Origin of the sequence: Rhizobium sp. Root1212, from assembly GCF_001424985.1 — a bacterium.
GTDB lineage: Bacteria > Pseudomonadota > Alphaproteobacteria > Rhizobiales > Rhizobiaceae > Pararhizobium.
Map to the genome: position 1 here is coordinate 57,672 of NZ_LMDA01000003.1, position 52,877 is coordinate 110,548.

Below are 52,877 nucleotides of genomic sequence, written 5' to 3' on the forward strand. Positions count from 1 at the left end.
CTGGGTGAGATGATGCCGGCGCAGCTCAAGGAAACCACCATGGACCCGTCGAAGCGCACCCTGCTGAAGGTCGCGATCGACGAGGTGGATTTCGAAGGCACCCGCGATGCGGTCGACAGCCTGATGGGCACCAAGGCCGAGGCACGCTTCCGCTTCATTCAGGAGCGTGCGGCTTTTGCGGAGAACCTCGATATTTGAGTGTTTTCCGCGACCGCTCGCATTTTTCTCAATCGCGACAGCTGCTTAGCCAAAGCGCCTCAAATTCTGATTCACGCCGTTCATAAAGTGATTCACGTTTCGGGAAATGTGGTGAAACAATTTCCCGTTCGTCTGCAACAAAGCTGCCTTACTTTCGCAGGAAGCCATTCCTAAAAGTGCTTCCAGCGAAACGATTCCCTGAAGGTGCGCCATGAAGACCGCCCTGATCATCATGACAATTCTCGGCTGCGATGACAGCGTCAGCCAGTGCCACTATATCTCCACCGTTCCGGGAACCTGGGAGACCGTTGCCGTCTGCGATGCGGAATCGCAGAAGCAGTTGCCGAACTTCAGCAACGCCAATTATCCGGTCGTCGTCGCCATGTGCGAAAATTCGGATGAACAACTCGCCGATACGCCCAAGGCGCTCGAACAGGCTCCGCCGGCCAACACCGACACAGCCATTCCCGCCGCCCCAGCAACGAGCATCGAGCCGACCCCGGCTCAGCAGGCGGAGCAGAAGCCGACCATGCCGAAACGGGCACTCGCCTTCCTCTCCGGCGCCCTGCCCGACACCACGAAGCTGCGCGATGTGGTGACGGCGCCGGTGCATTCGATCCAGAACGGTTACTCCTGGGTCGCCCGACGCTTCGACTGAGACCGATCGATATTCAGCCCATACCGGCCTGCAAATGTCGCTTTCCTGCGCTTCCGGTGCTCATGTACAGAAGTGCGCTGCGCTCCGGGTCGCAGAAAATCACCATTTTCGGCTCGGTCTGAACTGAATCTCAATCGGTCTCCAAGTTCACACCATCCCGGCGGCCAGCAGGCTTTCCGCCGTCGCCCGAACCGCCTCTTCCGCCGACCGCGGCCGCCATCCGAGAACGCGCTGCGCCTTTTCGCTCGACACGCGCTGATCGCGTCCAAGTTCCTTCACGATCAGTTTGAGACCGGGATCGAACGGCGCAGCGAGCCGTGAAAGCCATGTCGGCAGCGGAAGGCGCGGCACGTGCCTTGCCTCTACCGGGAAGGATTGTCGCAATACCTTTGCAATGTCGCGCATGGAGAGCATGTCGGCAGCGGCGATGAAACGCTGGCCCCTCGCTTCCGGCACCGTCATTGCCAGCACATGCGCTTCCGCCGCATCGCGTGCATCGACGATGGAAACGCGGAAATCCGGCAGAGCGGGATACTTGCCCTTGAGCAGGTTTCGGATCATGCCGGTCGAAGTCCCGACCCGGCGCCCGAGGATCGGGCCGAAGACCATGCCGGGATTGATGACGGCGATCTCCAGCCCCTGTTTTCGCGCAAAATCCCAAGCCGCCTTTTCCGCAAGCGTCTTGGATTTGTGATACGGAACCGTCAGCGGCCCGTCGATATCCGTCCAGTCTTCTTCGGTGAAAGGCGGCGTGCCGCGCCCGTAATTGATCGCGGCGACGGAGGAAGTCACGACGACGCGGCTGACGCCCGCCTGGTGTGCCGCCTGCAGCACCTGCAAGGTGCCCTCGCGCGCCGGCACGATCAGATCGTCCTCGTGCTTCGGCAAGGATGACGGAAACGGCGATGCGGCATGGATGACGTATTGCGCGCCGGCCATGGCTTCACGCCAGCCGGTATCGGACAGGAGATCGGCCTCGACGAAGGAAAGCCGGCCGGTTGCACTCGCAAATTTTCGGATGTCCGCCTCAACGGCGCCTGCCCGTTTCACGGAGCGGAGCGTGCCGCGCACATCATAGCCGCCCAAAAGCAGGCGCGCGGCGATATGGCCGCCAAGAAAGCCGCCGATGCCGGTCACGACAACCAAGGACTTGTTCGTCATGATCCACTCCATCGAGGGCTCTATCAGGCGGCCTCGCGCGCCGCCAGAAGCGCATATTCGCGCGCCGACTGCCGCTGCTCGGCGATCGACAGCTTTTCGACCATCTCGGCCAGGCCGCCCACCGGACCTTCCGACGATACCCGGCGACGCAGGCGTGACAACAGGGTGGCGGACATGGAGGCTATGGAAGAACCGCTCTGATGATTGTCCTTGCGCCAGAGGAACAGCGCATCGGCGAATGCTTGGCTGACATCGCGGCCAAGACCGGCTTGCTCGAACAGGGCGCGGACGGCGTGAACGCGGCCGTTCGACAGCACTGAGCGCACCCTCTTTTCCGAAACGCCGGAAAGATCGCAGATCGCGGCGGCGAAGAAATCGATGCGACCGGAGCACAGGGCATGCATCAGGAAGGCCGGCGTCAGGCGGCCGCAAACCCGGAGATGTTCGACAAGTGCCGAAACTTCGCTCGCATCGGCGCTGCCGGCCATGCCCACGGCGACGGTGTCGCAGGCCTCGCGGGTGATGCGCTCGACCCGGCGCTCGCCGATCGCCATCTGGACGAGGGAAAAGCCGGAAAGGGCCGCACTGACCTTTTCCACCAGCGTATGCCGGGCATCGACCGGAAGGTCCGGCCGGTCGAGAAGGTAGTTGCGCACCGAGGGCAAATGGCCGAGCCGGTCGCTCAGCCGCTTCAAGGCACGGCTGGAGAATTCGGCTGCAGGATTTTCGAGCAGGATCAGCACTTCCTCCTCGCCGCCGATTTCGGCAATCGCCGCAGCCACCGGCCGCGACAGGTGCGGCCGGGCCGCGATGACGGCGCGGGTTTCATGGGTGCCGCGCGCAGCGAGATCGACGAGATCCATATCGGTCAGCACCGGCGAACGGGAGATGACTGCGAAAGCTGCCTCCGGCTGGTCTTCGGCAAGCGAGAGAACGATGGCGCGGGGAATGGCGGCACAATCGGCAACCGCTCCGGCAAGCGCGATGCGGACTTTTGGCGAGGGATCGTCGAGCAGGAAGGTCATCGCCATTTCGGCCGCATGACGGTCGAGCGTGTTCATTTCCGAGGCCGCGTAAGCACGGCCCAGCGCGCTTGCCGCGCGCGCCCTGTCGCTCGCCTTGGCCGTTTCGACCCAGCGAAGAAATGCTTGAATGATCACGGACGCCCCACTACACCGACTGTCACTTCATGGATCGAAGAGTAGCGGGCAAAAGTTTAAGATTGGTTCACCATGTCCGTTAACGCCCCGAACATTTTTCTGGTGCCGCTCGCGCCGCTTGCCGCGCCGCTGCCGGCCGGCGGCCTGCTCGTCATCGATGCGGGAATTGATTGGCCAAGAGCTTTGGCCTCGCCGGACCTGAAGGCGTTGTGCGAGCACTGCCCGTCTCCCCTCTATCTTCGCATCGAGGGGCTGCCAGACACCGCGGCTGACCATCTGGCAGGGCTGCTTGGAATGGGAATAGACGGCATCGTGCTGGGCGCTTGTGCGGGAACCGCCCATCTCCAGCATCTGGAAACCGTGCTGCGCGTTGCTGAAGCACAAGCCGGCCGGACAGATGGCGCGACGCCGGTCATGGTGGAGCTTGGCGGCGCACCGGAAGCCTTCCTGCCACCACGCCCCCTCGCCTCGGCGCGACTGTCCGCCGTCATTTTCAATGAGGACGCAAGCTTTGCAGGCGGCATGCGCGCCTTGGCCCAGTTAATGGCGGCTCAGGCAGGCAAACCCTTCTACGTGCTTTCAGCGGGCGACAGGATCGCCCGGCTGGCGAGCGATCCCTGATCCGTTTTCAGCGCCTCGGCCGGAACATCTCGAAGACGTCGCCGGCATCGCAATAGTCCATATAGCCCATGCGGCCGATCGGTCGCACTTTCGCCATATCGAAGCGACCGTCGCGGATCGCCTCCTCGCGGATATGGATGCCGACCACCTGACCGATGACCATGTAGTTTTCCGAAAGATCGCCCGTCAGCGTCTTCGGCTGGAACATTTCCGTGACCTTGCATTCCAGCGCCGCATAGGCCTCGGCAACGAAGGGTGCCACGACAAGCGTTCCGACCGCCGGCGTCAGGCCGGCGATCTCGAATTCGCTTTCGCCGCGCGGCGCGTTGAGCGAGGTCATGTTCATCTTCTCGGCCAAATCGCGGCTGACGAAATTGGCCGTGAACTCGCCGGTTTCCTCAATATTGGCGACCGAATCCTTGTGGCCGGAGGAGGAGAACATCACCAGCTTCGGGGTATCGCTGATCGCGTTGAAGAAGGAATACGGCGCCAGATTATAACTGCCGTCCTTCGCCCGCGAGCCGATCCAGCCGATCGGCCGCGGCGAGACGATCGCCTTGAACGGATCGTGGGAAAGCCCGTGACGGTTGGCCGATGTCTCGTAGAACATCAGGCCTCCTCGCCGGCCCAGGTGACGATCTCGGCAAGCTCTGGACGCGGGCGCTCGGTCGGCGGCACCTGCGGCGAGCCGATATGGATGAAACCGGCGATTTTCTCACCCGGCTTCACGCCGAGCAGCGGATAGGCCTTTTCATCGAAGGCGAACCATTCGGTAAGCCAGTTCGAGGAATAGCCGAGCGCGTTTGCGGCCATCAGCAGGTTGAGGCAAACGGCACCCGCCGACATGATCTGCTCCCATTCCGGAATCTTGAAATGCGGAGCGGCGGTGCTGACGACGGCGATCACCACCGGCGCGCGGGTGAGCCGGGCGTTTTCCACTGCGATCATTTCGGCCGAAAGATCGGGTTTGGCGGCGAGCGCCATCTTGGCAAGCTCGGCGCTGATGCGAGCGCGCTCGTCGCCGCGAAAGACGATGAAGCGCCAGGGAGCGAGCTTGCCGTGATCGGGAACGCGCGAGGCGAGTTTCAGCATTTCCTCGATTTCGGATTTGCCGGGACCGGGCTCCATCATCTGGAAGGCAGGGATCGAGCGCCGGGTGGAGAGATAATCACGCAAGCTGATTTCGGTTTTCATCGCGGTCCATTTCCACTAGTTTGCCGTGGCATGTCGCGGCTTGGGCCACGAAATTGCCATACCGGCGTCTCAAGTGGAGCCACCCAGTCAGGAAGTCAACCACCGTCATGCGCATCATCTCCGGTCCGGTCAGCACGATCCTTTCAACCCTTACCCTCGTCACTTTCCTGATGCCGTCCGCCTTCGCGCAGGAGAAGGACGATCCGTTCCGCAGCTTCCCCTCGATTTCCACGCCACAGAAGATGCCGAAGCTCAACAGCTTCAATCCGGTCCTGCCGGGAGAAGCGACGCAGGGCACGCCGTTGAAGGATATCCGGCTGGAAGCGCTGCTCAAAGAAAAGGGCGAACCGGTGGAGCAAGGCCTGACCTGGCGCGTCTTCAGCCCCATTCCCGGCTCCGACGGAAAATTGCCGCTGGTCGCCACTTCGGAAGGCGGTGCGGCGGCGTTCCAACTGGTTCCCGGCGAATATTTCGTCAATGTCGCGTTCGGTCGCGCCGGCGCTACCCGCAAAATCCGCGTACCGGAAAACGGGCCCGCCGATACGCAGGTTCTGGTGCTCGATGCCGGCGGCATCATGCTGAATGCCGTCTCCGGCAGCGATGTGCGCATTCCGCCGAACGAGCTTAGCTTCTCGATCTTCTCCTCCGACGCGAAGGAAGATGGCGAGCGTGCGCTTGTCATGGCCGATGTGAAGCCGGATACGGTCGTGCGGCTGAACACCGGCACCTATCACGTCGTTTCCAACTACGGCTCCGTCAATGCCGTGATTCGCGCCGATATCCAGGTGGAAGCCGGCAAGCTCACGGAAGCGACGATCCAGCATCGCGCGGCGAAGCTGACGCTGAAACTCGTTTCCGAGCCCGGCGGCGAAGCCATTGCCGACACGGCCTGGTCGATCCTGACCTCTTCGGGCGACGTGGTGAGCGAAAGCGTCGGCGCCTTCCCGACCCTCGTGCTGGCCGAAGGCGGCTATACCGCAATCGCCCGCAACGACGAGAAAATCTACCAGCGCGATTTCACCGTGAAGGCCGGCGTGAACACCGACGTCGAAGTGCTCTTGAACGACAAGGGCGCGCAGGCCGCTGCCCCCAATATCGACGCGCAGGACTGACCTACGCTTCGTCGTGACTGAGGATATTGACCAGCGTGCCGAAGGGATCGCGGACATAGAAGCGGCGCACGCCCCATGGTTCCGAAGCCGGGCCATATTCGATGGCAATGCCGGCCGCGATCATGCGCGATAGAACCTCATCGAGGTTGTCGACTTCGATCGAGAGTGCCGGTACCGGCGCCCCTGAGCCGCCTTCGCTGGCGACGCTCACCTGCACCAAAGCCTGACTTTCCGAAACGAAGGTCATGATCCAGCCATGGTCCATGCCGATCTCCATGCCGAGGATATCGCCATAGAACCCCTTCGCCAGCGCGGGATCGGGTGTCTCGATATTTGCGACAATCCGCTTGACCGCCATGGCTTCAGCTCGCCTTTTGCAGGCCACCGATGCGGCGCGGTGCCATGGAGAAGACAGCGTCATAGATGCGGGTCAGCAGGTCCTTACGATCTGCATAGGTTTTCAGCTCATCCCAAGGGATGGCTGGCCCGACCCGCGAACAGATCGTCGTGCCGGAAAGCCGGCGGAATTCGCGGATCAACAGCGAGATGCGCAGGGTCATCGAAACCTTGCTCGCCAGATGGAAGAGCATGCCATTCTGCCCCTCGAAATAGATCGGGATGACGCTCGCCTTGGCGGCCTGGATGAGCTTTGCCCGGAAAATCTTCCACGGCAGGTCTTCCGCTTTGCCAAAACCCTTCTTCGCCGTCGCCACCCCGCCGGCCGGGAAGACGACGATGGTCACTCCCTCTTTCAAAAGCCGTACCGCCTCATGGCGGGTCTGCATGTTGAGCGCCAGCGCTTCCTTGGTTTCCTCGAAGGATACCGGCAGCGAATAAGGCGCCATTTCCGGCACCTTCAGAAGCTCGTTGTTGATGAGAACGCGGAAGGGACGGCCGAGCTGTTCGGCCAGTGACAGCACGGCAATGCCGTCGCCGATGCCGAAGGGATGATTGGCGACGATGACGAGCGGCGTTTCCGGCAGATGGCGCGGCGGCCATTCGCCCTGAACCTGCATCCTCAAATCAATCAGTTCGAGCATCGGCCCGAAGATGCGCTCGTTCTTGCCGACCACCTCGTGACGCCAGTGATGATAGAGGCGGGCGTAACGATTGCGCCCGCTGAGACCTTCGATGATGCGGATGAACCAGCGTTTCAGACGACGGTCGTTCTCATTGGCGTAGGACAGCTCTCTGAACTGCACGTTTTTCCCCGTTCCAGAAATGTCGGCGGACGCTTTCGCTTCGCCGACGGATAGACTGCTGGTGTAACACTTTTCTGACAGGGATGGTGCTCGGGGATTAACCCCGAGCTTTCCTGGCCTCAGCCTTGCGCTTCAGGTCCGGCGGCGTCGCCTCGTCGACGAGGGTTGCGATCGCATCGGTCAGCGACATCGGTGTCTGGGCCTGCGATCCGAGACGGCGGATATTGACCGAACGCTCCTCGGCCTCGCGCATGCCGCAGACGACGATGACCGGAACCTTGGTCACCGAATGCTCGCGGACCTTGTAGTTGATCTTCTCGTTGCGGAAATCGGTCTCGACCGTGAGGCCCGCATCGCGCAGAAGCTCGGCAACCTCGCGGCCGTAGTCGTCGGCCTCGGAAGTGATGGTGGCGACCACGACCTGCAGCGGCGAAATCCACAGCGGCATATGGCCGGCGAAGTTCTCGATGAGGATGCCGAGGAAGCGCTCCATCGAGCCGCAGATGGCACGGTGGATCATGACCGGCTGGGTCTTTTCCGAATTGCTGTCGATGTAGAAGGCGCCAAAACGTTCCGGCAGGTTGAAGTCCACCTGCGTCGTGCCGCACTGCCATTCGCGGCCGATGGCGTCCTTCAGCGTGTATTCGAACTTCGGACCGTAGAAAGCGCCCTCGCCCGGCAGGATGCCGGTCTTGATCTTGCCTTCCGCCTGGGTCTCGATGGTCTTCAGCACGTCCATCATCACGCTTTCGGCGCGATCCCACAGCGCGTCGGAACCCACGCGCTTTTCCGGGCGGGTGGAAAGCTTCACCACGATGTCCTTGAAGCCGAAGTCTTCATAGACCGACAGGATCAGGTCGTTGATGCGCAAGCATTCGGCCGCCATCTGCTCGTCGGTGCAGAAGACGTGGGCGTCGTCCTGCGTGAAGCCGCGCACGCGCATCAGGCCATGCAGCGCACCAGAGGGCTCATAGCGATGAACGTTGCCGAATTCCGCAAGGCGGATCGGCAGTTCGCGGTAAGACTTCAGGCCATGCTTGAAGATCTGGATGTGGCCGGGGCAGTTCATCGGCTTCAGTGCGAAGACGCGATTATCCGCTTCCTTGTCTTCCGGGTGCGTCAGGGCATGGGCGGATTTTACCGCGAACATGTTTTCCTGATACCAGCCCCAGTGACCGGAGGTTTCCCAGAGAGCCGTATCCAGCACCTGCGGTGCGTTGACTTCCTGATAGGTGCCGGAAAGACGGCGGCGCATGTACGACACCAGCGTCTGGAAGATGCGCCAGCCCTTGCCATGCCAGAACACCACTCCCGGACCTTCTTCTTGGAAATGGAACAGGTCCATCTCGCGGCCGAGGCGGCGATGGTCGCGCTTTTCGGCTTCGGCGAGGATGTTCAGATAGGTGTCCAGCTCTTCCTGGGTGTGCCAGGCCGTGCCGTAGATGCGGGTCAGCATCGGGTTGTTGCTATCGCCGCGCCAATAGGCGCCGGCCACCTTCATCAGCTTGAAGGCCGTGCCGATCTGGCCGGTGGAGGCCATGTGCGGGCCGCGGCAGAGATCGAACCAGTCGCCCTGATAATAGATCTTCAGGTCCTGGCCTTCCGGGATCGCATCGACCAGCTCGACCTTGTACTTCTCGCCCTTGGCGGCAAAAACTTCCTTAGCCTTTTCGCGGCTCCAGATTTCCTTGGTGAACGGCTTGTTGCGCTGGATGATCTCCTTCATGCGCTTTTCGATCTTCGGCAGATCGTCGGGCGTGAAAGGTTCATCCTTGGCGAAGTCGTAATAGAAGCCGTTCTCGATGACCGGGCCGATGGTGACCTGCGTACCGGGCCACAGTTCCTGCACGGCCTCGGCCATGACGTGGGCGGCATCGTGACGGATCAGTTCGAGCGAACGGGCATCTTCGCGGGTGACGATTTCGAGACGACCGGTTTCGACCGGGTCGGACAGATCGCGCACGGCACCGTCCAGCGCGATGGCGACGGCCTTCTTGGCGAGCGACTTGGAGATCGATTCGGCGACCTCGCGACCGGTTACGCCTTGGGCGTATTCGCGAACGGAGCCATCGGGAAATGTAAGGGAAACAGCGTCAGACATATGTTTTTCCTTGTCCAGTCCCGCCAACGAATGCGGGTGGTTTTAGCGGCCGGAACGCTTGATATTCCGGCGAATTGACGCGCGGGTGATAGATCGTTTTTGTGGCGGAGTAAAGGACGGCCTCAGCCGGCGTCGAGCATGGCAGCGAGGTTGCGTACCGTGTTCCAGTTGCGCAGCGTGCCGACGCCCATGCGCTTCGTCGTCAGCACCGGCAGCAGTTTCGAGGTGCTCGGCTTTGCCGCGAAATCCATCCAGAGGTCGCCATTGACGACGGCAACCTTTTCGCCCGCCGTGCAATAGCGCTTAAGCTTTTCGACAACGCCGGGGTCGAGCGGCTGGCGCATGACGCGGATGCCGACATTCTGGCCATTCACTTCGCTGGCCTCGGGAAAGGGATTTCCAGCGGTAAGCGCGCGCCAGCCTTCCGCCGTTCGCGCAACGATATCCACCGCCTTGCCGAAATCGCGCTCGAAGCCTGTTTCGAAGCGGTTTTCGATGTCGCGGATATCGGCATCGTCAGCCTCGAACACCAGATTACCGGTCGAAACCAGCGTTCGCACCGAGCGGTAGCCTATGCTTTCGGCGGTGGCTCGCAGCTTCTCCATCACGACCCGTTGTCCAGGAGACAGCACGATGCTGTGCAGCAGGGCAACGTAATGCGTCATCGGGCATCCTTCAGATGCCAGAGCCGCCACGGCGCCCACCAGCGTTTTGCCGCATCCAGCTTTTCCGGCACCGGGTCGAAACCATGGGTGCCACCGGGGCCGCAGCGCATCACCCGGAACAACGCCATCCAGCCGCCACGCCAGAAACCGTGGCGAGCGATGGCCTCGTAGCCGTATTCCGAGCAGGTCGGCAGGTGCCGGCAGGAATTGCCGATAAAACAGGAAAGCGTTAATTGGTAGAAGCGGATGAAGCCCATGCCGAACAGGCGGCCGGGGGTTTTGCGGAAAGGGCCGGCATAGTTGCGGCTTTTGGGTCCCTCCGTCCGGTCAACGTGCGAGAGTGACGGCGTTTCCGCCGCCTCTTCCTTTACGGATCTTTCGTAGCAATACATGCACATGCTTAGACGGCCGCCACCCGCTTGGTCTCGACCTGCCCAATGGCATCGACCACCGCGTCAAATGTCAGCATCGTCGAGGCATGCCGCGCCTTGTAATCCTTCACCGGCTTCAGAAACCGCATCTCCTCGAAGCGGCCGGAAGGCCCTTCGCCGTCCGCCTTCAGCATGGCGAGCATATCCTCGCGTGCCTGGCGGATTTCCGACACCGTTGCACCGACCACATGGCGCGCCATGACAGACGAAGACGCCTGCCCCAGAGCGCAGGCCTTCAGCTCGTGGGAGAAGTCGCTCACCACGTCGCCGTCCATCTTGATATAGACGCGCACCTTCGAGCCGCAGAGCTTGGAATGGGCCTGCGCCTCGGCATCCGCATCCAGCAAAGCGCCGATGCGCGGGATATTGCCGGCGAATTCGAGAATCCGGCTGTTGTAGATGTCATCCATCATTCGGCGCTATCCGGTCCATTTTTTACGCATTCGAGTAATCCGCGGATGATTTTCTACCGTATACGGGAAAAAAACACAGCGTCTCCAAACACGCCTCTTTCACATCGTAGCTCGCATATTATATGCTATGTCGTGTGGGGGCGACAGCTTGGCAAGGCCAAACCGTCGCCTGTTGTTTGGGAAACCGTGCCGGATGATCCAGAGCCCTTAACCTCTGTCAATCTGAAAGCCCCGGAGCCCGCCAACGGAAACCAATGCCTGAAAGCGTCAGGTGAATGGCCAGTGGCGAGTTGTCCGAAAAGATAAACGTCGCGTAACCCGCGTTAAGCAAGGGGCCATTTATGGACGCCATCGTCAAGAATTTTCCGGCACCGGCAGGTGCCGACAATCGCCCGACCCAGAAGGAAGCCGAAGAGGCCGTGCGCGTGCTGTTGCGCTGGGCCGGCGACGATCCGGCGCGCGAGGGCCTGCTCGATACTCCTGCCCGCGTTGCGAAAGCCTATAAGGAACTCTTCTCCGGCTACGAACAGGCTGCCGAAGACGTTCTCGGCCGCACTTTCGATGAAGTGGGCGGCTATGACGATATCGTCCTCGTTAAGGATATCCCGTTCTTCTCGCATTGCGAACACCACATGGTGCCGATCATTGGCAAGGCGCATGTCGCCTATCTGCCGAACGGCCGCGTTCTCGGCCTCTCGAAGATCGCCCGGGTCGTCGAAATCTACGGCCGCCGCCTGCAGACGCAGGAAACCATGACGGCCCAGATCGCCAAAGCGATCGACGACACGCTGCAGCCGCGCGGTGTCGCGGTCATGATCGAAGCCGAGCATATGTGCATGGCCATGCGCGGTGTCCAGAAGCAGGGCTCGACAACCCTGACGACGACCTTTACCGGTGCGTTCAAGAGCGAGCCTGCCGAGCAGGCACGCTTCATGACCATGCTTCGGGGCTTCAAGTAAGCTCCGGTTTTCGGAGCTTACGATGACCATCACCTTCGATGCCCCTTCCAGCGACAAGGCAGAGCTTGAAACCGGCCCTGCCTTCACCCCGCGATTCGATGCCAACGGGCTGATCACCGCCGTCGTCACCGATGCCGGCGACGGTGAATTGCTGATGGTCGCACATATGAACGAAGAGGCGCTGGCGCTTACCATCGAAACCGGTATCGCCCACTACTACAGCCGTTCGCGCAAAAAGCTCTGGAAGAAGGGGGAGACCTCGGGAAACCTGCAGAGCGTGATCGAGATGCGAACGGATTGCGACCAGGATGCCGTCTGGCTGAAGGTCAAGGTCGCCGGCCATGACGCAACCTGCCACACCGGCCGCCGCTCCTGCTTCTATCGGACGATCGGGCGGGATGGAGATACTGCGAAAGTATCCATCACCGATACGGAAGTTCACTTTCATCCCGACGAGATCTACGGCAAAAATTAAGCATCTGCCGCTTTTTGGAACGGTTTTGACGAAGATTCACGAATTCGCAACTTGGTGAGCGCGTAATCTGAGGCAATGCGGGGCGGTTCCCCCGGTTACAGCGGAAAAACCGGTAACCACGCAGATTTGCCTGACCGATGTCGTCCCCGCGACCGAAACGGGGTGCACACTATCGGACGTCGCAATCGAATCTGCGGCATGGAGGTGCCGGATGTTGAACTGGTCATTTAATCGCAACACCCTGACGGCCGACGCCTCGGCCCCCAGCGGCCCGTCCCTCAACCAGCCCCTTGAACCTCCGCAGGAGATGAAACCTGCGAAATCGCGTATCGCGCTTGCCCTTGGCGGCGGCGCTGCCCGCGGCTGGGCACATATCGGTGTGCTACGCGCACTGGACGAGGAAGGCATCGAGGTCGGCATGATCGCCGGCACCTCGATCGGCGCTCTCGTTGGCGGCTGTTATCTCGCCGGCAAGCTCGACGAACTCGAAACCTTCGCCCGGTCGCTGACCATGCGCCGCATTGCCGGCCTTCTCGATTTCGCCATCGGCGGCGGCGGGCTGCTCGGCGGTCTCCGGCTCACCAAGCGCATGCAGGAACACCTGCAGGAAACCACCATCGAAAGCCTCGACCGCACCTTCGTCGCCGTCGCGACCGAGGTCAATTCCGGCCACGAGGTCTGGATCGGCGAGGGTTCGCTGATCACGGCCATCCGCGCCTCCTACGCCCTGCCCGGCATCTTCGAGCCGGTCAAGTGCAACAACCGCACGCTGGTCGATGGCGCCCTCGTCAATCCCGTTCCGGTTTCGGTCTGCCGCGCCCATGAGGAACAGTTGGTCGTCGCCGTGAACCTGCACTACGACCTTTATGGCCGTTCGGCCGTCATCAAGCATCGCGCCACCAACGAGGTTGCCGATCCGCAACCACGGACCAAGCCCGATGCCGCCGCCAAGCTCGGCATGACCGCCGTCATGGTGCAGGCCTTCAACATCATTCAGGACCGTATTTCCCGCGCCCGGCTCGCCGGCGATCCGCCGGACCTCCAGCTTCACCCGAAGCTTTCCGATATCGGCCTGTCCGAGTTCCACCGCGCCGGCGAGGCCATCGACCGCGGCTATCACGAAACCAAGGCAAAGCTTGGCGAACTGAAGCGACTGCAGGACGTCATGATCCGCTGAGGGTGGGTCGAACGAAACCCTCCTCGGTCATGGTCGGGCTTGACCCGACCACCCATAAGGCTCTCCATTCACGATAGGCCGGAAGATCCTCCGCTCACGCCCGAGGATGAAGTGTGCAGCTTGCTTTATCAACAAGCATAGGGCGCGCCCGACGAGGACGCGCCCTTTTCTCGTTCACCTACCCGAACTCAGCTGGCGATATAAGCCTTGATCTGCTCGGCCTCCTGCTCGATGGCCGTGATATGGCGGCGCACCGCGTCGCCGATCGAGACGATGCCGACCAGTTGGCCGTTGCGCTCCACAGGCAGATGACGGGCGCGGATGTGGTTCATGATCTCCATGATATCGTTGACACTCATGTCCTCGTGGCAGACGTGGACTTTCGCGGTCATCAGCGCCGTCACCGGCTTGTCGAGAACCCCGGCCCCGTATTTCGAGATCCCGGCGACGATATCGCGTTCGGAAAGAATGCCGGCGATCTTGTCACCGGGCTTGGTCACCACGACGGCACCGACACGGTTCTTGTACAGTGCCTCAACGGCATCGCGCACCGTCGCATGCGGATCGACGGTGTAAACCTGTCGTCCCTTTTCATCGAGTATGGCCTTAACAGACATCAGAAACCTCCGCTTCAATCTGTCTGACAGGCAAACCGACAAACCGGCGCACGGTGATGTGCGTCCCCGGTTTCGGATCGGTCTGCATGGCAGACGCCCTCCACTCGCACACTTCATCCGTTGGGATGCCATCCCCAAATGTCGGCACCAACGGAAGAGAATGGTGCGCCGAGCCGGCGCGGAAATCAAGAAAACTCACTGGAAATAGTTAGTTTCGCGGGTCGAAGAGATCGAAAAGCAGGAAACCGAAGAGGAAGCCGCCAATATGGGCTTCCCAGGCGATCGCGCCGGCCCCGCCGAACGCAAAAACACCCAAACCGATCAAGAAATTGGTGAGGAACCAGATTCCCGCAAAGACCAGAACCGAACGGTTGGACAGCGCCTCCGCCACACTCAGCCGGCGATTGAGATGGGCGAACTGACGGCTGATGCGGCCGCTGGGCGAAAAAACGAATCGCGCCGCCGCTCCCATCAGGCCCGAAACGACGCCGGAGGCACCGACGACCACGGTCATCTCGCCCCAATGGAAGACGACGTGCATGGCAACGGCGGCCGCAGCCGACAGGCACCAGAACACAGCAAGCCGGATCATGCCGATGCGCCGCACCACCGGCGCACCGAAGGCGACCATCCAGAAGCCGTTGAAGATCAGGTGCTCCCAGCTGCCGTGCAGGAAGGAATAGGTGACCGGGCTCCAGAGCCAGGCGAGGTTCTGGTCGGCAAGCGGGTGATCGTAACGGGCAGGTAGGAAAGCGAAGTTGAAGATCAGTTCGTTGTCGACCGCGACCGGCAGCAGATAGGTGCGGATCGCATGGATGGCGATGAGCACGGCGAGGATGACGACCAGCCCGCCCGGCAGGTTGAAAGCCGGCTCGCGCCGCGGCGCAAGCGTCTCTTCTTCCGCGGGCCGTGCCGCCTCGTTGCTTTCATCCGTCATGTTTGCCCGCTCTCCCTGTCCGGCACCGTGCAGGGTTTAGCCGATTCATCCAGCCACCGACAGGTACCAGCCTGCGGCCGGACCACTTGCCGCACCACCCGAACAAAAAAATGGCCGTCCAGCGGAACTGAACGGCCATGAAGTCCCCGAAATCCCCGTGGACCTCCAAGTTGTGTGCCGAAGGCAACCCTTCGTGAAGTGATGACCCTTGATGCCACGGGACCGGTTGCCGCCGCAACTTAAACCGTTCGTTAACCTTAATTCCGGGCTGGCACGAAATTCGCAGCGCGTTCCTCATCTGGCGGTTTTCCGCCGCCGAATGTGCCGGAACGGCACATAGTGTATTGAATGGACATGACAGCATGCGCAGCAAAGCATCCGCCGAAATCTTCAGCTACTGGAACGACCTGCGCGGGCATGGCGAAGCCCCATCCCGCGAGCAGATTGAACCGGCCCATATTCGCTCCGTTCTGGCGGACCTCTTCATCCTCGAAGCACGGGAGGATGGCGACATCCGCTTCCGGCTTGCCGGCACGCGCATCTGCTCGCTTTTCGCGCGCGAATTGCGCGGCTCGCGCTTCGATGCGCTCTGGGCCGGCGAACAGGCCGGCAAGGTCGACAGCATCCTGAACGACGTGCTGGTGCAAAAACTGCCTGTCATGATGTCGGCGATCGCGCTTGCCGGGCGCTCCGAGCGGCTGCCGGTGGAAGTCGTACTTTTGCCGCTGCGCTCCGGCGGCGAGAAGGTCGACCGCATCATCGGCGCCCTCGCCCCTCTGACCCGTCCGCTCTGGCTCGATGCGACGCCGGCCAATTATCTTGAGATGAGCGGCCTGCGCGTTCTCGACGTCACCGGGGCCGAGCCCTTCCTGCAAAACCGCCCGGACGCGGCGCTGCCGCCGGTCCCGCCAAGGCAGGCATCGCAGAACTTCGGCGCCGCCATTCGCCGGGTGCTGCACCTCACCGTCTTCGACGGTGGCCGAGGCAAGTGATCTGCAACAATACGCAGGCTCTGGTTGCAGTCGCTTCAAAACGACGGGATGAACAAACCTTCTATTAACCCGGCTCCTGTAGAAGCGGTGGTAACGATCGACGTCCTGACAGTGTGAGCATGTATTCATTTCAACAGGCACAACCGGCCGGTCCAAAGCAGTATGACGAAGGCGCTTTCCAGCGTGTATCCGTCAATCTGGCCGGTCGTCTGATGCTTGCAAATCACGACGAATTCGAATGTACCGCGACCGACATGTCGCCGGGCGACGTGCTGTTCACCTGTGAGGCCCGCCCCCGCAGCGGCGAACGCATCATCGCTTATATCGATCACGTCGGACGTCTCGAAGGCACCGTCGCGCGCCTTGCGGAAAATGCTTTCGTCATCAAGATCAACGCCACGGACCGCAAGCGCGAAAAACTGGCGGCGCAGCTGACCTGGATCGCCAACAAGCACGAGCTTGGCCTGCCCGAAGACCGCCGCCACGATCGCCTGGCGCCGCGCAAGACCCTGACCGAACTGACCCTCGACGACGGCACGAAATATGTCTGCCGCATCATCGACCTTTCGCTTTCTGGCGCGGCGGTCGATACCGAAAGCCGCATTCCGCTTGGAACCAGCGTCCAACTGGGCGGCATGAAGGGCCGCGTGGTGCGCCATTTCCAGGAAGGCATGGCGATCGAGTTCCTCGGCGTCCAGTCGCGCGAGGCGTTGCGCGATTTCCTTTAGGGCCGGGCGGCGATCATCGACAGACTTTTAAAAGGGACCTCAAGGTCCTTTTTTTGTTTTTGGCACCCTTCCCTGCCCCGAACTGCCGCGACCCGTCCCGATACGGCACAGATCCGCCTGCTTGCGCCGCTGCGCGCTGCCTCAAAAAAATCCGAAAGACAAAAATATTTTTTTGGCCGTGAGACGCGCATTTCCTGGTGCTTGCTTCGATTTCCGGTGGTCGCCGCACTCGTTCGCGCTTCTCGAGCGTCCCGTCTCTTCCTATTCCCCGCCACTATCGCGAAGTCGTTTTCCGGGGCAACTTTTGCGTCCTCGGAAATCCAAAACGGTTTCAACCACTTCGATCCTTAACGATTTCCCAGCACGACCCGCCTCTCGAAAATATCCGGCAAATTTTATTCAAATTCGATTCAAACAACATTAAAAACAACATCAATATTGATTTTCATTTTATACTTATTCTATTGGCATTTGTACTTAATTGTACTTCCGTAATTCGCGAGCGATAAAAAACTCTGTGTCATTGTTGAACCATAACGGGGAGACAGAACATGACACACATCAAAAGCCTGAAAGCAGGCGCCCTCGGCGCCTTACTTGGCCTGACCCTGACGCCGGCGGCCTTCGCCTTTCCGGCCAACATGACGACGGATGGCCCGACAAATCCGCCGGTCGGACACTACGAATTCTGCAAGCGCATGCCGCAGGAATGCCGGGCCAACCCGTCGAGCAGTGGACCGGGTGTGCTGACGCGTGACGGCTGGAAGAAGATGCTCGAGATCAACTACGACACGAACCAGGCGGTTACGCCGATGACCGACAAGGACATCTATGGTGTCGAGGAATATTGGGCCTATCCCGACAAGGTCGGCGACTGCGAAGATTATGTGCTGCTGAAGCGCAGGAAGCTGATCGATGCCGGCTTCTCGCCCTCCGACCTCTTGATCACCGTCGTCCTCCAGCCCAATGGCGATGGCCACGCGGTGCTGACGGTGCGCACGGATCGCGGCGACTTCATTCTCGACAACATGCGCAACAAGGTGCTGCTGTGGTCGGATACCGAATACACGTTTCTCAAGCGCCAGTCGGAAGGGAATTCCGGCCGCTGGGTGAAGCTGCAGGATGGCCGCGCCGTCGCCGTCGGCAGCGTCAGCCAATAAGGAATCCACGGTCCGTCCCGACCGTGTTGATAAGGGCGCCGGTCAGTCCCCTGTCCCCGTGTTTGACCCGCCCTTCCCGGCCGGTTCCGCTGTCCCCGGAACCGGCCATTTTTTTGCCCCGCGCGCGTTAACCGAAAACTAACCACGTTTGCCCAAATCTCTCCACGGTATCGTGGCCTGCGCAAGGTCCGGACCAGCACCGCGTGGCACGTTTCGCCCACGCAAAGGCAATGAAGCCGGAGAGAGCCGAGCATGACCGCCAGGCAGGGCGCACCAGACGATCACGCGCCGCTGATCAATCCCCGATTTCTCTACAAGCTCACAGCCATCGCCGTGGTGCTCGCCGTTCTCACCGCCCTGATCAGCCTTGGCGGCAAATGGTATGGCGCAACGCTCTCTCTCGCCGGGCATACGACCAGCACCGAGATCAACGACATCTTCATAGGCCAAGATCATCTGCGGCTCGCCTCCAACACCATTCGTTTCGAAGAGCAGCGGCAGACGGGCATCGCCGAAAGGGTCGATCTCTACCTCACCTGGCCGCACATGGCCGGCTACAGCGATGAAACACGTCAACTCTTCGATGACGTCAACCGGCCGGACGCACTGATTTTCCTGCAGATTTCCCAGAGCACCATGTCACGCGACATGTCGGGCCGGGTCGAGCCGATCTATCGCCACCTGTTCGAGGGTGAGCCGCAGCCCGGTCCGGCCGGCCTTACCCTTCATCACATGAAGCAGAATTCCGGTTACGGCGAAGAAATGCTGCTGACCGCGCCGCGTGGCGCAGAGGCGCCTTTTGCCGTGCGCTGCATCATTCCGACGAGCCCGAAGGACGCCACATCGGCCGATTGCCAGCGAGATATCCACATCGGCAAGGATCTTGTGGTGCTTTACCGCTTTTCCAGCCAATTGCTGCCACAATGGCAGGCCATCGACGGGGCCGTCGTCAAATTCGTCAACGAGCATCTCGCTCCATGATCCATCTCCTTCGGAACCTTGCCGGTGCGGCCTTCAAGCCGTTCCTAAAACGCGACAGGCACGCGCAAATACGGAAACCAATCGTTCATCATAAACCGATTGGTAACGCTATGGCGGTAAATTCGCGGCAACGGTCGTCTGTTGAGGGGCAACGCCCGGACGAGTTCTGTGAAATGAGAATGAAGAGAAGTGTAGTGTCCAAATCCCTATTCATCGGTTCCGCTCAAAGCTCTCCGGCGCCTTTCTTCAAGAAAGTCTGCCGTATAGCGATGGTGTCTCTGGTCGCTTCGTTCGCATTTACAGCCTCCGCCATGGCGGCGAAATATGCCGGCATCGTCGTCGACGCCAAGACCGGCAAGGTGCTTTACAGCGAAGATGCCGACAGCCTGCGCTATCCTGCCTCGCTCACCAAGATGATGACGCTGTACCTCACCTTCGAGGCGCTGGAAGCCGGCAAGATTACCAAGGACACCCGCGTTCCCTTCTCCAAGAACGCTTCCGCCGAACCGCCTTCCAAGCTCGGCGTGCGCGCCGGCCAGTCGATCACCGTCGATGAGGCCATCCAGGCGCTCGTCACCCGCTCGGCCAATGACGCGGCCACCGCGCTTGGCGAATTCCTCGGCGGCTCGGAAGACCGCTTTGCCCGCATCATGACCAGCAAGGCCCGCGCGCTCGGCATGACACGCACCACCTATCGCAACGCCAACGGCCTGCCGAACGACGCGCAAATGACGACGGCGCGTGACCAGGCCCGCCTCGGCATGGCCCTTCGCCAGCATTTTCCGCAGTATTATTCCTATTTCTCCACCCGCAGCTTCAAGTTCGGCCGCCAGGTCATCGGCAACCACAACCGCCTTCTCGGCAATGTGCGTGGCGTTGACGGCATCAAGACCGGCTATACCCGCGCCGCCGGTTACAATCTCGTGACCTCGGCGCAGGCCGATGGCCGCAGCATCGTCGGTGTTGTTCTCGGCGGCAAGTCGGGCGGCGCCCGCGACGCACAGATGCGCGCCCTCGTCGCCAAGTACATGCCGGCGGCATCGCGCCGCGGCAGCGGCAACCTCGTTGCCGAAACCCAGGATGCACCGACCCTGCAGGCCGCCGCCACGCAGCCCGATGCGGCTCCGGCCGAGACCGCGACGGTCGCTGCGACCGGCGGCAGCTTCAACCTGCCGCATCAGGGTCCGGTTCCGGATTTCCGCTACAGCGGCGAAGTCACCCAAAGCGTCGAAGTCGCCTATGCGGCTCCCTCCAAGGCCAGCGCCAACCCGCTCGTTCAGGAAAGCGTTCAGCCGAACACGCTGCAGGCCCAGAGCCGGCGCCTCGCCGCCGCGGTTCCGGCTGAAGACGTCGATGTCCAGGTCACCAATTCCGTCGCCAAGGCAAAGCCCGCCGATATCGAGCCGCAGGCCCTGCCGGCCGGCTGGATCGTGCAGATCGGTGCGACGCCCAGCAAGGAACAGGCGCTCGCCATGCTCCAGAACGCCCAGAACAAGAGCGGCAAGGCACTCAGCAACGCTACCCCGTTTACCGTTGCCTATGCCAGCGGCAACAGCCAGCTTTACCGCGCCCGTTTCGGCGGTTTCTCCGATCAGGGCAAGGCCCAGAATGCCTGCAAGGCGCTGAAGCGCGCCGGTTTTGCCTGCTGGGCCAGCGCCCAGTAATTCCTTCGACGTTTCGAAGGCCGGCTCCAGTTCCGCCGGCCTTCCTCCTCGGTTTTTGTATTGTGTACGAGGTCAGTTATGGCAATGAACGAAAACGGCTCGGGCATCATTACGCCCCTGCCTGGCAAGAAGCGCAAACCGGGTCTTTCCGGTCTGCATCCGCTGCATGAGGCGGCCATGCGCATCGCCGAACTCGGCATCAGCCGCCCCCGCGCCCGCACCAAGGATCTCGTCACCCTGCTTCTGACCCACGGCGCCCGCGCCTGGCGCTCGACCCAGCCGACGGCCAATATCCACGTGCACGTCACCTCGCCTTCGGGGCGATATCCGATCCGAATCAGGGTTCGGTGAAACGAACCCACCTCATCAAAAAGCCCGGCAATGCCGGGCTTTTTTTGTTGGTGCGGGGCGCTAGGGATGTAGTTGCCGATCACGCACCTTCCCCTCTCTTGGGTCACCCTCGGGCTTGCCCCGAGGGTCCATGCCGCGTGGCGTGGATGGTCGGGTCAAGCCCGACCATTACGATGGAGAGAACGGTGGTGGTGGAAAGAATTGCAGCTCCATCAGTGCAAGGAGCCCCGGAGCCGCTCAAAGCAACCCAAGCTCCGCAAGCTCACGCCGCAGTTCCATCGGCAGGTCCGCCACATCGGCGCCGAGGGCGGAAAGGTCGCGCGGGGCGTCATCCGCCGTCAAATAGCGCCAGCCCTGGAAGGCGCGGCGCGGCTGGTATTCCGTTTCGATGACTTCCGGGCCGAGGATGAGATTGCAGCGGCCGATGCCATCGGCATCGGTGAAGGTCTCAATGTCGATGAGCCGCTGGCGTGCCTGCACCTGCCCCTTGATCACCCAATAGAGCGAACCGCCAGCCAGCAGTTCCTCAATGCGCTTCGGCACCATGCGGGTCGTGTGGGACGAATGCGGCTCGAGGCCGGCGGCGATTGCTATGAGCGACCGGCGCGACACCCAGTCCCGAAGGTCTTCGATGCTATCGGCACCGACGCAGAGTTTGATGAGATGGAGAGCCATGGCCGAGTTGAACACCCGGCAGGGTGCCGGGGTCAAGCCTGTTTATGCCCGTTCCACAGAGGCGGGCGCGTTTCCGATCAGCACTCGACGACGTTGACGGCAAGGCCGCCGGTTGAGGTTTCCTTGTATTTGTCGTGCATGTCGACGCCGGTCTGGCGCATCGTCTCGATGCAGGCATCGAGCGGCACGAAGTGCTTGCCGTCGCCCTTGATGGCGAGCGAGGCTGCCGTGACGGCCTTGACTGCCCCCAGTGCGTTGCGCTCGATGCAGGGTACCTGCACGAGGCCGGCGATCGGGTCGCAGGTCATGCCGAGATGGTGCTCCAGTGCGATTTCGGCAGCGTTCTCGATCTGCTCCGGCGTGCCGCCCATGACGGCGGCAAGGCCCGCGGCCGCCATGGCCGAGGCCGAGCCCACCTCACCCTGACAGCCGACTTCGGCGCCGGAGATCGAGGCGTTGAACTTGATGATGCCGCCGATCGCGGCTGCCGTCAGCAGGTAGTCGCGAATGCCGTGATGGTCGGCATCCTCATGGAAATGCAGGTAATAGCGGATCGTCGCCGGCACGACGCCAGCCGCACCGTTGGTCGGCGACGTCACGACCCGGCCGCCGGCGGCGTTCTCTTCGTTGACCGCCATGGCGTAGACGCTCAGCCAGTCGTTGGCGAGGAGCGGGTTGACCTTGTTGGAGCGCCACTCCTCCTTGAGCATGTCATGGATGGAGCCGGCGCGGCGGCGAACCTTCAGGCCGCCCGGAAGAATGCCCTGATGGGTTAGCCCGCGATCGATACAGCCCTTCATCGCCTCCCAGATACGGTCGAGCCCGGCATCGAGATCGTCGCGCGACATCTCGCATTCCTCGTTCGCCCGTTTCATCTGGGCGATGGAAAGCCCGGAGCGCTCGGCCATTTCCAGCATCTGCTTGGCGCTGGAGAAGGGATAGGGCACCTTGACGCCGCCGGGCTTGGTCTTGCTGGCGCGCATCGCCTCAAGCTCGGTATCGGTGACAACGAAACCGCCGCCGATCGAATAATAGATGCGCTTCAACAGCAGCCGGTCGTCGCGGTCGAAGGCGGAAAAGCTCATGCCGTTGGCATGGCCCGGCAGGGGCACCTTCTTGTCGAAGACGAGATCGGTCTTCGGCTGGAAAGCGTAGGCCGGATGGCCGGGCGGGGTGATGCGGCCGGTGTGCTCGACGCCGTCGATGATGCCGTCCATCGCATCGGGATCGACCTTGTCCGGTTTTTCGCCCATCAACCCGAGGATGACCGCACGGCCGGAGCCGTGGCCGATGCCGGTATGGGCAAGCGATCCGTGCAGGCTGACCTTGATCGAAGCCACCGCCGCATTCGAGGGACGCGGCCAGTCGGGCGAGGCGATCAGATCGAGGAAGCGGTTGGCGGCCGACATTGGGCCCATCGTATGGGAACTCGACGGCCCGATACCGATCTTGAACACATCAAAAACCGAAAGAAACATCTCAACTCCGCCCGCAAAGCCCGATCGGCGCTTTTGCGCCATTACTCCATATAGGATCAAGCCCGACCCTATGCCATTCCCAAAGGCGCTCACGGCGATCGTCCGACATCGAATTCCGCACCTGCGACATCGGTATCGGCAAAAACCGCCCTCCTCCTAATCGCTGAAAACGCCACGTTCGTGCAACGATGGCAAGGGGCATGCAGCAAAGTTTTGCCCTCTCTTGCAATTTTGGCAGGGCATGCCAAAAACACCGCATGACCTATGCGGATTATATTGCGCTGGCCGTCTTCGTGCTGCTCTGGACAGGCTACACCTTCACGGTGGATGGCCGGATTTTTGGCAACCGCCTCAGCCTTTCACGGTTGATGATGGAGAACCGGCGGCGCTGGATCATGAACTCGCTGAAACGCGACCTGAAGATGATCGATACCCAGATCATAGCCGGCCTGCAGGCCGGCACCGCCTTCTTCGCCTCGACGACGATCTTCGCGCTCGGCGGCTGTTTCGCCCTGCTCGGCGCCACCGACCAGGCGCAGGCGATCTTTCAGGATCTACCTTATGTGTTCCACGGCGGCAGGACGGCCTTTGAACTGAAAGTCGGTGGGCTGACCTGCCTGTTCGGCTATTCCTTCTTCAAGTTCGGCTGGGCCTACCGCCTGTTCAACTATTGCTCGATCATCATCGGCGGCATCCCGATGATGAGCGACCTCAACCAGGATATCGAGGAAGCCCAGCGGCGTGCCGAGCGGGCCGTCAGGCTCAACATCGATGCCGCCAAGCATTTCAATGCCGGCTTGCGCGCGATCTTCCTGTCGATCGGCTATCTCGGCTGGTTCATCAGCCCCTATGTCTTCACGGCGCTGACCGTCTTCGTCATCTTCGTGCTCATCCGGCGCCAGTATTTTTCCGAGGCGCGCGAAGCCCTGATGGAAACCCTTCCCGGCTGACCGCTCTCCCATCCCGCGAAACCGGTTGCGCCTGGCGCAAGCTCGCGGGCCTATGCTCATTCGCAATAGAAAGAAGAAATCATGTCCATGGAAAACTCAGCCATCGACAAGGTGACGGCCCCGCCCGCTAAGCGGCGCATTGCGGCTGTCGACGTGCTGCGCGGCGTCGCCCTCATTGCCATGGCGATCTACCACTTCTCCTGGGATCTCGAATATTTCGGCTATATCGAGCCCGGCACCGTCGCCTCGGGCGGCTGGAAGCTCTTTGCCCGGCTGATCGCCGGCAGCTTCCTGTTCCTGGCCGGCTTCAGCCTCGTGCTCGGCAATTTTCCTGAAATACGCAGCCGCGGCTACCTGATCCGGCTGGCGAAGATCGTCGCGGCAGCGGCAGTCATCACCATCGCCACGTGGTTTGCCTTTCCCGATGCCTTCATCTTCTTCGGCATCCTGCACGCGATCGCTGCGGCCAGCGTCGTGGGCCTTGTGTTCCTGCGCCTGCCGCCACTTTTGACGCTCGTGGCCGCGGCGGCGATTTTCGCCGCCCCCTTCTATCTGCGCTCGCCCGTCTTCGACACGCCGGCGCTCTGGTGGGTCGGCCTGTCGGAAATGCCGATGCGCTCCAACGACTATGTGCCGTTGCTGCCCTGGCTCGCGCCTTTCCTCGCCGGCCTTGCCGCTGCCCGCATAGCACTTGCGACGGGCTTCACCAACCGGCTCGCCTCCTTCGAACTAAACGGCAAGGTCGGTCGCTGGCTCGGCTTCGGCGGGCGTCACAGCCTTGCGGTCTACCTCATCCACCAGCCGCTCTTGATTGCGCTGGTCTATCTCTTTTCGCTCGGTTTTCCCGGCACCAAGCCATTCGAGCGCAGCTGCGTCGCCGCCTGCATTGCCTCGCAGCCGCAAGCGCTCTGCACCGCCTTCTGCAGCTGCACGGCGGACAAGCTGGTGAGCGAGCGGCTGTTTTCAGCCTTCAACGCCGGAGAGCTCACCAATGCCGATCCGCGCATCGTCACCATCACCGAACAATGCACCATGGAAGCCCAACCCAAGGAATAGGATATGAACGCCTATCGCGCCAAGTCGATGAGATACCCCTGGCCCTTTGCCCTTCACGGCTTTGCCAGTCTCGCGGCGCTGGCGCTGGGGCGCATCCTGCCAATGGCGCATGAGCCGGATGCCCGGCTCACCACCTGGGCCATCTGGTCCATCGGTGCGCTGGTGATCGTCGCCGGTGTCGTGCTCAGCCTCTGGGCGGTGCGGACACTGCTCGACCGGCATACGACGGTGCTGCCGAATCGCTGCTCGTCGCACCTCGTCACGTGTGGGCCGTTTCGCTACACCCGCAATCCGATCTATCTCGGCTATACGCTGATCATGGCCGGCATCGGCCTCATCACCATGAATGCATGGTTCTTCATCATCGCAACGGGAACGGTGATCTTCACGACGCTCTTTGCCGTAAAGGCCGAAGAACGGCACCTGCATTCACGCTTCGGCTTCGAATTCGAACGCTATTGCCGCTCGACCAGCCGCTGGATTTGAGGATTACGTCCCAACACCGATTTCGGCAAGTCGCGTGAGACACGCCTCTTCGACATTGTTGAGTTCGTCGAGAGTTTCCTCGATGTCGCGGCGCTTCTGGTGCAGTTCTTCGCGCTTTTCCTCGACACGCTTCATCAAGAGCCTGAGTTGTCCCGATTCACCCGGCGGGTCCTTGTAGACCTGAATGATCTCGCGGATTTCGGCAATGGTGAAGCCGATGCGCCGGCCGCGGAGGATTTCCTTGATGAGATGACGATCGGCGGCGCGGAACAGCCGTGTGCGGCCACGCCGCTCGGGATGGATCAGCCCCTCGTCTTCATAGAAGCGAAGCGTGCGAGTCGAGACGCCGAATTCCCGCGTCAGCTCGGTAATGCTATAATACTTGTTCACATGCTTCGCCTTGCTTCTCGCGGCAGTCCCGTCAGAGTCCAACGGCCATAATATTGACCTTAACGTAAAAGTCAAATTTCCGGCAGCGTCAGCCGATATTGAACCACCAGGTGGCAAGGCCGAGAAAGGCGAAAAAGCCGGTCGTATCCGTGACGGCCGTGACGAAAACCGCCGAAGACACCGCCGGGTCCGCCCCGAAGCGATCGAGCAGCAGCGGAATAAGGATACCCGCCAGCGCCGCCGCCGTCATGTTGATCAGCATGGCGGTCGCGATAATGCCGGAAATATTGATATCCTGAAACCACACGCCCGCGACGCAGCCGACCAGCGTTCCGAACAGCATGCCGTTGAGCAGGCCAACACCGGCCTCGCGCCGGACGATTCGCCAGGCGTTGTGAATATCGAGATTGCGGGTGGCCAGCGCCCGCACCGTCACCGTCATCGTCTGCGAACCGGCATTGCCGCCCATGCCGGCCACCGTCGGCATCAGGATCGCCAGCGCGACGATCTGCTGGATTGAGGCATCGAACAGCGAAATGACGGTTGCCGAGAGGAAGGCCGTGAACAGGTTCACCGTCAGCCACGGCACGCGCGAGCGTGAGGTGCTGGCGATGCTGTCGGACAGCTCTTCGTCGCCGACGCCGCCGAGGCGCATCAGGTCTTCCTCGGCCTCTTCCTGGATGACGTCGACGACGTCGTCGATGGTCAGCACGCCGACGAGCCGGTTGTTTTCATCGACGACGGCGGCCGACAGAAGGTCGTATTGCTCGAAGAGCTGGGCGGCCTCTTCCTGGTCCATCTCGGCCGGCACCGGATGACTGGTCTCGCGCATGATCGTCTCGATCTTCACCGAGCGCTTGGTGCGCAGGATGCGGTCGAGATCGACGATGCCGAGCAGCCGGAAGGTGGGGTCGATGACAAAAATCTGGGTAAAGCTGTCGGGAAGCTCGCTGTCCTCGCGCATATAGTCGATCGTCTGGCCAACCGTCCAGAACGGCGGCACCGCGACGAATTCGGTCTGCATGCGCCGGCCGGCGGTGCTTTCGGGATAATCCAGAGACCGCCGCAGCCGCACCCGCTCGGTGAACGGCAGCTTGGCAAGAATCTCTTCCTGATCTTCCTGATCGAGGTCTTCGAGAATGTAGACGGCGTCGTCCGAATCCATTTCGCCGATGGCTTCGGCGATCTGGTCGTTCGGCAGATGCTCGACGATATCGAGGCGGATCGCCTCGTCGACCTCGGTCAGGGCCGAAAGGTCGAAGTCCTTGCCGAGCAGCAAGACGAGCGCCAGGCGCTGGTCGGGCTGGATCGCCTCCAGCAGGTCGCCAAGTTCCGAAGAGTGCAGGCGCGCCACATGCTGGCGAAGATAGAGAAGGTCGCGGTCGGCGATCGCGGCGCCGACATGCATGAGGAAATCGGAACGCACCGAGCCGTCTTCGGCATAGATGTCGGAAACATCGACCGGAGCTTCTTCCGTGCTCACACGATTGTCGTCGCCGGTATAGCTCATGTGCCCACCCTCGCAGAATTTCAGCCATCCAAGACGCCGGCGGACCGGGGGGAGCAGGAAGGCGATGACATACCGGTTTGATTGCGCACGCAGTTTTTTTTGCGCCCGCCCTCTTCTGCTACCGCAACGATTTGCCGAGGTCCACCATCCCCTGCACGATCCGCGCCCCGCCGCTTCAATTTTTGGCCAAGCTGTTGCAAATTCATGCGAATTGTTTCGTTTAAGACGAACACTGAAAGAGTTGAGGAAATTCCATGACTATTCGCCCCATCGTCCGCTTTCCCGATCCGCGCCTGCACCAGCCGGCAAAGGAGGTCACCGCATTCGGCCCTGCCCTCGCCGCGCTCTGCGACGATCTCCTCGACACGATGCGCGCGGCACCGGGCATCGGCATCACCGCGCCGCATATCGGCGTCGGCGAACGGGTGACAGTGATCGAACTGCAGGACGACAAAGTCAGAACCTACGTCAATCCACGAATCCTCTGGTCTTCTCCTGAACTCATGGACCATGCGGAAGGCAGTGTCTCGATGCCGGGCGTCAGCGAAGTTGTCACCCGCCCACGCGCCGTGCGTGTCGCTTATCAGACGCTCGACGGCGAGCCTCAGCAGGAGGAAGCCGAAGGGCTTCTGGCCATCTGTCTGCAGCACGAAATCGACCAGCTGGACGGTATTTTCTGGGTACAGAAACTGTCACGACTGAAGCGGGAACGCGTCGTAAAACGCTTCGAAAAGCTGGAGAAGGAAAGAGGTCCGGCTTGATGACAGGAAACATAAATCAAGACGAGCGAAAGCACCGCCGTGGCGGTGCGTCGTGCCGTAGCGATTTCCTTTGATGTTTGCGCCAATCGACGCGATGTGCCAAAAGGCCTCGACCTACGAAACTTAATCAGAGGTCCCGATGAAGACGCCGACGCTTGCCGTGATCATCGCCGTACGCGCTAACGATAATGTCGACATTCTCGAACGGTTAAGATGGAAAAACATCCCCATCGACGATCACGTGCAGGTCGTTCTTGTCGATGACGGGAGCGCCAATGCTCGCGAGCTTGAAGTCCTTTGCGAGGAAAAAGGCTGGATTTATAAGCATCTGATGACGAATGATGCGCCGTTCTCGCTTGCGCGCTCTCGCAACGCCGGCATCAAGACGGCAACCGCAAACTATGTCTACTTCGAAGATGCGGACTTTCTTCACAAGTCGAATTTCTATGAACGGCTTCTGCATGTCGCTGACAACCTCGAAGAATCGCCGTTCAATTTTGCCGCGATCCCGACGTTGTTCCTGACGGAGCAGGCGTCCAAGGCTCTCATTGAGAAGGTCCATTCGCCGGCCGACTTCGACCACCAGATTGACCAGTTCATCGCCAAGCTTCCATTCATCAACCCGGATGTGCCAAATGATCTATGCGACAGCTTTGCGCCTGTCGGGTCTAACATTCTCGTGCGGCGCGATCTGTGCTTCCACGTCGGCCTCTTCGACGAATATTTCAACAGCTGGGGCGGGGAAGACCGTGACTTGATTTTCCGACTGCTGGAGAAGAACAGCTTCCTTTATCGGCCCCACGCTTTCGCTGAAACGAAGAAGTGGGCGATCCACCGCACTACCGTTTTCGAGGGCTGGCGCTCCGTATACCGTCTGCATGGCGATTGGATGGCCGGGATGGGCATTTATGCCGTGCATGTCCACCACCCCGAGAACGGTTGGAAAGACCCGTACGAGCGCCACGCAAACTTCTCCTACGCCGAGAAAAAAGCCAAAGAGATCGTCGCCGGAAAACTGAAGGTTATGCCTTGCGAAATCCCCGGCGCTCCGCTCAACATCTTCATCGGCCGAAACCCGGTATTTTACAACGACGAGGTCATGAAGGCGATTGGAAGTGTCGCAATCATTGACCCTGACATGAAGGTCCCACCCGAGGAGTTTGCGCAGCGCGTGATCGAACGTGTGCCAGATCGCGTCTTTTTCCAGAACCCGTACGGCAACGATTGGCTGCTGGAACTCTGGAACTGCTTGCGATCCCAAGGGATCAAATGCGTTTGCGCTGAGCGCGGTGGCCTGCCGTGGTCGATCTACCTCGACGAGGGCGGCTTCTGCTGCGGCAGTGATTCCTACGCGCGGCATTTGTGGCAGGGATCAGCGCCCATCGATGCGAGGGAATATCTCGCTGCCTTGCGCGCCAATGGTGAAACTCTTGAGCCTCAAAAGAATACCCCGATCGAGAAACTGACTCCCCTACTTACCGTGGGGCAAAGAACGGTTCTGGTTCTTCTGCAAAGCCTGACCGATGCGACAACACGTCACTTTTGCGCGCCCCTTCAGAATTACGACGAGTTTCTGTCCATCATCCGAGATCTTGACGGTATCGGCCGTTACAATGTCCTCGTTAAAAACCACCCACTGAACAAGGAAAACCCCATTGAGGGCGTCGGCGTCTCCGTGGAGTCGTACAATATTTATGATCTCTACGAGGTGGCTGATGTTGTGGTAACTCTGAACTCCGGCGGTGGGATGATGGCTCTCGCAGCCGGCCGACCGGTCGTCACAATGGGCACGACCTTCTATGCTCAAGAGGATCTTGCCATGTCGGCCAGCGATCTTGATACGCTGGTGGATCGCATCGATAATCCGACATACGACAAGGGAAGCGTAGACCGGTTCTACGGCTACCTGCTCAATGATTTTTATTCGTTCGCCTCGTGGAAATACAGCCAGCGCGACTATAGCGACAAGACCCGCATGTCGTTGATGCAGGAGGTCAGGTACAGCAAGATAGTCCTGAATGGAAAGGCGACGGAGGTTAAACGCACCCTGTTCGACTGTTTCAGCCTCATCATGGACCCGTATGCCCACCACCTTTACAAAAACGGGCACGCGGCATCGGCATTCAAGCCAATGCCGGTCAAGAAAGCTTCGCTTCTGCAGAGCGCTATGGTTCCATTGATCAGGCCCGCAGTGCGACTGATTGGCAATCGAAGCGACGATATTGCTAGATTCAATGCCGATCCGGCAGGTTACTTTGCAATGTTAAAAAATCCAGGCTACCGTTTCGTCGGGCGAGTTCTACTTGGAAGGCCATAAGGATATGAGAAAATCGATCGTTGACGCCACGAATTGATATCCCTCCATCCGCCAGCAGCTTTACGGGTACGGATGGACGCCGGCTACGGCATTTGCCGCCGTTGGGGTCGCGTTCGGCCCAGCCCTTGCTTTAGCGGTGCTTGCTTCTCCGTTGGCTATTTGCTCCATGGTGGGCAATGTGACGAAATTCGGCGTCGCGGCCGTGACCTCCCAACTGCAAGGCGCGCGTACGACGGGCGCCCGCTGGCCGTTAACTTCCGACGGGCAATACGGTATCGTTCTTACGCGCTGTCAGAGATGGCCGTTGCGCTACCGTGACGAACTTGTCCCATAGTGCCTCCTTCCATTCTGCAGAAAGGATCACACCATCAAACCGTGGGATCAAACACCTAGTCTGCGAACTGTGCCTTCAACTGTTCGAATCAACAGAGAAAGCAACCAGGTCAACGACGGCTCAGGGCGCGACGTATGTGCTCGGTCGTGGCGGCAATCCCTACGCCAGCGGAGATGCCATCCCCGCCATGTTCAAACACTGGTACGAGAGGGCCTGGTCTTGGGCATTTGTCGACGCACAGCATGCGAAAGGGACTTGCCGCGATACTAGCCGAGCTGGGTTGTAGCCAATACGACATCATGGCGATCCTCGGTCATTCCGAGGCTAAAACAAACGAACTCCACACACGCCGGGTCGAGCGGTGAAAGCTTGAACAGGTTTCTATGGAGAAGGTTGCCGGGGCTGGCTATTTGGGCTGATTGGTCCAACGCCCTCAGGAAGTTGGACCATCAAGCTTGTAAGTATTCAACAATTTAATGTTGAATGGTGCGGTCGAGAAGACTCGAACTTCCACGGGTTGCCCCACAGCGACCTCAACGCTGCGCGTCTACCAATTCCGCCACGACCGCATCGTGGTAGGCGCCGAATTGCTCCGGCGGGGCTGCATGTAGCAAAAGCCCTTGGGGTGCACAAGGCCATTGTGAAAGAATTTTCATGTCGTAGACGACTATTTAGCAACCACCCTCACGCACCCCCTGCAAATGCTGGACTTCGCTCGAAAAGCGTACCATCTAGAAGATGGAATGAACGGACAGGACAGGCGCGATCATGCTGAGAGACAAGCTGGAAACCACGTTTTTTGCACAGGAAGGCTGTCCTCCCATACGCCTCAGATTCGCATCCGGGCTTGTGGACTATGAAGAAGCGGTCGCCACCATGGAGGCGGAAGCCGCCGCAATCGCCGCCGGCGAGGCCGACGAACTGATCTGGATGGTGGAGCATCCGCCGCTTTATACCGCAGGTACCAGCGCCGATGCCGCCGATCTGGTCGCGCCGGACCTGCTCCCCGTGTTCCAGACCGGCCGTGGCGGCGAATACACCTATCACGGCCCCGGCCAGCGGGTGGTCTATGTGATGCTGGACCTCAAGCGTCGACGGCAGGATGTGCGCCTGTTCGTCGCCGCGCTGGAGCGCGTCGTCATCGAAACGCTGGCAAGCATGAACGTCACCGGCGAACGCCGGGAGGACCGAGTCGGCGTCTGGGTACGGCGACCGAAGCGTCCGCCGCTCGCCAACGGTGCGATGGCCGAGGACAAGATCGCCGCGATCGGCATCCGCCTGCGGCGGTGGGTGAGCTTTCACGGCCTGTCGTTGAATGTCGAGCCGAACCTCGATCATTTCAACGGCATCGTGCCCTGCGGTATCAAGGAGTATGGCGTCACCAGCCTTGTGGATCTCGGCCTGCCGGTTTCCATGGCCGATGTCGATATCCGGCTCTGCGAGGCGCTTGAAGCGGTCTTCGGGCCGCTGGCGCTTGAGCGGGAGGCTCAGGATACCAGCCGGTCGGTCGCATAGATGACGGCATAGCCGTGCAACGCCAGCGCGGCATAAAGTCCGAGCCCGCTCATCAGCCGCTGCGCCGGCGACATCTCCACCAGCCGGTGGCGCGGCTTGATGCCGCGATGGCCCATAAGGCTTAGAAGCGCAAAGACTGCAAGCGCGGCAACCAGCGCAAAATACGGCACACCGATTCGCCAGCCGACCGTCAATATGATCACAGTGACGAGAAAACTTCCCGCCGTGAGGCTTACCGGCCCCGGAAAGACCTGCCGCAACACCTGCCCGCCATCGAAGCGGTTCATCGGCAGCAGGTTCAGCAGATTGAACGCCCCGAGAATCAGCAGGAAGAACAGGACAGCGGCATTGGCAAACACCGTCTGCGAGGACTGGTGAAAGGCAACAACCGCCGGCACGAGGAAGGCGGACATGCCAGCGCCCATCAACGCGCAGGAAGCCACTTCGAACAGGGAATTGTAGGGCCGCCCGCCAATGGCGACCCCGCCCAGAAGCGGCACGAAAATCATCCGGGTCGAAGAATGACCGAAGGCGCGATAGGCAAGCATATGGCCGAACTCGTGCAGCACGATCACCACCGTCAGTAAGACGGAGAGCAGGAGCCCGGTTTTGCTGAGACCGAAAAAGGGCCAGAGAATGAGGGTCGACAGGACAGCAAGTACCACCTGAAACGCCGGATGCTCGAAGCCGAATCGTTGCGGCGAGCTTACGCCCGTCGCCAGCCACCGCTCCAAAGCTTTTAATTCCCGGCGCAGCGCGAAATGGCGCAGCAGCAGGAGCGCCAGCCCGCGATAGCGATCGGTGCGCGCGACGGTCAGGGTCACGGCATCGCCGTTGTCGTCCTGCAATGTTATGCGCTCGTGAAAATTCGTCCAGAAGGCGACGTCGAGCGTGCTGTCCTCAACCACGCGGATATCGAGCGTCCGTCGCGATTCGTCTGTCGATTCGTCCTTGACCTCGAGCACCCGCCGCACCGGCGCGCCATGCCGGTCGAGCGCGGTCAGGCTCTGCTCGACGAGATCAGGCGCACCGGGAACGGGCATGCTCGACAGCGTTGCATGATGCCATGCCGCAGACTCACCACGCGGGGAAATGGCCTGCCAGATCCGTTCGGCATCGGCGGCGAGCTTCACTCTGGCGAAGACCGTCCGCACGCCGACCGGTGCTGCCATGAGCAGCCACACCGCCAGCAGGTTGAGCGTCGCGAGCAGGATCGCCGGAAGATGTTCCGTCACACGCGCCTCCTCCCCCGGCGATAAATGATCACCGGGCGTCCGTTCGCTGACCGCGCCGGAAGCGCATCACAGCTATGCGCCGAGGTTTTCAGGCGGCCTTCTCCCCCTGCCCGCCCAGTCCGATCAGGATGCCGACCTGCCGCAGCATGCGCGCCTCGCGATCCGTCAGATTTACCCCGCGGGAACGGGCGATGGCGGCCATCACCCGGCAGACCAGCCTGACATCTTCCATCGTGAGCCTGCGTTCGGGCGCGCCGTGTTCTGCCGGGCAGGCTTCGTGCGACAGCGCAAGCCGAATCTGTTCCAGCGCGAAGATGGACAGACTGTCGGGAATCCGCGCCGCCGTGTCGATGATATGGAAGAGAAGATCGCGTTCGATCCGCGAGTTGACGATGCCGCGGGTAGAGATCATCGCAATCAGCCATTCGGCGTTCCACTCGTCCATCGCCCCTTGCGGATAACAGTGACGGACGATGAAATCCGTCATGGTCTCGATGAAATATGGCTGCCATTCCGGGCATTTTTCGGTGCTCGACCTGTTGATCGCAAGAAGGATGACCGCGTCCTGGGACGTGGTCATCCCTCCCGTGAAAACATGATCGCGCAGGACGTCGATATCCCGTGCGGTCAAGCGCACTTTGCCGGCGATGACACATGCCGGATAAGAAAGACGGAACACGTCCATCCATATGCTCCCGTTTCATCATGAAACTGGGAACTAGGTTAGGGCGAACCTCTTTCCAATCTGCCAAAAGAAAGGCTTAGGGAAGGCTTTCGGCGTTTACTCAATATTTATCTTTTGCCGCGCCAGCCGCCGCTCGCGCCAGATCATGTAGAGACCCGACGCGACGATGATGGCGATGCCGAGCCATTTCGAGGCCGTCGGAAAATCGTCGAAGATCAAATAGCCGAGCGCCGTCGCCGAGATGATCTCGAAATAGTGGAACGGGGCAAGGATCGAGACCGGCGCCGCCTGGAACGCCTTGACGACGAGCAAGTGTCCATATCCCGAGAGCGTGCCAAGCACGACCACCAGCACCCAGCCAAGACCGGTGTTCGGCAGCGATGGTGTGAAGTCGACCGAGCCAATGCCGTGACCGACCACGATCGCGCCGATCATGAACAACGTCCCGCCGATGCCGGCGATGGTCTGCATGACCAGCGGCGGGTCGGCATCGCCGAGCGCGCGGTTCATCAGCAAATAGCAGGCGAACAGGAAGGCGCAGCCGATCGGCAGCAGCGAAGTCAGGCCGAACAGCTCGAAGCTCGGCTGAATGACGATCATCGCGCCGCCGAAGCCGACAACGATCGCCAGCCACCGCCGCCAGCCGACCTTTTCCCGAAGGATGACAGCCGAAAGGCAGGTGAGGATGAAGGGTTCGACGAAATAGATCGCGAATACATCCGCCAGCGGCATGTATTTGACCGAAACGAAGAACAGAAGCGCCGCCCCCGCCAGGAGCACGCCGCGCAAAAGGTTGAAGCCGAGCCGCTTGGCCTTCAGTGCCTTCAGTCCGCCCTGCGCCAGGAGCAGCGGCAGCGTCGAGACGAGTTGAAAGAAGAAGCGATAGAACGTCACCTGCCCCGGCGACATACCCTGATAGACGGCCATGTATTTGGCGATCGCATCCATGCCCGGCAGGATGATCATGGCAAAGAGCATGATCGCCAGACCTTGGAGGACCGTCGTTTGGGTGGCGGTGGATGGGGAGGTATTCACTCTGACATTTCCGATAAAAGACAGCAGCGACCTTATCGACTTCGGCCGCCGTTTCAACCGCACAGCCGCTTCGTGCCGCATATGAGCCGATGCTTTATCGGATGTCGGTGAAAGGCGCGTTTGGCGGATGATTTGCCGCTCGCGGCCATTTCCCTGCCCGATCGGCCTCTGTAGATTGCGGGAGGAAATATCCGTTCCGTTCATACCCGGCTGACAGAGGAGATACCGATGCGCCTATCGACGGAAACCGCCCTGTCCATGCTGCGCCGCCCGCAGGACAACGACACGCTGGGCGGCCGCATCTGGCGTGCCCGCGACGCTCTCGGCATGACGGCGCGCGATCTGGCCGACCGGCTCGGCGTGCATATCGACACCGTCTCCGCATGGGAGCGCGACCGCTCGGAGCCCCGCACCAGTCGCCTGTTCATGCTGGCCGGCGTGCTTGGCGTTACCCCTGCCTGGCTGATCGCGGGCCTCGGCGAGGCACCGAAGGATGAGATTTCGAATTCCGTCTCGGGGCAACTCCTGGCACGGCTGGCGGACGTTCGAGCGCTGCACGAACAGACCGGCAAGGCGATTGCAGCTCTTGAGGCGGAAATCGCGCGGGTCGTCAGGGACCTGCGCTGACGTCTCCCTGTTCATTGCCGCATATCGGGCTTGAGCGCGACGCGCCGGTCTGCGATTGTGAATAAAAATCATTGCCATAAAAAGGAGAACACCCATGGACGTTCGCGCCGCCGTTGCCGTTCAGGCCGGCAAGCCGCTGGAAGTCATGACCGTACAGCTCGAAGGCCCGCGTGCCGGCGAAGTGCTGATCGAGGTCAAGGCGACGGGCATCTGCCACACCGATGACTTCACCCTGTCGGGCGCAGACCCCGAAGGCCTGTTTCCCGCCATTCTCGGCCACGAAGGCGCAGGCGTCGTCGTCGACGTCGGCCCCGGCGTCACATCCCTGAAGAAAGGCGATCACGTCATTCCGCTCTACACGCCGGAATGCCGCGAGTGCTATTCCTGCCTGTCGCGCAAAACCAACCTCTGCACCGCCATCCGCTCGACGCAGGGCCAGGGCGTGATGCCGGACGGCACCTCGCGCTTCTCGATCGGCAAGGACAAGATCCATCACTACATGGGCTGCTCGACCTTCGCCAACTTCACGGTCCTGCCCGAGATCGCCGTCGCCAAGGTCAATCCGGACGCGCCCTTCGACAAGATCTGCTACATCGGCTGCGGCGTGACGACCGGTATCGGTGCGGTCATCAACACCGCAAAGGTCGAGATCGGCTCCACCGCGATCGTCTTCGGCCTCGGCGGCATCGGTCTCAACGTGCTGCAGGGCCTGCGGCTTGCCGGCGCCGACATGATCATCGGCGTCGACATCAACCCGGATCGCAAGGCCTGGGGTGAGAAATTCGGCATGACCCACTTCGTCAATCCGAAGGAGGTCGGCGACGATATCGTGCCCTATCTCGTCAATCTGACGAAGCGCAACGGCGACCTGATCGGCGGTGCCGACTATACCTTCGACTGCACCGGCAACACCAAGGTCATGCGCCAGGCGCTCGAATCGTCGCATCGCGGCTGGGGCAAGTCGGTCATCATCGGCGTTGCCGGCGCGGGCCAGGAAATCTCGACGCGTCCGTTCCAACTGGTTACCGGCCGCAACTGGATGGGCACCGCCTTCGGCGGCGCGCGTGGCCGCACCGACGTTCCGAAGATCGTCGACTGGTACATGGACGGCAAGATCCAGATCGATGCCATGATCACCCACACCATGCCGCTCGACGACATCAACAAGGGTTTCGACCTGATGCACAAGGGCGAAAGCATCCGCGGCGTTGTCATCTACTGAGCGGTATCCGCTTGACGCAACGTGAGGGAACGCGCATCGCTTTCCCGAACGGAACGCCGCATTCGGCAAGAATGCGGCGTTTGCCATTGAAGGACAGGATATGCTGCCACGCCGCCTTGCCATTTCGGTTCTCTTCGCCTTGAGCCCGTCGCTGGTCTTGGCCGATCCGGTCGGCAGCTACGATGTCACCGGGGTCAATCCCGACAGCGGTGACGAATACTCCGGCACCGTCGCTGTCACCCGCAACGGCACCACCTATTCCGTCACCTGGACGATCGCCGGTGTCGCATCCTACGGCGTCGGCCTTGGCGGCAAGCGTTCGGGCGGCAGCTCCACCCGCCCCGCAGCAGCCGACGACGACACGCTGTCGATCGGCTACGGCAATGACGACGGTTTCGGCATTTCCCAATATGACCTGCAGCCGGACGGCAGCTGGAAGGGCAACTGGGCCTATGCCGGCGGCGGCATTTCGACGGAGGTCTGGACGCCCAAGGGCAGGACGCGCTCGCTGCCGACATCGCCGAAGAACCGCACCAGCGAAGCGATGAAGCCGATCGGCAACGTCATCGCACGCCCCTGAACGGTGGATCGAACCATGAGCGACGCCCCCCACGAAAACACCATCTATGTCGATGCCGACGCTTGCCCGGTGAAGCCGGAAATCCTGAAGGTCGCCGAGCGCCACGGATTGCCCGTGGTTTTCGTCGCCAATTCGGGCCTGCGTCCGTCCCGCGATCCGATGGTGCGCAATGTCATCGTTTCGGCCGGCTTCGACGCGGCCGACGACTGGATCGCCGAGCATGCGCGCGAAGGCGACATCGTCGTGACCGCCGATGTGCCGCTGGCAGGGCGCTGTGTCGCGGCCGGCGCCGAGGTGACCGGCCCGACCGGCCGCGTCTTCGACAAAAGCAATATCGGCATGGCAACGGCTATGCGCGATCTTGGCGCCCATCTGCGCGAAACCGGCGAAAGCAAGGGCTACAACGCCGCCTTTTCGCCGCGCGACCGCTCCGCCTTCCTCGAAGCGCTCGACCGGCTCTGCCGCCGCGTCAAGCGCAGTTAGGAGAAGCCGGGTGGCCAAGGGCGACAGCAAACTTTCCTTCCGCCGGCACATGCCTTTTTATGCGGCCGTGGCCGTCTCGGTGCTGCTCTTGCCGTTCATCTTCGTGGTCGAGCCGAAGCTGGTGCTGACAGGCACATCGGTCGCCTTCTATCTCGTCTATCTGGTGCTGACCGGCATACGGCTTCCGAGGCTGACGGCGACCTACCTGAAGGAACATGCGGCCGCCACCGACGAACCGGCGACGCTGGTTTTTGCCGCGACATTCGCAACCGTCGTCATTTCCATCGCCGGACTGTTCATGGCGCTGCATGACAAGGAAGGGCGTGCTCTCGCCCTCATGGCGCTTGCCTTTCTCGCCGTCACGCTCGGCTGGCTGACGATCCACATGATGGCCGCAGTGCATTACGCCCATCGCTACTGGAGCCCCGCTGACGGCACAGGGCCGGACGGCGACCATGCCGGCGGTCTCGATTTTCCCGGCGATATCGAGCCCGGCATCTACGATTTTCTCTATTTTTCCTTCGTCATCGGCATGACCGGCCAGACATCGGATGTCGCGGTCACCACGACCGACATGCGCAAGCTCACGCTCTTGCACTCCATCGTTTCCTTCTTCTTCAACACGACGCTGGTCGCGGCGGCGGTCAATGCCGCCGTATCGCTGGCCTAGAGCCTATCAGGGAGCCTAATCCATGAAAGTCCTTTCCCAGAATACCGCCTTCGGCGGCATGCAGGGCGTTTTCGCCCATGATTCGGAAGCCTGCGGCGGCGAGATGACCTTCGCCGTCTACGTGCCGCCGAAGGCGATCGCCGAACCCTGCCCCGTGCTCTGGTATCTTTCGGGGCTGACCTGCACCCACGCCAATGTGATGGAAAAGGGCGAATATCGCCGCATGGCCGCCGAACTCGGCCTGGTCATCGTCTGCCCCGATACCAGCCCGCGCGGCAACGACGTTCCGGACGAACTGACCAACTGGCAGATGGGCAAGGGCGCTGGCTTCTATCTCGACGCCACCCAGACGCCATGGTCGGAAAACTACCGGATGTACACCTACATCACCGAGGAACTGCCGGCCTTCATCGCCCCGCATTTCCGCATCGACATGAGCCGCCAGGGCATCTTCGGCCACTCCATGGGCGGACACGGCGCCATTACCATCGCGCTGAAACATCCCGACCGCTTCAAGAGTTGCTCGGCCTTCGCCCCGATCGTCGAGCCTTCGACTGCCGACTGGTCGGTCGGCGCGTTCGAAAAATATCTCGGCGATGACCGGGCCGCATGGCGGCAATACGATGCCTGCGCGCTGGTGAAGGATGGCGCGCGCTTCCCGGAATTCCTGATCGACCAGGGCAAGGCCGACAGCTTCCTTGAAAACGGCCTGCGCCCGTGGCTGTTCGAGGAGGCGATCAAGGGGACCGATATCGGCCTGACGCTGCGCATGCACGAGCGCTACGATCACTCGTATTATTTCATCTCCACCTTCATGGACGATCACCTGAAGTGGCATGCGGAGCGGCTGGCGTAAGAAGCCGTTTTCCCTTCTCCCCGCCGGGGAGAAGGGAAATATTCCGTCAGGAAGCCGACTGAAACCTCGGCGCAGGCACCGTCTCGATGATGCGGATGCTCGATTCCGCGTGACCATGATGGCCTTCCATGTCGACGACGACATGCCAGTGGCCGGCCTGCGGAATGGTGAGCTTGATCGGCGATTTCTTCGCCACGCCGCCGATGAACTGGTGTTTCATCGCCTGCTTGTAGGCGGCGAAATTCGGCGCGGTCATCAACCGGACATTGGCGACAGCCGATAGCGTGATCTCGACCGTCAGGCCGGCACGCAGTTGCTTGAGATCGTAATGGGTAAATTTGATTGCGGGGCTCATGGCAGCATAACCGGAGGAAGCGTTATCCGGTGTATATAAGCATTCAAATATTAAGCCCGGATTATTCCCAGGCCCTTTGGATAAAACCGCCTACGCTTTTCAACAGCGGCAAGATGCGCTAGTGCCAAGCCCATGACCCATCTTTTCCTCGTCGCGCTCGGTGGTGCCATCGGCTCCGTGCTTCGTTATCTCGTCGGTCTCGGCACGCTGCGCAGTTTCGGCCCCGCCTTCCCCTGGGGCACGCTCACCGTCAATATCACCGGCTCTTTCCTCATCGGCTTCATGTCCGAAGCGATCATGCGGAAATTCGGCGGCTCGCCGGAGATGCGCGTGTTCCTGATTACCGGCATTCTCGGCGGCTATACGACCTTCTCCTCCTTCTCGCTCGATGCGATTGCGCTGCTCGAACGCGGCGAAACGATGCCGGCGATGCTTTATGTCGGTTCCAGTGTCATTCTTTCCGGCCTCGCCGTGGTCGCCGGGCTGGCCCTTATGCGCGCAATGGTCTAAAGCGTGCCTGTCTGCAGCCCCAAGCGCTGCACGTGGCGACATACAGAAAAAGCCCTTTTCTTCAGGCGATCCGGCATCGCATGATGGGCGCGTGGTAGCGAAGGCGGATTAAGCGGATGGCAGGTATCGAACACAGGCAGGTGGAAGCCGATGAAACGGGCATGCGGCTCGATCGCTGGTTCAAGGTGCATTATCCCGGCCTCGGCTTCGGCGCGCTGCAAAAGCTCCTGCGCTCCGGTCAGGTCCGCGTCGATGGCGGCAGGGTGAAATCCGATACCCGCGTACAGCCCGGCCAGGTCATCCGCATCCCTCCCATGGAGGTCGATGCCAAGAAGACCGGGCCGATCGCCGGCCGCGACTTGCGCAACTCCTCAGATCATGAGCTGCTGTCGCGCATGCTGCTGCATGAGGATGCCAAGGTCATCGTGCTCAACAAGCCGGCGGGCATCGCCGTGCAGGGCGGCTCCGGCGTCAACCGCCATATCGACCAGATGCTCGAGGCCTGGACCAGCCCCAAAGGCGAAAAGCCGCGCCTCGTCCACCGTCTCGACCGCGATACCTCCGGCGTGCTCGTCATCGCCCGCACCCGCGGCGCCGCGCAAAAACTGACGGCCGCCTTCCGCGAGCGCGACACCAAGAAGACCTACTGGTCGCTGGTGAAAGGCGTTCCGCGCAAGCGCGAGGACAAGATCTCCACCTGGCTGGTGAAAGAACAGACGCCGGACGGCGACCGCATGCGCATCGCCAAACATGGTGACGATGGCGCCGATCACGCGATTTCCTATTACCGCATCATCGAGCAGGCCGGCCAGAATTTCGCCTGGCTGGAGATGGAGCCCTACACCGGCCGCACCCATCAGCTGCGCGTCCACGCCGCCCATATCGGCCACCCGATCCTCGGCGATCCCAAATATTTCGAGGCAGAGCCCAGCTGGAATTTTCCGGGCGGTGTCCAGAACCGGCTGCACCTCCATGCCCGCCACATCGATATCCCGCACCCGGATGGTGGCCGCCTGAAGATCACCGCACCGATGCCGCAGCATATGGTCCAGACCTGGAACCTCTTCGGCTTCGATATGAACAGCGCCGGGGAAGACGACTGATGCAGCTCGTCCTCTTCGATTGCGACGGCACGCTGGTCGACAGCGCCGGGCTGATCCACGAGGTGATGTCCCGCACTTTCCGCGATTTCGCCCTGCCCTTGCCGCAGCTTGCCGATACCAAGGGCGTGATCGGCCTGACGCTCGACATCGCCATTGCCCGCATGCGCGGCCTGCCTCACGTCGACGACCAGTGCCTCGCCATGACGGCCCACTACAAGTCGCTTTTTGCCGGCGTGCGGGCCGAACCGGGCTTCGAGGAGCCGCTTTTTCCGGGCATCGCCGCGTTGATTTCGACGCTGTCGAAGCAGGACGACCTGATTCTGGGTGCCGTAACGGGAAAGTCGCGGCGCGGACTTCAAGCGATCTGCGCAAGCCATGGTTTCGAAAAGACTTTCTTCACATCGCGCACTGCGGATGATTGCCCCTCGAAGCCGCATCCGGCCATGGTGACGGAATGCTGCGATGAAGCCGGAATCGACCCGGCCCGGACGATCGTCGTCGGTGACGCGATCTATGATATGCAGATGGCGAAAAGCGCCGGCGCGCGCGCCATCGGCGTCGCCTGGGGCTATGCCTCCGTGCCGGAGCTGATGGCCTCCGGTGCCGATTACGTCGCCCACGCGCCCGACGATATCTTGAAATGGATGGAGAACCGGCATGCCTGATATCCGCGATGAACTGACCGGCGCGCTGAGCGACCCCGATCCGGTGCGCCGCGCTCAGATACAGATGCTGAAGCCCCTGCCGAAGCGTTTCTACACGACCGTTACGATCGCTCCGGCCGAAAACGGCGGCTATGCCGTGCTGCTCGACGGCCGCAACGTCCGCACCCCGGCAAAAGCGCCGCTCACCGTTCCGACCGCCGGTGTTGCCGAACTTCTCGTCGAGGAGTGGGAAGCGCAGAAAGAAGAAATCAATCCTGCCACCATGCCGGTGACGCGCCTCGCCAATACGGCGCTCGACGGCGTGGCCAAGGATATTCGCGGCGTCTTCGACGACATCCTGAAATTTGCCGGAACGGACATGCTCTGCTACCGCGCTTCCGATCCCGAAGGCCTCGTCGCCCGCCAGACCGAACGCTGGGACCCGATCCTCGCCTGGGCTGCCAAAACGCTCGGCGCACGCTTCATCCTTGCCGAAGGCATCGTGCATCAGGAACAGCCGGCTGCGGCGATCAATGCCTATGCCGGGGCGCTGCGTTCCTATGCGACGCCGCTCGGCCTTGCCTGCCTGCACACAATCACCTCGCTCACCGGCTCCGCCTTGCTCGCCATCGCCTTTGCCGAAAAGCGGATTTCGGCGGAAGAAGCCTGGGAACTCGCCCATCTCGACGAGGACTGGCAGATCGAACATTGGGGCACCGACGAGGAAGCCTTCCAGCGCCGCGAACATCGCTGGCAGGACATGCTGGCGGCAACCCGGACGCTGGATGCCTTGCGCTGACTGCAGCAAACCGCCCATAAAAAAAGCCGCGTTCATAACGCGGCTTTTTTATTGGCACCCCCTGCCTCCTCACTCTCCGTCATCCTCGGCCTTAAGCCGAGAGGAGAGCCTGATAGATGCTCGGCTCAAGGCCCAGCATGACGGAGGAGATTGAGACAGCCGTAATTTCTCTTTTAGAATCACGCCGTCATCTTAAGTCCGGCGATGCCGGCGATGATCAGCGCGATGCAGCCGAGACGGACTGCCGTCGCGGGTTCGGCGAAAAGGAAGATGCCGAGAATGACGGTGCCGACCGTACCGATACCGGTCCATATCGCATAAGCCGTCCCAAGCGGCAGGGTTCGCATGGCAATACCGAGAAGCACGACGCTCGCTACCATGGAGGCGGCCGTCAACACCGTCGGCAACGGCTTGGTGAAGCCATCCGTATATTTGAGCCCGATCGCCCAACCGATTTCGAGAAGTCCCGCAAGGAAAAGAATGGCCCAGGCCATGATAAACTCCGTTCTAAGGAGCGAGGCCGTCCCCGCGGATGTTCAGCAGGAAAGTTCCCGCCGTGCAGCCGTCTGCATACACTTGTCATATGGCATTTCACTTGCCGCACAGCAAGATGCTCCACGGCATGGGAGCTATGGCGGCGGGGCATAGGCTGCTCAGTTGTTCCGCTCCCGCCGCAGCTTCGCCCACCAGTCCAGCCGCTTGCGGATGTCGCGCTCGAACCCGCGCTCCGGCGGGTCGTAAAAGGTCCGGCGCCCCATCTTTTCCGGAAAATAATCCTGGCCGGAAAACGCATCCGGCTCGTCATGGTCGTAACGATAGCCGTCGCCGTAGCCCTCGCCCTTCATCAGCTTGGTCGGCGCATTGAGGATATGCTTCGGCGGCAGCAGCGAGCCGTGTTCCTTGGCCGCCCGCATTGCGGATTTATAGGCGGTATAGACGGCGTTGGATTTCGGCGCTGTGGCGAGATAGACGCAGGCCTGCGCCAGCGCCAGTTCCCCTTCCGGCGAGCCGAGATAATCATAGGCATCCTTGGCGGCATTGCAGATGACCAGCGCCTGCGGATCGGCAAGGCCGATATCCTCCACCGCCATGCGCACCAGCCGCCGCCCGAGATAGAGCGGGTCCTCACCGGCATCGAACATGCGGCAGAGATAATAGAGCGCCGCATCCGGGTCCGAGCCGCGCACGGATTTATGCAGCGCCGAAATAAGATTGTAGTGGCCGTCCTGCCCCTTGTCATAGACCGGCGCGCGACGCTGAACGATCTCCTGCAAGGCCTTGGCATCGAAAACCTCGTCCTTACGCGCGGCGCGCCAGACCTCTTCCGCCAGCGTCAGCACGGCGCGGCCGTCGCCATCGGCCATGCGGATCAGGCTTGCCCGCGCCTCCTCGTCCAGCGGCAGGGGCTTGCCCTCGGTTGCCTCGGCGCGCGCCAGCAATTCGCCGAGGCTTGCCTCGTCATGGGGCTTGAAGGTCAGCACCCGCGCTCGGGACAAAAGAGCGGCGTTGAGTTCGAAGGACGGATTTTCCGTCGTCGCGCCGACGAGGATCACCGTGCCGTCTTCCATGACCGGCAGGAAACTATCCTGCTGGGCACGGTTGAAGCGATGGATCTCATCCACGAACAGCAGCGTCTGGCGGCCGGACATGCGCCGGGCGCGGGCCGATTCGAACACCTTTTTCAGGTCGGCGACGCCGGAGAAAATCGCGGAAATCTGCTCGAAGGCGAGACCGGCCTCGCCCGACAACAGCCGCGCCACTGTCGTCTTGCCGGTTCCCGGTGGCCCCCAGAAAATCATCGAGCCAAGTGTGCCGGAGGCGATCATGCGCGTCAGCGCACCGTCTTCGCCGGTCAAATGCCCCTGCCCCGTCACCTCGGCAAGGTTTTGCGGCCGCAGGCGATCCGCCAGCGGCCGTTTGCTTTCCATGCCCGGTGGCTCATGGGGCGAGAAAAGATCGCTCATCGGAAGAACTGTCGAATGCGCTGGCCATCGCGTTCGATCTCGACACGCCAGAAGGACGGATCGTCGGCCGCCAGCTTTTCCAAGGCTTCCGAGCTTTTGACCGGCTCGCCATTGACGGCGACGATGATGTCCTTCGGCTGGAAGCCAAGCCGCGCCGCCGGCGAGCCGCGCTTGGTCTCGGTGATGACCACGCCGAGCGTGCCACCCGCCATATGCATTTCATCGGCAAGCCGCGGCGAGAGATTGGCGACGACGGCGCCGGCGAAGGGATTGTGCCCGTCGATCAGTCGCTCGTCGCGGGCGGGCTTTTCCGGGGCGTCGGTCAGCGCCAGCGTCACCTCGTGATTCTTACCGTTATCGGCAACCGTAAGCCTGGCATCGTGGCCGACGCCCACCGTCGTCAGCCGGTAGCCGAGCGCATCCGGGTGTTCGACCGGAATACCGTTCACCGCCAGCACGACTTCGCCCGGACGAAGACCCGCGGCTGCAGCCGGCCCGCCATCGACGACCGAACTGACGAGCGCGCCGCGCGCCCGGTCGAGACCGAGCGCATCGGCGACTTCGGATGTCACCGGCTCGAAACTGGCGCCGATATAGGGGCGGCGGAAACTGCCGTTGCCACCCTCGGCAGACGCGACGAAAACCTTGGCAAGGTTGGCGGGGATGGCAAAGCCCACCCCGTTCGAGCCGCCGCCGCGGGAAAAGATCGCGGTGTTGATGCCGATCAGCTCGCCCTTCATGTTGATCAAGCCACCGCCGGAATTGCCGGGGTTGATCGCCGCATCGGTCTGGATGAAGAAGCCGAAATCGCCGGACACGATCTGGTTGCGCGCCAGCGCCGAAACGATGCCCGATGTCACCGTCTGACCGACGCCGAACGGATTGCCGATCGCCAGCACGAGATCGCCGACTTCGACGGCGTCGGAATCACCGAAGGGGATCGTCTGGAACGGGCCATCCGATTCGATCTTCAAGACGGCGAGATCCAGACGGTCGTCCTTGAGCATGACCTTGCTGGCGAACTCGCGGCCATCGGCCAGCGCCACCTTGATATCGTCGGCACCCTCGATGACGTGGTTGTTGGTGACGACGATACCGTTCTTGCCGACGATTACGCCGGAGCCGAGCGAAGATTGCTTCTCCGAACGGTTCGGCATCTGCTGGCCGAAGAACTGCTCGAAGAAGGGATCGCCGGAAAACAGCGAGCGGCTCTCGACGGTCTTTTCCGCGTAGACATTCACGACCGCATTCGCCGTCTGCTTGACCAAAGGCGCAAAGGACAACTGCATCTCGACCTGGCTTTGCGGGATGGTCTTTTGCGTTTCCGCGGAGTTGGTCTGGGCAACGCCGGTGTTTGGCTGGAGGACGAAAGCGAAAATCGCTAGTCCGGCCATCGCTGATAGCACGAGAGCAAGAGGCTTGACGGTCATGAGAACCTGCTGGAATCGATCATGGAGACAAAGAGATAGGACCTCACGGGTAAAAAGCAAAGACGGCGGAAACGTGAAGATGACCCAATACCGGCCTCGGAGCCCAAAACGCAAAACAGCCGGGCTTTTAGCCCGGCTGTTTGCTCTTCCGAAGATCGGAAAATATTAAGCGGCTTCAGCTTCTGCTTCAGCGGCAACGCGGGCGAGATCCTTCGCACCCTTTGCGGCCGGGTCGCGGTCAACGAATTCGATGACGGCGAGAGCGGCGTTGTCGCCGTGGCGGTAGCCAGCCTTCATGATGCGCAGGTAGCCGCCGTTGCGGGTTGCGTAACGCGAAGCGATGGCGTCGAACAGCTTGGCGACGACAGCGACGTCACGGATCTGCGAGATGGCCTGACGACGAGCGTGCAGATCGCCGCGCTTGCCGAGCGTAACGAGCTTTTCGACGATCGGACGGATTTCCTTTGCCTTCGGCAGGGTCGTGACGATCTGCTCGTGCTCGATGAGCGAAGCAGCCATGTTGGCAAACATGGCCTTGCGGTGGCTGGCGGTTCTATTGAGCTTGCGGCCGGCTTTCTGGTGGCGCATTGCTATTCTCCTTTAAGTGCAGGCGACCTGTTCTTCAGAGGTCCTGCCGTTTCCTGGCACATACAGGCATTTGCCTGCTGTTTGACGGGGAAAGGCAGAGTTCATACCTGCCTTCTGTTTGTTCAGTATTGGTCTTCGTAGCGCTTGGCGAGATCTTCGATGTTCTCGGGCGGCCATGCCGGCACTTCCATGCCGAGGTGCAGGCCCATGGAAGCGAGAACTTCCTTGATTTCGTTGAGCGACTTGCGGCCAAAGTTCGGAGTGCGAAGCATTTCGGCTTCGGTCTTCTGAATGAGGTCGCCGATATAGACGATGTTGTCGTTCTTCAGGCAGTTCGCCGAACGGACGGAAAGTTCCAGTTCGTCGACCTTCTTGAGGAGCGCCGGGTTGAACGCCAGTTCGGTAACGGCTTCTTCTTCGGCTTCCTTCTGCGGCTCGTCGAAATTGACGAAGACGCCGAGCTGGTCCTGAAGGATGCGGGCCGCGAAAGCGACTGCATCTTCACCGGTGACGGAACCGTCGGTCTCGATCTGCATGGACAGCTTGTCGTAGTCGAGAACCTGGCCTTCGCGGGTGTTTTCCACCTTGTAGGACACTTTCTTGACCGGCGAGTACAGGCTGTCGACCGGGATGAGGCCGATCGGAGCATCTTCCGAACGGTTGCGGTCGGCCGGCACATAGCCCTTGCCGTTGTTGACGGTGAACTCCATGCGGATCTCGGCGCCCTCGTCGAGGGTGCAGATCACATGGTTCGGGTTGAGGATTTCGATATCGCCAACCGTCTGGATGTCACCGGCGGTTACAACGCCCGGACCCTGCTTGCGCACGACCATGCGCTTTGCGTCGTCGCCATCCATCTTGATGGCGATTTCCTTGATGTTCAGCACGATGTCCGTCACATCTTCCCGAACGCCGGGGATGGAGGAGAACTCGTGCAGGACGCCGTCGATCTGGACTGCGGTGACCGCAGCGCCACGAAGCGACGACAGAAGAACGCGGCGAAGCGCGTTGCCGAGGGTCAGACCGAAGCCACGCTCAAGCGGCTCGGCAACAAGGCTGACCTTGGTGCGGCCGGAAGAGGAGAACTCGACCTTGTTCGGCTTGATGAGTTCCTGCCAGTTTTTCTGAATCATGTATTTTGCCTTCCGTTCGTTGCCACCATCCTATCGTGGCAACCGAGCCCTGAAGCACCGGAGGAAGTAACCTTCCCCCGGCCGACGAAGTGAATGATCAGACGCGGCGCTTCTTGCGCGGACGGCAACCGTTGTGCGGGATCGGCGTGACGTCGCGGATCGAGGTGATCATGAAGCCGGCAGCCTGCAGGGCGCGCAGAGCCGATTCACGGCCGGAACCCGGACCGCAGACCTCGACTTCGAGCGTCTTCATGCCGTGTTCCTGAGCCTTCTTGGCGGCGTCTTCAGCAGCGATCTGGGCAGCGAACGGGGTCGACTTGCGCGAACCCTTGAAGCCCTTCGAGCCGGCCGACGACCAGGCAATCGCGTTGCCCTGTGCGTCGGTGATGGTGATCATCGTGTTGTTGAACGACGAGTTGACGTGAGCAACGCCCGTCGAAATGTTCTTACGTTCGCGACGGCGAACGCGGGTGGCTTCCTTGGCCATGGTATACCTTTCGTTGATCTCTGCACCGCCGTAATACCAGCGGCTCCACCGGAAGGGACATCGAAGTCCCGACCTGAATTCCAGTCATTACGCAAACCGAAGATCGGCCTGCGCGGCGATATCGTCACTGCCGTAATGCCAGCAGCTCCACCGGAGGGGCATTCTGGACGCCCCTTCCGAAACTACGAAAAGAGGCCGGCGCCGAGCACCAGCCTCCCCACCCCCCGCAAAGGGAAATTACTTCTTCTTACCAGCAATCGCCTTTGCCGGACCCTTGCGGGTACGGGCATTGGTGTGCGTGCGCTGGCCGCGAACCGGCAGCGAGCGGCGATGACGCAGGCCGCGGTAGCAGCCGAGGTCCATCAGACGCTTGATGTTCATCGAAGTCTCGCGACGCAGGTCGCCTTCGACCTGGTAATCGCGGTCGATAGCTTCGCGGATCTGCAGGATCTCGGAGTCCGTCAGCTGATGGACGCGCTTGTCAGCCGAAAGGCCGACCTTTTCCATGATTTCCCGCGCAAATTTCGGACCGATCCCGTGAATGTAGGTCAGCGCGATAACTACGCGCTTTGCAGTCGGGATGTTGACGCCAGCGATACGAGCCACGCCTGTTCTCCTTGCTTCCAGTTGCCGTCCGGCAATAGGTACTTCGTTATCCAGCCCTGAAAAGGACTGACCGTTAAGTTGATGTTCGGAACACGTCAAAAAGATCGCGCCCGGACTTCGTTCTCGAAATCCGCGCCGATCCCAGCATGTTGCGAGTTAGCGCGGTGTTTGACGGAATCGACCGTAAAAGTCAACTCCCATCACTTGCTTTTTGGGCTTTGCCGAAAGCTCAGCCCAGGATTTTCGCGATCTCGTGGGTCACGACCCCGACATCCGCCATGCCGTCCACAGTCTTCAACTGACCGGTCGAGGCATAATGCTCAGAAAGCGGCGCAGTCTTCTCGCGGTATTCCACGAGACGCTTCTTCACCGATTCCGGGTTGTCGTCCGAGCGAACCTTGCCGCCGGCAGCGACGGTTTCTGCTACACGATTCTCGATGCGCTTCAAAAGCGCTTCTTCATCGACCTTCAGTTCGATGACGGCATCGAGCGCGAGGCCCTTGCTTTCGAGCATCTTGGCCAACGCGACCGCCTGGGGAACCGTGCGCGGATAGCCGTCGAGGATGAAGCCGTTGGCGCAGTCCGGGTGATCTATACGGTCCGAGACAATCTCGTTGACGATCTCGTCGGATACGAGCTGACCCGCATCCATCACAGCCTTGGCACGCTTGCCCACATCACTCTGCTCGGCCACGGCCGCACGCAGCATATCGCCGGTGGAAAGCTGCGGAATGCCGTAGCGTTCCGTCAGCAGCTTTGCCTGTGTGCCCTTGCCGGCACCCGGCGGCCCCAAAAATATCAGTCTCATCGTCCCCTCTTCCCTCCACGCAGCTTCGACTTCTTGATCAGCCCCTCATACTGCTGAGCGATCAGGTGACCCTGCACCTGTGCTACAGTATCAAGGGTCACGCTGACAACAATCAAAAGCGACGTACCACCAAGGTAGAACGGCACGCCAGTCTGCGCGATGAGGATTTCAGGCAGGATACAGACGAACATCAGGTAGATCGCGCCGAGAACCGTGATTCGGGTCAGGACGTAATCGATATATTCAGCCGTACGCTCGCCCGGACGAATACCGAGGATAAAGCCGCCGTGCTTCTTCAGGTTGTCGGCCGTGTCCTTCGGATTGAAGACGATCGCAGTGTAGAAGAAGGCGAAGAAGGCGATCAGGGCGCCGTAAAGCACCATATAGAGCGGCTTGCCGTGGCCGAGAGCGGCAACGACCGTAGTCGCCCAGGCCGGCATGTTGGCGCTGTTGGCAAAGCCTGCGAGCGTTGCCGGCAGAAGCAGCAGCGACGATGCGAAGATCGCTGGGATGACGCCGGCGGTGTTCAGCTTCAGCGGCAGGTGCGAAGTATCGCCCTGGAACATGCGGTTGCCGACCTGGCGCTTCGGATACTGGATCAGCAGGCGGCGCTGGGCGCGCTCGACGAAGACGATCAGCGCGATGACCGCGACGACCATGACGATGATCGCGAGAATCAGCGGCGTCGACAGGGCGCCGGTGCGGCCCAGTTCGAGGGTGCCGGCCAGAGCCGTCGGCAGGTGGGCGACGATGCCCGCGAAGATGATCAGCGAAATACCGTTGCCAATGCCGCGCGAGGTGATCTGCTCACCAAGCCACATCAGGAACATCGTGCCGCCGAGCAGCGAGATGACGGTGGAAATCTTGAAGAACCAGCCGGGATCGCCGACGAGGCCGTTGCCGCTCTCGAGACCGACCGCAATGCCGTAAGCCTGCAGCGTGCCGAGCAGCACCGTGCCGTAGCGGGTGTACTGGTTGATGATCTTGCGGCCCTGCTCGCCTTCCTTCTTCAGCTGTTCCAGCGAGGGAACGACCGAAGTCATTAGCTGAACGATGATCGAGGCGGAGATGTAGGGCATGATTCCCAGGGCGAAGATCGCCATGCGCTCAACGGCGCCGCCGGAAAACATATTGAAGAGGCCGAGGATACCGCCGCTCTGGCCCCGGAAGGCCTGCGCGAATGCGTCGGGGTTAAGGCCGGGCAACGGGATATAGGTGCCGAGGCGATACACCAGCAGTGCACCAAGGGTGAACCAGAGGCGTTTCTTCAGATCTTCCGCCTTGGCGAAAGTCGAGAAGTTCAAGTTGGAGGCGAGCTGTTCCGCTGCAGAAGCCATGCAATTCTCCGCGTAGCCATTCGGAACCCGCGGAACGAACCGGGTTGCTCCGGAAAAGCTAAATTCTGTGGTTGGAAACCGGCGCGGAAACGACTGCGACTGCAATCATGGGCCCACTTGGTCTCCGTTCAATGCGTTACGGCTTATCCTGCCGCATTTTCGGTGAGGGCTCACATATGGGAGCAAAACCGCCCGGTGTGAAGCACCCCGGGCGGTTCTCAAGGCAAATTATTCAGCAGCGCCCGAAAGCAGCTTCACCGAACCGCCAGCCTTTTCGATCTTTTCGATCGCAGGCTTGGAGGCGCCGGCAACTTCAAGCGAAACCTTCGCCTTCAGTTCGCCGTCGGCGAGAACGCGGATGCCGTCCTTGGCGCGGCGGATAACGCCGGCAGCCGTCAGTGCAGCAGCATCGATCGTTGCGGAAGCATCAAGCTTCTTGGCGTCGATTGCGGTCTGGATGCGGCCGAGCGACACAACAACAAAATCCGCACGGAAGATGTTGTTGAAGCCACGCTTCGGCAGACGACGGTAGATGGGCATCTGACCGCCTTCGAAGCCGTTGATGGCAACGCCCGAACGAGCCTTCTGACCCTTGACACCACGGCCGCCGGTCTTGCCGGAGCCGGAGCCGATGCCGCGGCCAAGACGCTTGCGGTTCTTGGTCGAGCCTTCGTTGTCCTTGATTTCATTCAGTTTCATGACTGTATCTCCCTCACTTCTCGTCGACGACGCGAACGAGGTGCTGGATGGACCGGATCATGCCACGAACGGCAGGCGTATCTTCCAGCGTGCGAACACGGTGCATCTTGTTGAGGCCGAGGCCGATCAGCGTCTGGCGCTGGCTGGCCGGGCGGCGAATGGGGCTACCGATCTGTTCGACGGTAACCGTCTTCTGTGCAACTTCTTTCTTAGCCATTGTTCAGGCTCCCTTATTCTTCGGAAGCGACGCCGGCGGACGCACGACGAGCCTGCAGCGTGGCATACTTCATGCCGCGCTGTGCTGCGATGTCCTTCGGGTGCGCCTGGCTCTTCAGGGCGTCGAACGTGGCACGAATCATGTTGTACGGGTTCGACGAACCGGTCGACTTCGCAACGACGTCGTGCATGCCGAGCGTTTCGAAAACAGCGCGCATCGGACCACCAGCTATGATACCGGTACCGGGCTTTGCAGCGCGGAGCAGAACCTTGCCGGCGCCGTGGCGGCCGTGAACGTCATGATGCAGCGTGCGGCCGGAGCGCAGCGGAACGAAGATAAGTTCGCGCTTGGCAGCTTCGGTGGCCTTACGGATGG

General features: G+C 61.2%; 61 protein-coding genes and 1 tRNA gene (2 of these 62 cut by a window edge). 29 read left to right on the forward strand and 33 right to left on the reverse strand.

From position 1 onward, the window contains the following. Both parE and ASC86_RS07945 read left to right on the forward strand, forming a co-directional pair. Positions 1-198, forward strand: the 3' portion of a protein-coding gene (gene parE / locus ASC86_RS07935; RefSeq protein WP_056319103.1) for a DNA topoisomerase IV subunit B. 1,875 nt of this gene lie to the left of the window's left edge; the window shows 198 of its 2,073 coding nt (coding positions 1,876-2,073); its start codon lies beyond the left edge, outside the window; its stop codon occupies positions 196-198. 211 nt (positions 199-409) lie between these two features. Continuing rightward, positions 410-856: a hypothetical protein gene (locus ASC86_RS07945; protein ID WP_056318902.1), complete on the forward strand. Its 447-nt coding sequence runs from the start codon at positions 410-412 to the stop codon at positions 854-856. A gap of 147 nt (positions 857-1,003) precedes the next feature. Here the strand turns inward: ASC86_RS07945 and ASC86_RS07950 are convergent, their stop codons facing one another. Both ASC86_RS07950 and ASC86_RS07955 read right to left on the reverse strand, forming a co-directional pair. Then, positions 1,004-2,017 (reverse strand): NAD-dependent epimerase/dehydratase family protein, encoded by a 1,014-nt coding sequence (locus tag ASC86_RS07950; protein WP_056319107.1) that lies wholly within the window; start codon positions 2,015-2,017, stop codon positions 1,004-1,006. Between the two features lie 23 nt (positions 2,018-2,040). Further along, a complete protein-coding gene (locus ASC86_RS07955; protein ID WP_056318905.1) occupies positions 2,041-3,177 on the reverse strand; it encodes a DUF2336 domain-containing protein in 1,137 nt (378 codons plus the stop codon). A 72-nt stretch (positions 3,178-3,249) separates the two neighbouring features. Here ASC86_RS07955 and ASC86_RS07960 point away from each other — a divergent pair, with 72 nt between their 5' ends. Then, positions 3,250-3,798, forward strand: a complete 549-nt coding sequence (locus ASC86_RS07960) for a hypothetical protein (RefSeq protein ID WP_056318907.1) — start codon at positions 3,250-3,252, stop codon at positions 3,796-3,798. A gap of 7 nt (positions 3,799-3,805) precedes the next feature. Here ASC86_RS07960 and ASC86_RS07965 read toward each other — a convergent pair whose 3' ends face one another. Together ASC86_RS07965 and ASC86_RS07970 are read right to left on the reverse strand one after the other, a co-directional pair. Further along, a complete protein-coding gene (locus ASC86_RS07965) occupies positions 3,806-4,408 on the reverse strand; it encodes a flavin reductase family protein (RefSeq protein ID WP_056318910.1) in 603 nt (200 codons plus the stop codon). Next, entirely contained in the window at positions 4,408-4,992 is a 585-nt protein-coding gene (locus tag ASC86_RS07970) for a nitroreductase (protein ID WP_056318914.1), read from the reverse strand. Before ASC86_RS07970 ends, ASC86_RS07965 begins: the two co-directional genes overlap by 1 nt. 170 nt (positions 4,993-5,162) lie before the next feature. Here ASC86_RS07970 and ASC86_RS07975 point away from each other — a divergent pair, with 170 nt between their 5' ends. Further along, on the forward strand, positions 5,163-6,104 hold the full coding sequence (locus ASC86_RS07975; RefSeq protein ID WP_244477561.1) for a hypothetical protein: 942 nt from the start codon (positions 5,163-5,165) through the stop codon (positions 6,102-6,104). 1 nt (position 6,105) lies between these two features. Here the strand turns inward: ASC86_RS07975 and ASC86_RS07980 are convergent, their stop codons facing one another. From ASC86_RS07980 to ASC86_RS08005, 6 genes are all read right to left on the reverse strand, one after another. Further along, positions 6,106-6,462 (reverse strand): VOC family protein, encoded by a 357-nt coding sequence (locus ASC86_RS07980; RefSeq protein WP_056318917.1) that lies wholly within the window; start codon positions 6,460-6,462, stop codon positions 6,106-6,108. A gap of 4 nt (positions 6,463-6,466) precedes the next feature. Next, positions 6,467-7,306, reverse strand: coding sequence for a lysophospholipid acyltransferase family protein (locus ASC86_RS07985; protein WP_056318919.1), 840 nt, complete (start codon positions 7,304-7,306; stop codon positions 6,467-6,469). 97 nt (positions 7,307-7,403) lie between these two features. Then, the gene (thrS, locus tag ASC86_RS07990) at positions 7,404-9,407 is read right to left on the reverse strand and encodes a threonine--tRNA ligase (protein WP_056318922.1); all 2,004 of its coding nucleotides are present in this window, start codon (positions 9,405-9,407) and stop codon (positions 7,404-7,406) included. Positions 9,408-9,529: 122 nt separating this feature from the next. Next, positions 9,530-10,072 (reverse strand): DUF1697 domain-containing protein, encoded by a 543-nt coding sequence (locus ASC86_RS07995; RefSeq protein ID WP_056318926.1) that lies wholly within the window; start codon positions 10,070-10,072, stop codon positions 9,530-9,532. Continuing rightward, on the reverse strand, positions 10,069-10,470 hold the full coding sequence (gene yidD, locus ASC86_RS08000; protein ID WP_056318929.1) for a membrane protein insertion efficiency factor YidD: 402 nt from the start codon (positions 10,468-10,470) through the stop codon (positions 10,069-10,071). The genes ASC86_RS07995 and yidD overlap by 4 nt, the downstream gene beginning before the upstream one ends. A gap of 2 nt (positions 10,471-10,472) precedes the next feature. After that, the gene (locus ASC86_RS08005) at positions 10,473-10,916 is read right to left on the reverse strand and encodes an iron-sulfur cluster assembly scaffold protein (RefSeq protein ID WP_056318930.1); all 444 of its coding nucleotides are present in this window, start codon (positions 10,914-10,916) and stop codon (positions 10,473-10,475) included. A 341-nt stretch (positions 10,917-11,257) separates the two neighbouring features. On the opposite strand from ASC86_RS08005, the gene folE reads away from it, so the two are divergent. The 3 genes from folE (at position 11,258) to ASC86_RS08020 (ending at position 13,527) form a co-directional block, all read left to right on the forward strand. Further along, on the forward strand, positions 11,258-11,875 hold the full coding sequence (gene folE / locus ASC86_RS08010) for a GTP cyclohydrolase I FolE (RefSeq protein WP_056318934.1): 618 nt from the start codon (positions 11,258-11,260) through the stop codon (positions 11,873-11,875). A gap of 22 nt (positions 11,876-11,897) precedes the next feature. After that, entirely contained in the window at positions 11,898-12,350 is a 453-nt protein-coding gene (gene hisI / locus ASC86_RS08015; RefSeq protein WP_056318938.1) for a phosphoribosyl-AMP cyclohydrolase, read from the forward strand. A gap of 211 nt (positions 12,351-12,561) precedes the next feature. Beyond that, positions 12,562-13,527: a patatin-like phospholipase family protein gene (locus ASC86_RS08020; RefSeq protein WP_056318940.1), complete on the forward strand. Its 966-nt coding sequence runs from the start codon at positions 12,562-12,564 to the stop codon at positions 13,525-13,527. Between the two features lie 188 nt (positions 13,528-13,715). Here the strand turns inward: ASC86_RS08020 and ASC86_RS08025 are convergent, their stop codons facing one another. Together ASC86_RS08025 and ASC86_RS08030 are read right to left on the reverse strand one after the other, a co-directional pair. After that, positions 13,716-14,144 carry a CBS domain-containing protein gene (locus ASC86_RS08025; RefSeq protein ID WP_056318942.1) on the reverse strand — a complete coding sequence of 143 codons (429 nt, stop codon included), beginning with the start codon at positions 14,142-14,144 and terminating at the stop codon, positions 13,716-13,718. A gap of 208 nt (positions 14,145-14,352) precedes the next feature. Continuing rightward, positions 14,353-15,081, reverse strand: coding sequence for a rhomboid family intramembrane serine protease (locus ASC86_RS08030; RefSeq protein ID WP_056318944.1), 729 nt, complete (start codon positions 15,079-15,081; stop codon positions 14,353-14,355). Between the two features lie 362 nt (positions 15,082-15,443). Between ASC86_RS08030 and ASC86_RS08035 the strand changes: the two genes are divergently transcribed. The 6 genes from ASC86_RS08035 to ASC86_RS08060 all read left to right on the forward strand — a co-directional run bounded on the left by ASC86_RS08035 (position 15,444) and on the right by ASC86_RS08060 (position 20,957). Next, positions 15,444-16,073 (forward strand): PAS domain-containing protein, encoded by a 630-nt coding sequence (locus tag ASC86_RS08035; RefSeq protein ID WP_056318947.1) that lies wholly within the window; start codon positions 15,444-15,446, stop codon positions 16,071-16,073. Positions 16,074-16,192: 119 nt separating this feature from the next. Beyond that, a complete protein-coding gene (locus ASC86_RS08040; protein WP_056318949.1) occupies positions 16,193-16,801 on the forward strand; it encodes a PilZ domain-containing protein in 609 nt (202 codons plus the stop codon). A gap of 551 nt (positions 16,802-17,352) precedes the next feature. Then, the gene (locus ASC86_RS08045) at positions 17,353-17,961 is read left to right on the forward strand and encodes a transglutaminase-like cysteine peptidase (protein WP_056318952.1); all 609 of its coding nucleotides are present in this window, start codon (positions 17,353-17,355) and stop codon (positions 17,959-17,961) included. 252 nt (positions 17,962-18,213) lie between these two features. Further along, on the forward strand, positions 18,214-18,942 hold the full coding sequence (locus tag ASC86_RS08050) for a hypothetical protein (protein WP_056318955.1): 729 nt from the start codon (positions 18,214-18,216) through the stop codon (positions 18,940-18,942). Between the two features lie 173 nt (positions 18,943-19,115). Further along, positions 19,116-20,606: a D-alanyl-D-alanine carboxypeptidase gene (locus tag ASC86_RS08055; RefSeq protein ID WP_056318957.1), complete on the forward strand. Its 1,491-nt coding sequence runs from the start codon at positions 19,116-19,118 to the stop codon at positions 20,604-20,606. A 78-nt stretch (positions 20,607-20,684) separates the two neighbouring features. Next, a complete protein-coding gene (locus ASC86_RS08060; protein WP_056318959.1) occupies positions 20,685-20,957 on the forward strand; it encodes a hypothetical protein in 273 nt (90 codons plus the stop codon). A 237-nt stretch (positions 20,958-21,194) separates the two neighbouring features. Here ASC86_RS08060 and ASC86_RS08065 read toward each other — a convergent pair whose 3' ends face one another. Both ASC86_RS08065 and ASC86_RS08070 read right to left on the reverse strand, forming a co-directional pair. Then, a complete protein-coding gene (locus tag ASC86_RS08065) occupies positions 21,195-21,632 on the reverse strand; it encodes a DUF1489 family protein (RefSeq protein ID WP_056319113.1) in 438 nt (145 codons plus the stop codon). 77 nt (positions 21,633-21,709) lie between these two features. Continuing rightward, a complete protein-coding gene (locus ASC86_RS08070; protein WP_056318961.1) occupies positions 21,710-23,110 on the reverse strand; it encodes an L-serine ammonia-lyase in 1,401 nt (466 codons plus the stop codon). Positions 23,111-23,367: 257 nt separating this feature from the next. Between ASC86_RS08070 and ASC86_RS08075 the strand changes: the two genes are divergently transcribed. The 3 genes from ASC86_RS08075 to ASC86_RS08085 all read left to right on the forward strand — a co-directional run bounded on the left by ASC86_RS08075 (position 23,368) and on the right by ASC86_RS08085 (position 25,602). Next, complete coding sequence (locus ASC86_RS08075; protein WP_056318962.1) at positions 23,368-24,060, forward strand: DUF599 domain-containing protein; 693 nt, start codon at positions 23,368-23,370, stop codon at positions 24,058-24,060. 81 nt (positions 24,061-24,141) lie between these two features. Then, positions 24,142-25,116 carry a DUF1624 domain-containing protein gene (locus ASC86_RS08080; RefSeq protein ID WP_056318965.1) on the forward strand — a complete coding sequence of 325 codons (975 nt, stop codon included), beginning with the start codon at positions 24,142-24,144 and terminating at the stop codon, positions 25,114-25,116. Between the two features lie 3 nt (positions 25,117-25,119). Further along, a complete protein-coding gene (locus tag ASC86_RS08085) occupies positions 25,120-25,602 on the forward strand; it encodes an isoprenylcysteine carboxylmethyltransferase family protein (protein ID WP_056318968.1) in 483 nt (160 codons plus the stop codon). 3 nt (positions 25,603-25,605) lie between these two features. Here ASC86_RS08085 and ASC86_RS08090 read toward each other — a convergent pair whose 3' ends face one another. Both ASC86_RS08090 and mgtE read right to left on the reverse strand, forming a co-directional pair. Continuing rightward, positions 25,606-25,992, reverse strand: coding sequence for a MerR family DNA-binding transcriptional regulator (locus tag ASC86_RS08090; protein ID WP_056318970.1), 387 nt, complete (start codon positions 25,990-25,992; stop codon positions 25,606-25,608). Between the two features lie 88 nt (positions 25,993-26,080). Continuing rightward, a complete protein-coding gene (gene mgtE / locus ASC86_RS08095) occupies positions 26,081-27,502 on the reverse strand; it encodes a magnesium transporter (protein WP_056318973.1) in 1,422 nt (473 codons plus the stop codon). Positions 27,503-27,756: 254 nt separating this feature from the next. On the opposite strand from mgtE, the gene ASC86_RS08100 reads away from it, so the two are divergent. Further along, a complete protein-coding gene (locus tag ASC86_RS08100) occupies positions 27,757-28,263 on the forward strand; it encodes a peptide deformylase (protein ID WP_056318975.1) in 507 nt (168 codons plus the stop codon). A gap of 139 nt (positions 28,264-28,402) precedes the next feature. After that, positions 28,403-30,580: a glycosyltransferase gene (locus tag ASC86_RS08105; protein ID WP_056318977.1), complete on the forward strand. Its 2,178-nt coding sequence runs from the start codon at positions 28,403-28,405 to the stop codon at positions 30,578-30,580. A gap of 818 nt (positions 30,581-31,398) precedes the next feature. On the opposite strand, the gene ASC86_RS08110 is transcribed toward ASC86_RS08105, so the two are convergent. Continuing rightward, positions 31,399-31,483 (reverse strand) — tRNA-Leu (locus ASC86_RS08110). Between the two features lie 199 nt (positions 31,484-31,682). Between ASC86_RS08110 and lipB the strand changes: the two genes are divergently transcribed. Continuing rightward, positions 31,683-32,429, forward strand: a complete 747-nt coding sequence (gene lipB, locus ASC86_RS08115; RefSeq protein ID WP_056318981.1) for a lipoyl(octanoyl) transferase LipB — start codon at positions 31,683-31,685, stop codon at positions 32,427-32,429. On the opposite strand, the gene ASC86_RS08120 is transcribed toward lipB, so the two are convergent. The 3 genes from ASC86_RS08120 to ASC86_RS08130 all read right to left on the reverse strand — a co-directional run bounded on the left by ASC86_RS08120 (position 32,402) and on the right by ASC86_RS08130 (position 35,327). Then, positions 32,402-33,664, reverse strand: coding sequence for a hypothetical protein (locus tag ASC86_RS08120; RefSeq protein ID WP_056318984.1), 1,263 nt, complete (start codon positions 33,662-33,664; stop codon positions 32,402-32,404). The genes lipB and ASC86_RS08120 overlap by 28 nt on opposite strands. Positions 33,665-33,752: 88 nt before the next feature. Continuing rightward, entirely contained in the window at positions 33,753-34,349 is a 597-nt protein-coding gene (locus tag ASC86_RS08125; RefSeq protein ID WP_056318987.1) for a hypothetical protein, read from the reverse strand. Between the two features lie 96 nt (positions 34,350-34,445). Further along, positions 34,446-35,327 (reverse strand): DMT family transporter, encoded by an 882-nt coding sequence (locus ASC86_RS08130; protein WP_056319116.1) that lies wholly within the window; start codon positions 35,325-35,327, stop codon positions 34,446-34,448. A gap of 285 nt (positions 35,328-35,612) precedes the next feature. Here ASC86_RS08130 and ASC86_RS08135 point away from each other — a divergent pair, with 285 nt between their 5' ends. The 6 genes from ASC86_RS08135 to fghA all read left to right on the forward strand — a co-directional run bounded on the left by ASC86_RS08135 (position 35,613) and on the right by fghA (position 39,822). Continuing rightward, the gene (locus ASC86_RS08135) at positions 35,613-36,011 is read left to right on the forward strand and encodes a helix-turn-helix domain-containing protein (RefSeq protein ID WP_056318990.1); all 399 of its coding nucleotides are present in this window, start codon (positions 35,613-35,615) and stop codon (positions 36,009-36,011) included. A 94-nt stretch (positions 36,012-36,105) separates the two neighbouring features. Next, positions 36,106-37,233 carry an S-(hydroxymethyl)glutathione dehydrogenase/class III alcohol dehydrogenase gene (locus ASC86_RS08140; protein ID WP_056318992.1) on the forward strand — a complete coding sequence of 376 codons (1,128 nt, stop codon included), beginning with the start codon at positions 36,106-36,108 and terminating at the stop codon, positions 37,231-37,233. Between the two features lie 100 nt (positions 37,234-37,333). After that, a complete protein-coding gene (locus ASC86_RS08145; protein WP_056318993.1) occupies positions 37,334-37,813 on the forward strand; it encodes a hypothetical protein in 480 nt (159 codons plus the stop codon). 15 nt (positions 37,814-37,828) lie between these two features. Further along, positions 37,829-38,296 carry a YaiI/YqxD family protein gene (locus tag ASC86_RS08150; protein ID WP_056318997.1) on the forward strand — a complete coding sequence of 156 codons (468 nt, stop codon included), beginning with the start codon at positions 37,829-37,831 and terminating at the stop codon, positions 38,294-38,296. Between the two features lie 49 nt (positions 38,297-38,345). Further along, complete coding sequence (locus ASC86_RS08155; RefSeq protein WP_056319120.1) at positions 38,346-38,966, forward strand: DUF1345 domain-containing protein; 621 nt, start codon at positions 38,346-38,348, stop codon at positions 38,964-38,966. Positions 38,967-38,988: 22 nt separating this feature from the next. Further along, entirely contained in the window at positions 38,989-39,822 is an 834-nt protein-coding gene (gene fghA, locus ASC86_RS08160; RefSeq protein WP_056319001.1) for an S-formylglutathione hydrolase, read from the forward strand. Positions 39,823-39,868: 46 nt separating this feature from the next. Here the strand turns inward: fghA and ASC86_RS08165 are convergent, their stop codons facing one another. After that, the gene (locus tag ASC86_RS08165; protein ID WP_056319003.1) at positions 39,869-40,177 is read right to left on the reverse strand and encodes a DUF1883 domain-containing protein; all 309 of its coding nucleotides are present in this window, start codon (positions 40,175-40,177) and stop codon (positions 39,869-39,871) included. 132 nt (positions 40,178-40,309) lie between these two features. Between ASC86_RS08165 and crcB the strand changes: the two genes are divergently transcribed. From crcB to ASC86_RS08185, 4 genes are all read left to right on the forward strand, one after another. Beyond that, positions 40,310-40,687: a fluoride efflux transporter CrcB gene (gene crcB, locus ASC86_RS08170; protein ID WP_056319006.1), complete on the forward strand. Its 378-nt coding sequence runs from the start codon at positions 40,310-40,312 to the stop codon at positions 40,685-40,687. 116 nt (positions 40,688-40,803) lie between these two features. Further along, positions 40,804-41,790: an RluA family pseudouridine synthase gene (locus ASC86_RS08175; RefSeq protein ID WP_056319009.1), complete on the forward strand. Its 987-nt coding sequence runs from the start codon at positions 40,804-40,806 to the stop codon at positions 41,788-41,790. Then, entirely contained in the window at positions 41,790-42,455 is a 666-nt protein-coding gene (locus ASC86_RS08180; protein WP_056319012.1) for an HAD-IA family hydrolase, read from the forward strand. The genes ASC86_RS08175 and ASC86_RS08180 overlap by 1 nt, the downstream gene beginning before the upstream one ends. Next, entirely contained in the window at positions 42,448-43,233 is a 786-nt protein-coding gene (locus tag ASC86_RS08185) for an ATP12 family chaperone protein (RefSeq protein ID WP_056319015.1), read from the forward strand. Before ASC86_RS08180 ends, ASC86_RS08185 begins: the two co-directional genes overlap by 8 nt. Before the next feature lie 179 nt (positions 43,234-43,412). On the opposite strand, the gene sugE is transcribed toward ASC86_RS08185, so the two are convergent. The 12 genes from sugE to rpsE all read right to left on the reverse strand — a co-directional run. Continuing rightward, positions 43,413-43,727 carry a quaternary ammonium compound efflux SMR transporter SugE gene (gene sugE, locus ASC86_RS08190; RefSeq protein WP_056319018.1) on the reverse strand — a complete coding sequence of 105 codons (315 nt, stop codon included), beginning with the start codon at positions 43,725-43,727 and terminating at the stop codon, positions 43,413-43,415. 159 nt (positions 43,728-43,886) lie between these two features. Further along, positions 43,887-45,197: a replication-associated recombination protein A gene (locus ASC86_RS08195; RefSeq protein WP_056319021.1), complete on the reverse strand. Its 1,311-nt coding sequence runs from the start codon at positions 45,195-45,197 to the stop codon at positions 43,887-43,889. Then, the gene (locus ASC86_RS08200) at positions 45,194-46,486 is read right to left on the reverse strand and encodes a DegQ family serine endoprotease (RefSeq protein WP_244477563.1); all 1,293 of its coding nucleotides are present in this window, start codon (positions 46,484-46,486) and stop codon (positions 45,194-45,196) included. Before ASC86_RS08200 ends, ASC86_RS08195 begins: the two co-directional genes overlap by 4 nt. Before the next feature lie 306 nt (positions 46,487-46,792). Beyond that, positions 46,793-47,215, reverse strand: coding sequence for a 50S ribosomal protein L17 (rplQ, locus tag ASC86_RS08205; protein WP_056319028.1), 423 nt, complete (start codon positions 47,213-47,215; stop codon positions 46,793-46,795). 122 nt (positions 47,216-47,337) lie between these two features. After that, positions 47,338-48,348: a DNA-directed RNA polymerase subunit alpha gene (locus tag ASC86_RS08210; protein WP_037100639.1), complete on the reverse strand. Its 1,011-nt coding sequence runs from the start codon at positions 48,346-48,348 to the stop codon at positions 47,338-47,340. 97 nt (positions 48,349-48,445) lie between these two features. Beyond that, a complete protein-coding gene (rpsK, locus tag ASC86_RS08215) occupies positions 48,446-48,835 on the reverse strand; it encodes a 30S ribosomal protein S11 (RefSeq protein ID WP_056319031.1) in 390 nt (129 codons plus the stop codon). A gap of 237 nt (positions 48,836-49,072) precedes the next feature. Then, the gene (gene rpsM / locus ASC86_RS08220; RefSeq protein ID WP_056319034.1) at positions 49,073-49,441 is read right to left on the reverse strand and encodes a 30S ribosomal protein S13; all 369 of its coding nucleotides are present in this window, start codon (positions 49,439-49,441) and stop codon (positions 49,073-49,075) included. A gap of 229 nt (positions 49,442-49,670) precedes the next feature. Continuing rightward, on the reverse strand, positions 49,671-50,249 hold the full coding sequence (locus ASC86_RS08225) for an adenylate kinase (protein ID WP_056319037.1): 579 nt from the start codon (positions 50,247-50,249) through the stop codon (positions 49,671-49,673). Further along, positions 50,246-51,586, reverse strand: coding sequence for a preprotein translocase subunit SecY (secY, locus tag ASC86_RS08230; RefSeq protein ID WP_056319040.1), 1,341 nt, complete (start codon positions 51,584-51,586; stop codon positions 50,246-50,248). The genes ASC86_RS08225 and secY overlap by 4 nt, the downstream gene beginning before the upstream one ends. A 228-nt stretch (positions 51,587-51,814) precedes the next feature. Further along, positions 51,815-52,285 carry a 50S ribosomal protein L15 gene (gene rplO / locus ASC86_RS08235; protein WP_056319043.1) on the reverse strand — a complete coding sequence of 157 codons (471 nt, stop codon included), beginning with the start codon at positions 52,283-52,285 and terminating at the stop codon, positions 51,815-51,817. A 13-nt stretch (positions 52,286-52,298) separates the two neighbouring features. Continuing rightward, complete coding sequence (gene rpmD / locus ASC86_RS08240) at positions 52,299-52,502, reverse strand: 50S ribosomal protein L30 (protein ID WP_056319046.1); 204 nt, start codon at positions 52,500-52,502, stop codon at positions 52,299-52,301. 13 nt (positions 52,503-52,515) lie between these two features. Further along, positions 52,516-52,877, reverse strand: the 3' portion of a protein-coding gene (gene rpsE / locus ASC86_RS08245) for a 30S ribosomal protein S5 (RefSeq protein ID WP_056319048.1). Its footprint extends 208 nt past the window's final position; only the last 362 of its 570 coding nucleotides appear in the window; its start codon lies beyond the right edge, outside the window; the stop codon is at positions 52,516-52,518.

What these genes read in the sequence shown, in the direction of transcription:
- ASC86_RS08055 (WP_056318957.1), top strand. Translation starts at nt 19,116, where the DNA reads ATGAGAATGAAGAGAAGTGTAGTGTCCAAATCCCTATTCATCGGTTCC.
- ASC86_RS08125 (WP_056318987.1), bottom strand. Translation starts at nt 34,349, where the DNA reads ATGGACGTGTTCCGTCTTTCTTATCCGGCATGTGTCATCGCCGGCAAA.
- ASC86_RS08085 (WP_056318968.1), top strand. Translation starts at nt 25,120, where the DNA reads ATGAACGCCTATCGCGCCAAGTCGATGAGATACCCCTGGCCCTTTGCC.
- ASC86_RS08175 (WP_056319009.1), top strand. Translation starts at nt 40,804, where the DNA reads ATGGCAGGTATCGAACACAGGCAGGTGGAAGCCGATGAAACGGGCATG.
- rplO (WP_056319043.1), bottom strand. Translation starts at nt 52,285, where the DNA reads ATGAAACTGAATGAAATCAAGGACAACGAAGGCTCGACCAAGAACCGC.
- ASC86_RS08150 (WP_056318997.1), top strand. Translation starts at nt 37,829, where the DNA reads ATGAGCGACGCCCCCCACGAAAACACCATCTATGTCGATGCCGACGCT.
- ASC86_RS08130 (WP_056319116.1), bottom strand. Translation starts at nt 35,327, where the DNA reads ATGCTCTTTGCCATGATCATCCTGCCGGGCATGGATGCGATCGCCAAA.
- ASC86_RS07980 (WP_056318917.1), bottom strand. Translation starts at nt 6,462, where the DNA reads ATGGCGGTCAAGCGGATTGTCGCAAATATCGAGACACCCGATCCCGCG.
- ASC86_RS07965 (WP_056318910.1), bottom strand. Translation starts at nt 4,408, where the DNA reads ATGTTCTACGAGACATCGGCCAACCGTCACGGGCTTTCCCACGATCCG.
- ASC86_RS08135 (WP_056318990.1), top strand. Translation starts at nt 35,613, where the DNA reads ATGCGCCTATCGACGGAAACCGCCCTGTCCATGCTGCGCCGCCCGCAG.
- ASC86_RS08210 (WP_037100639.1), bottom strand. Translation starts at nt 48,348, where the DNA reads ATGATTCAGAAAAACTGGCAGGAACTCATCAAGCCGAACAAGGTCGAG.
- ASC86_RS08060 (WP_056318959.1), top strand. Translation starts at nt 20,685, where the DNA reads ATGGCAATGAACGAAAACGGCTCGGGCATCATTACGCCCCTGCCTGGC.
- ASC86_RS08165 (WP_056319003.1), bottom strand. Translation starts at nt 40,177, where the DNA reads ATGAGCCCCGCAATCAAATTTACCCATTACGATCTCAAGCAACTGCGT.
- ASC86_RS08100 (WP_056318975.1), top strand. Translation starts at nt 27,757, where the DNA reads ATGACTATTCGCCCCATCGTCCGCTTTCCCGATCCGCGCCTGCACCAG.
- ASC86_RS08105 (WP_056318977.1), top strand. Translation starts at nt 28,403, where the DNA reads ATGAAGACGCCGACGCTTGCCGTGATCATCGCCGTACGCGCTAACGAT.
- ASC86_RS08040 (WP_056318949.1), top strand. Translation starts at nt 16,193, where the DNA reads ATGTATTCATTTCAACAGGCACAACCGGCCGGTCCAAAGCAGTATGAC.
- rpsK (WP_056319031.1), bottom strand. Translation starts at nt 48,835, where the DNA reads ATGGCCAAGGAAGCCACCCGCGTTCGCCGTCGCGAACGTAAGAACATT.
- ASC86_RS08075 (WP_056318962.1), top strand. Translation starts at nt 23,368, where the DNA reads ATGACCTATGCGGATTATATTGCGCTGGCCGTCTTCGTGCTGCTCTGG.
- ASC86_RS08020 (WP_056318940.1), top strand. Translation starts at nt 12,562, where the DNA reads ATGTTGAACTGGTCATTTAATCGCAACACCCTGACGGCCGACGCCTCG.
- secY (WP_056319040.1), bottom strand. Translation starts at nt 51,586, where the DNA reads ATGGCTTCTGCAGCGGAACAGCTCGCCTCCAACTTGAACTTCTCGACT.
- ASC86_RS07995 (WP_056318926.1), bottom strand. Translation starts at nt 10,072, where the DNA reads ATGACGCATTACGTTGCCCTGCTGCACAGCATCGTGCTGTCTCCTGGA.
- ASC86_RS08025 (WP_056318942.1), bottom strand. Translation starts at nt 14,144, where the DNA reads ATGTCTGTTAAGGCCATACTCGATGAAAAGGGACGACAGGTTTACACC.
- ASC86_RS07960 (WP_056318907.1), top strand. Translation starts at nt 3,250, where the DNA reads ATGTCCGTTAACGCCCCGAACATTTTTCTGGTGCCGCTCGCGCCGCTT.
- ASC86_RS08225 (WP_056319037.1), bottom strand. Translation starts at nt 50,249, where the DNA reads ATGAGACTGATATTTTTGGGGCCGCCGGGTGCCGGCAAGGGCACACAG.
- ASC86_RS08200 (WP_244477563.1), bottom strand. Translation starts at nt 46,486, where the DNA reads ATGCAGTTGTCCTTTGCGCCTTTGGTCAAGCAGACGGCGAATGCGGTC.
- rpmD (WP_056319046.1), bottom strand. Translation starts at nt 52,502, where the DNA reads ATGGCTAAGAAAGAAGTTGCACAGAAGACGGTTACCGTCGAACAGATC.
- ASC86_RS08185 (WP_056319015.1), top strand. Translation starts at nt 42,448, where the DNA reads ATGCCTGATATCCGCGATGAACTGACCGGCGCGCTGAGCGACCCCGAT.
- ASC86_RS08140 (WP_056318992.1), top strand. Translation starts at nt 36,106, where the DNA reads ATGGACGTTCGCGCCGCCGTTGCCGTTCAGGCCGGCAAGCCGCTGGAA.
- ASC86_RS07970 (WP_056318914.1), bottom strand. Translation starts at nt 4,992, where the DNA reads ATGAAAACCGAAATCAGCTTGCGTGATTATCTCTCCACCCGGCGCTCG.
- ASC86_RS08035 (WP_056318947.1), top strand. Translation starts at nt 15,444, where the DNA reads ATGCGCAGCAAAGCATCCGCCGAAATCTTCAGCTACTGGAACGACCTG.
- ASC86_RS08155 (WP_056319120.1), top strand. Translation starts at nt 38,346, where the DNA reads ATGCCTTTTTATGCGGCCGTGGCCGTCTCGGTGCTGCTCTTGCCGTTC.
- ASC86_RS08045 (WP_056318952.1), top strand. Translation starts at nt 17,353, where the DNA reads ATGACACACATCAAAAGCCTGAAAGCAGGCGCCCTCGGCGCCTTACTT.
- ASC86_RS08195 (WP_056319021.1), bottom strand. Translation starts at nt 45,197, where the DNA reads ATGAGCGATCTTTTCTCGCCCCATGAGCCACCGGGCATGGAAAGCAAA.
- lipB (WP_056318981.1), top strand. Translation starts at nt 31,683, where the DNA reads ATGCTGAGAGACAAGCTGGAAACCACGTTTTTTGCACAGGAAGGCTGT.
- ASC86_RS08005 (WP_056318930.1), bottom strand. Translation starts at nt 10,916, where the DNA reads ATGATGGATGACATCTACAACAGCCGGATTCTCGAATTCGCCGGCAAT.
- yidD (WP_056318929.1), bottom strand. Translation starts at nt 10,470, where the DNA reads ATGTGCATGTATTGCTACGAAAGATCCGTAAAGGAAGAGGCGGCGGAA.
- ASC86_RS07950 (WP_056319107.1), bottom strand. Translation starts at nt 2,017, where the DNA reads ATGACGAACAAGTCCTTGGTTGTCGTGACCGGCATCGGCGGCTTTCTT.
- ASC86_RS08145 (WP_056318993.1), top strand. Translation starts at nt 37,334, where the DNA reads ATGCTGCCACGCCGCCTTGCCATTTCGGTTCTCTTCGCCTTGAGCCCG.
- sugE (WP_056319018.1), bottom strand. Translation starts at nt 43,727, where the DNA reads ATGGCCTGGGCCATTCTTTTCCTTGCGGGACTTCTCGAAATCGGTTGG.
- ASC86_RS07945 (WP_056318902.1), top strand. Translation starts at nt 410, where the DNA reads ATGAAGACCGCCCTGATCATCATGACAATTCTCGGCTGCGATGACAGC.
- thrS (WP_056318922.1), bottom strand. Translation starts at nt 9,407, where the DNA reads ATGTCTGACGCTGTTTCCCTTACATTTCCCGATGGCTCCGTTCGCGAA.
- mgtE (WP_056318973.1), bottom strand. Translation starts at nt 27,502, where the DNA reads ATGAGCTATACCGGCGACGACAATCGTGTGAGCACGGAAGAAGCTCCG.
- folE (WP_056318934.1), top strand. Translation starts at nt 11,258, where the DNA reads ATGGACGCCATCGTCAAGAATTTTCCGGCACCGGCAGGTGCCGACAAT.
- ASC86_RS08065 (WP_056319113.1), bottom strand. Translation starts at nt 21,632, where the DNA reads ATGGCTCTCCATCTCATCAAACTCTGCGTCGGTGCCGATAGCATCGAA.
- fghA (WP_056319001.1), top strand. Translation starts at nt 38,989, where the DNA reads ATGAAAGTCCTTTCCCAGAATACCGCCTTCGGCGGCATGCAGGGCGTT.
- ASC86_RS08030 (WP_056318944.1), bottom strand. Translation starts at nt 15,081, where the DNA reads ATGACGGATGAAAGCAACGAGGCGGCACGGCCCGCGGAAGAAGAGACG.
- ASC86_RS08070 (WP_056318961.1), bottom strand. Translation starts at nt 23,110, where the DNA reads ATGTTTCTTTCGGTTTTTGATGTGTTCAAGATCGGTATCGGGCCGTCG.
- ASC86_RS07975 (WP_244477561.1), top strand. Translation starts at nt 5,163, where the DNA reads ATGCCGTCCGCCTTCGCGCAGGAGAAGGACGATCCGTTCCGCAGCTTC.
- rplQ (WP_056319028.1), bottom strand. Translation starts at nt 47,215, where the DNA reads ATGCGCCACCAGAAAGCCGGCCGCAAGCTCAATAGAACCGCCAGCCAC.
- ASC86_RS08180 (WP_056319012.1), top strand. Translation starts at nt 41,790, where the DNA reads ATGCAGCTCGTCCTCTTCGATTGCGACGGCACGCTGGTCGACAGCGCC.
- hisI (WP_056318938.1), top strand. Translation starts at nt 11,898, where the DNA reads ATGACCATCACCTTCGATGCCCCTTCCAGCGACAAGGCAGAGCTTGAA.
- ASC86_RS08080 (WP_056318965.1), top strand. Translation starts at nt 24,142, where the DNA reads ATGTCCATGGAAAACTCAGCCATCGACAAGGTGACGGCCCCGCCCGCT.
- crcB (WP_056319006.1), top strand. Translation starts at nt 40,310, where the DNA reads ATGACCCATCTTTTCCTCGTCGCGCTCGGTGGTGCCATCGGCTCCGTG.
- ASC86_RS08050 (WP_056318955.1), top strand. Translation starts at nt 18,214, where the DNA reads ATGACCGCCAGGCAGGGCGCACCAGACGATCACGCGCCGCTGATCAAT.